The sequence below is a fragment of the Serratia sp. CY33802 genome (assembly GCF_052169095.1).
GTDB lineage: Bacteria > Pseudomonadota > Gammaproteobacteria > Enterobacterales > Enterobacteriaceae > Serratia > Serratia bockelmannii.
Genome location: NZ_JBJNLL010000001.1, coordinates 1,199,773 through 1,256,053, shown reverse-complemented (window position 1 = coordinate 1,256,053; position 56,281 = coordinate 1,199,773). Strand labels below are relative to the sequence as shown.

51 protein-coding genes, 2 pseudogenes and 1 riboswitch (2 of these 54 running past the window's edge) are annotated in these 56,281 nt (G+C 58.3%); of the genes and pseudogenes, 27 read left to right on the top strand and 26 right to left on the bottom strand.

Annotated elements, in window-relative coordinates; translation table 11 throughout:
* A protein-coding gene (locus tag ACJ8HA_RS05855) for a putative bifunctional diguanylate cyclase/phosphodiesterase (RefSeq protein WP_164063171.1) crosses the window boundary here: on the bottom strand, positions 1-1,564 show its 5' portion. The gene continues 530 nt to the left of window position 1, outside the view; only the first 1,564 of its 2,094 coding nucleotides appear in the window; the start codon lies at positions 1,562-1,564; its stop codon lies beyond the left edge, outside the window.
* 907 nt (positions 1,565-2,471) lie between these two features.
* Between ACJ8HA_RS05855 and ACJ8HA_RS05850 the strand changes: the two genes are divergently transcribed.
* Complete coding sequence (locus tag ACJ8HA_RS05850) at positions 2,472-5,507, top strand: autotransporter domain-containing protein (RefSeq protein WP_164063173.1); 3,036 nt, start codon at positions 2,472-2,474, stop codon at positions 5,505-5,507.
* A 140-nt stretch (positions 5,508-5,647) separates the two neighbouring features.
* Here the strand turns inward: ACJ8HA_RS05850 and pqqF are convergent, their stop codons facing one another.
* The 7 genes from pqqF to ACJ8HA_RS05815 form a co-directional block, all read right to left on the bottom strand.
* Positions 5,648-7,963, bottom strand: coding sequence for a pyrroloquinoline quinone biosynthesis protein PqqF (pqqF, locus tag ACJ8HA_RS05845; RefSeq protein WP_414483249.1), 2,316 nt, complete (start codon positions 7,961-7,963; stop codon positions 5,648-5,650).
* A gap of 2 nt (positions 7,964-7,965) precedes the next feature.
* Entirely contained in the window at positions 7,966-9,102 is a 1,137-nt protein-coding gene (pqqE, locus tag ACJ8HA_RS05840; protein WP_164063177.1) for a pyrroloquinoline quinone biosynthesis protein PqqE, read from the bottom strand.
* Positions 9,095-9,373: a pyrroloquinoline quinone biosynthesis peptide chaperone PqqD gene (pqqD, locus tag ACJ8HA_RS05835; protein WP_016927749.1), complete on the bottom strand. Its 279-nt coding sequence runs from the start codon at positions 9,371-9,373 to the stop codon at positions 9,095-9,097. The genes pqqE and pqqD overlap by 8 nt, the downstream gene beginning before the upstream one ends.
* Entirely contained in the window at positions 9,373-10,128 is a 756-nt protein-coding gene (gene pqqC / locus ACJ8HA_RS05830; protein ID WP_025302820.1) for a pyrroloquinoline-quinone synthase PqqC, read from the bottom strand. The genes pqqD and pqqC overlap by 1 nt, the downstream gene beginning before the upstream one ends.
* Positions 10,129-10,137: 9 nt before the next feature.
* On the bottom strand, positions 10,138-11,049 hold the full coding sequence (gene pqqB, locus ACJ8HA_RS05825) for a pyrroloquinoline quinone biosynthesis protein PqqB (RefSeq protein ID WP_442515249.1): 912 nt from the start codon (positions 11,047-11,049) through the stop codon (positions 10,138-10,140).
* A 58-nt stretch (positions 11,050-11,107) separates the two neighbouring features.
* On the bottom strand, positions 11,108-11,185 hold the full coding sequence (pqqA, locus tag ACJ8HA_RS05820) for a pyrroloquinoline quinone precursor peptide PqqA (RefSeq protein WP_004937827.1): 78 nt from the start codon (positions 11,183-11,185) through the stop codon (positions 11,108-11,110).
* 117 nt (positions 11,186-11,302) lie between these two features.
* Positions 11,303-12,352, bottom strand: a complete 1,050-nt coding sequence (locus ACJ8HA_RS05815) for a dipeptidase (protein ID WP_049207640.1) — start codon at positions 12,350-12,352, stop codon at positions 11,303-11,305.
* A 414-nt stretch (positions 12,353-12,766) separates the two neighbouring features.
* On the opposite strand from ACJ8HA_RS05815, the gene ACJ8HA_RS05810 reads away from it, so the two are divergent.
* Entirely contained in the window at positions 12,767-13,237 is a 471-nt protein-coding gene (locus ACJ8HA_RS05810; protein WP_025302823.1) for a DUF2846 domain-containing protein, read from the top strand.
* A gap of 116 nt (positions 13,238-13,353) precedes the next feature.
* On the opposite strand, the gene ACJ8HA_RS05805 is transcribed toward ACJ8HA_RS05810, so the two are convergent.
* Entirely contained in the window at positions 13,354-14,250 is an 897-nt protein-coding gene (locus ACJ8HA_RS05805; protein ID WP_442515248.1) for a LysR family transcriptional regulator, read from the bottom strand.
* Positions 14,251-14,319: 69 nt separating this feature from the next.
* Positions 14,320-15,147 (bottom strand): helix-turn-helix domain-containing protein, encoded by an 828-nt coding sequence (locus tag ACJ8HA_RS05800; protein ID WP_043137377.1) that lies wholly within the window; start codon positions 15,145-15,147, stop codon positions 14,320-14,322.
* Between the two features lie 106 nt (positions 15,148-15,253).
* On the opposite strand from ACJ8HA_RS05800, the gene ACJ8HA_RS05795 reads away from it, so the two are divergent.
* Positions 15,254-16,042, top strand: a complete 789-nt coding sequence (locus ACJ8HA_RS05795) for a cyclase family protein (protein ID WP_173888820.1) — start codon at positions 15,254-15,256, stop codon at positions 16,040-16,042.
* Positions 16,043-16,045: 3 nt separating this feature from the next.
* The gene (locus tag ACJ8HA_RS05790; RefSeq protein ID WP_025302827.1) at positions 16,046-16,573 is read left to right on the top strand and encodes a carboxymuconolactone decarboxylase family protein; all 528 of its coding nucleotides are present in this window, start codon (positions 16,046-16,048) and stop codon (positions 16,571-16,573) included.
* A gap of 76 nt (positions 16,574-16,649) precedes the next feature.
* Here the strand turns inward: ACJ8HA_RS05790 and ACJ8HA_RS05785 are convergent, their stop codons facing one another.
* The 3 genes from ACJ8HA_RS05785 to ACJ8HA_RS05775 form a co-directional block, all read right to left on the bottom strand.
* Positions 16,650-18,119, bottom strand: a complete 1,470-nt coding sequence (locus tag ACJ8HA_RS05785) for a pyridoxal phosphate-dependent decarboxylase family protein (RefSeq protein ID WP_043137457.1) — start codon at positions 18,117-18,119, stop codon at positions 16,650-16,652.
* A gap of 18 nt (positions 18,120-18,137) precedes the next feature.
* Positions 18,138-19,520 (bottom strand): diaminobutyrate--2-oxoglutarate transaminase, encoded by a 1,383-nt coding sequence (locus tag ACJ8HA_RS05780; protein WP_071826114.1) that lies wholly within the window; start codon positions 19,518-19,520, stop codon positions 18,138-18,140.
* A gap of 505 nt (positions 19,521-20,025) precedes the next feature.
* Positions 20,026-21,246, bottom strand: coding sequence for an NADH:flavin oxidoreductase/NADH oxidase family protein (locus ACJ8HA_RS05775; RefSeq protein ID WP_025302830.1), 1,221 nt, complete (start codon positions 21,244-21,246; stop codon positions 20,026-20,028).
* A 70-nt stretch (positions 21,247-21,316) separates the two neighbouring features.
* Between ACJ8HA_RS05775 and ACJ8HA_RS05770 the strand changes: the two genes are divergently transcribed.
* Positions 21,317-21,724, top strand: a complete 408-nt coding sequence (locus ACJ8HA_RS05770; RefSeq protein ID WP_060447176.1) for a MerR family transcriptional regulator — start codon at positions 21,317-21,319, stop codon at positions 21,722-21,724.
* Here ACJ8HA_RS05770 and eno read toward each other — a convergent pair.
* The 3 genes from eno to ACJ8HA_RS05755 are packed head-to-tail and all read right to left on the bottom strand — an operon-like array spanning position 21,721 to position 24,418.
* On the bottom strand, positions 21,721-23,004 hold the full coding sequence (eno, locus tag ACJ8HA_RS05765) for a phosphopyruvate hydratase (protein ID WP_442515247.1): 1,284 nt from the start codon (positions 23,002-23,004) through the stop codon (positions 21,721-21,723). The two genes, ACJ8HA_RS05770 and eno, sit on opposite strands and share 4 nt — an antisense overlap.
* Positions 23,005-23,020: 16 nt before the next feature.
* Positions 23,021-23,449 (bottom strand): universal stress protein, encoded by a 429-nt coding sequence (locus ACJ8HA_RS05760; protein WP_025302833.1) that lies wholly within the window; start codon positions 23,447-23,449, stop codon positions 23,021-23,023.
* A 3-nt stretch (positions 23,450-23,452) separates the two neighbouring features.
* The gene (locus ACJ8HA_RS05755) at positions 23,453-24,418 is read right to left on the bottom strand and encodes a DHH family phosphoesterase (RefSeq protein ID WP_346419316.1); all 966 of its coding nucleotides are present in this window, start codon (positions 24,416-24,418) and stop codon (positions 23,453-23,455) included.
* A 40-nt stretch (positions 24,419-24,458) separates the two neighbouring features.
* A riboswitch (Fluoride riboswitch) is annotated at positions 24,459-24,534 on the bottom strand.
* Between the two features lie 180 nt (positions 24,535-24,714).
* Here ACJ8HA_RS05755 and ACJ8HA_RS05750 point away from each other — a divergent pair.
* From ACJ8HA_RS05750 to ACJ8HA_RS05740, 3 genes are all read left to right on the top strand, one after another.
* Entirely contained in the window at positions 24,715-26,595 is a 1,881-nt protein-coding gene (locus tag ACJ8HA_RS05750; protein ID WP_060447173.1) for a diguanylate cyclase domain-containing protein, read from the top strand.
* 71 nt (positions 26,596-26,666) lie between these two features.
* On the top strand, positions 26,667-27,515 hold the full coding sequence (locus ACJ8HA_RS05745) for an AraC family transcriptional regulator (protein WP_151428520.1): 849 nt from the start codon (positions 26,667-26,669) through the stop codon (positions 27,513-27,515).
* 58 nt (positions 27,516-27,573) lie between these two features.
* A complete protein-coding gene (locus ACJ8HA_RS05740) occupies positions 27,574-27,981 on the top strand; it encodes a DUF2000 family protein (protein WP_025302837.1) in 408 nt (135 codons plus the stop codon).
* A gap of 82 nt (positions 27,982-28,063) precedes the next feature.
* On the opposite strand, the gene ACJ8HA_RS05735 is transcribed toward ACJ8HA_RS05740, so the two are convergent.
* Positions 28,064-28,933: a LysR substrate-binding domain-containing protein gene (locus tag ACJ8HA_RS05735; protein ID WP_151428521.1), complete on the bottom strand. Its 870-nt coding sequence runs from the start codon at positions 28,931-28,933 to the stop codon at positions 28,064-28,066.
* A 181-nt stretch (positions 28,934-29,114) separates the two neighbouring features.
* Here ACJ8HA_RS05735 and ACJ8HA_RS05730 point away from each other — a divergent pair, with 181 nt between their 5' ends.
* From ACJ8HA_RS05730 to ACJ8HA_RS05695, 8 genes are all read left to right on the top strand, one after another.
* Positions 29,115-30,287 (top strand): MFS transporter, encoded by a 1,173-nt coding sequence (locus ACJ8HA_RS05730; protein ID WP_414483243.1) that lies wholly within the window; start codon positions 29,115-29,117, stop codon positions 30,285-30,287.
* A 17-nt stretch (positions 30,288-30,304) separates the two neighbouring features.
* Positions 30,305-31,351, top strand: a complete 1,047-nt coding sequence (locus tag ACJ8HA_RS05725; RefSeq protein ID WP_060447172.1) for an NAD(P)/FAD-dependent oxidoreductase — start codon at positions 30,305-30,307, stop codon at positions 31,349-31,351.
* 314 nt (positions 31,352-31,665) lie between these two features.
* Positions 31,666-31,983: a cupin domain-containing protein gene (locus ACJ8HA_RS05720; RefSeq protein ID WP_025302841.1), complete on the top strand. Its 318-nt coding sequence runs from the start codon at positions 31,666-31,668 to the stop codon at positions 31,981-31,983.
* A gap of 357 nt (positions 31,984-32,340) precedes the next feature.
* Complete coding sequence (locus ACJ8HA_RS05715; protein ID WP_025302842.1) at positions 32,341-33,132, top strand: AraC family transcriptional regulator; 792 nt, start codon at positions 32,341-32,343, stop codon at positions 33,130-33,132.
* 390 nt (positions 33,133-33,522) lie between these two features.
* Positions 33,523-34,137 (top strand): TetR/AcrR family transcriptional regulator, encoded by a 615-nt coding sequence (locus tag ACJ8HA_RS05710; protein WP_089180905.1) that lies wholly within the window; start codon positions 33,523-33,525, stop codon positions 34,135-34,137.
* Positions 34,138-34,211: 74 nt separating this feature from the next.
* Positions 34,212-35,321: an efflux RND transporter periplasmic adaptor subunit gene (locus tag ACJ8HA_RS05705; RefSeq protein ID WP_141998080.1), complete on the top strand. Its 1,110-nt coding sequence runs from the start codon at positions 34,212-34,214 to the stop codon at positions 35,319-35,321.
* Positions 35,318-38,428 (top strand): efflux RND transporter permease subunit, encoded by a 3,111-nt coding sequence (locus tag ACJ8HA_RS05700; protein WP_442515246.1) that lies wholly within the window; start codon positions 35,318-35,320, stop codon positions 38,426-38,428. Before ACJ8HA_RS05705 ends, ACJ8HA_RS05700 begins: the two co-directional genes overlap by 4 nt.
* Before the next feature lie 352 nt (positions 38,429-38,780).
* Positions 38,781-40,316, top strand: coding sequence for a phospholipase D family protein (locus ACJ8HA_RS05695; RefSeq protein WP_025302846.1), 1,536 nt, complete (start codon positions 38,781-38,783; stop codon positions 40,314-40,316).
* Here the strand turns inward: ACJ8HA_RS05695 and ACJ8HA_RS05690 are convergent.
* Both ACJ8HA_RS05690 and ACJ8HA_RS05685 read right to left on the bottom strand, forming a co-directional pair.
* Complete coding sequence (locus tag ACJ8HA_RS05690) at positions 40,297-40,653, bottom strand: thioredoxin family protein (protein WP_049204040.1); 357 nt, start codon at positions 40,651-40,653, stop codon at positions 40,297-40,299. The genes ACJ8HA_RS05695 and ACJ8HA_RS05690 overlap by 20 nt on opposite strands.
* Complete coding sequence (locus ACJ8HA_RS05685) at positions 40,650-41,072, bottom strand: MAPEG family protein (RefSeq protein ID WP_025302848.1); 423 nt, start codon at positions 41,070-41,072, stop codon at positions 40,650-40,652. Before ACJ8HA_RS05685 ends, ACJ8HA_RS05690 begins: the two co-directional genes overlap by 4 nt.
* A 185-nt stretch (positions 41,073-41,257) precedes the next feature.
* Between ACJ8HA_RS05685 and ACJ8HA_RS05680 the strand changes: the two genes are divergently transcribed.
* A complete protein-coding gene (locus ACJ8HA_RS05680; RefSeq protein ID WP_049204041.1) occupies positions 41,258-41,572 on the top strand; it encodes an ArsR/SmtB family transcription factor in 315 nt (104 codons plus the stop codon).
* 30 nt (positions 41,573-41,602) lie between these two features.
* On the opposite strand, the gene ACJ8HA_RS05675 is transcribed toward ACJ8HA_RS05680, so the two are convergent.
* A complete protein-coding gene (locus ACJ8HA_RS05675; protein WP_049207593.1) occupies positions 41,603-42,016 on the bottom strand; it encodes an energy transducer TonB in 414 nt (137 codons plus the stop codon).
* A 293-nt stretch (positions 42,017-42,309) separates the two neighbouring features.
* Here ACJ8HA_RS05675 and ACJ8HA_RS05670 point away from each other — a divergent pair, with 293 nt between their 5' ends.
* Entirely contained in the window at positions 42,310-43,395 is a 1,086-nt protein-coding gene (locus tag ACJ8HA_RS05670) for an NAD(P)-dependent alcohol dehydrogenase (protein WP_025302850.1), read from the top strand.
* A 43-nt stretch (positions 43,396-43,438) separates the two neighbouring features.
* Here the strand turns inward: ACJ8HA_RS05670 and ACJ8HA_RS05665 are convergent, their stop codons facing one another.
* The 3 genes from ACJ8HA_RS05665 to ACJ8HA_RS05655 form a co-directional block, all read right to left on the bottom strand.
* Positions 43,439-44,380 carry a sugar phosphate isomerase/epimerase family protein gene (locus tag ACJ8HA_RS05665; protein ID WP_264383948.1) on the bottom strand — a complete coding sequence of 314 codons (942 nt, stop codon included), beginning with the start codon at positions 44,378-44,380 and terminating at the stop codon, positions 43,439-43,441.
* Between the two features lie 10 nt (positions 44,381-44,390).
* On the bottom strand, positions 44,391-45,566 hold the full coding sequence (locus ACJ8HA_RS05660) for a Gfo/Idh/MocA family protein (RefSeq protein WP_442515245.1): 1,176 nt from the start codon (positions 45,564-45,566) through the stop codon (positions 44,391-44,393).
* A 67-nt stretch (positions 45,567-45,633) separates the two neighbouring features.
* The gene (locus tag ACJ8HA_RS05655; RefSeq protein ID WP_049204043.1) at positions 45,634-46,557 is read right to left on the bottom strand and encodes a substrate-binding domain-containing protein; all 924 of its coding nucleotides are present in this window, start codon (positions 46,555-46,557) and stop codon (positions 45,634-45,636) included.
* A 317-nt stretch (positions 46,558-46,874) separates the two neighbouring features.
* Between ACJ8HA_RS05655 and ACJ8HA_RS05650 the strand changes: the two genes are divergently transcribed.
* From ACJ8HA_RS05650 to ACJ8HA_RS05640, 3 genes are all read left to right on the top strand, one after another.
* A complete protein-coding gene (locus ACJ8HA_RS05650; RefSeq protein ID WP_049204044.1) occupies positions 46,875-47,885 on the top strand; it encodes a LacI family DNA-binding transcriptional regulator in 1,011 nt (336 codons plus the stop codon).
* A gap of 39 nt (positions 47,886-47,924) precedes the next feature.
* Positions 47,925-48,437 (top strand): hypothetical protein, encoded by a 513-nt coding sequence (locus tag ACJ8HA_RS05645; RefSeq protein WP_043137327.1) that lies wholly within the window; start codon positions 47,925-47,927, stop codon positions 48,435-48,437.
* An 86-nt stretch (positions 48,438-48,523) separates the two neighbouring features.
* On the top strand, positions 48,524-48,904 hold the full coding sequence (locus ACJ8HA_RS05640) for a nuclear transport factor 2 family protein (protein ID WP_049204045.1): 381 nt from the start codon (positions 48,524-48,526) through the stop codon (positions 48,902-48,904).
* A gap of 182 nt (positions 48,905-49,086) precedes the next feature.
* Here the strand turns inward: ACJ8HA_RS05640 and ACJ8HA_RS05635 are convergent.
* Positions 49,087-49,461: pseudogene (locus ACJ8HA_RS05635) on the bottom strand (GrpB family protein).
* 104 nt (positions 49,462-49,565) lie between these two features.
* Between ACJ8HA_RS05635 and ACJ8HA_RS05630 the strand changes: the two are divergent.
* Positions 49,566-49,709 (top strand): annotated as a pseudogene (locus ACJ8HA_RS05630) (VOC family protein); the annotation flags it as partial.
* An 85-nt stretch (positions 49,710-49,794) separates the two neighbouring features.
* Here the strand turns inward: ACJ8HA_RS05630 and ACJ8HA_RS05625 are convergent.
* Positions 49,795-50,253 carry a YbaK/EbsC family protein gene (locus ACJ8HA_RS05625; RefSeq protein ID WP_025302859.1) on the bottom strand — a complete coding sequence of 153 codons (459 nt, stop codon included), beginning with the start codon at positions 50,251-50,253 and terminating at the stop codon, positions 49,795-49,797.
* Between the two features lie 168 nt (positions 50,254-50,421).
* On the opposite strand from ACJ8HA_RS05625, the gene ACJ8HA_RS05620 reads away from it, so the two are divergent.
* The 5 genes from ACJ8HA_RS05620 (at position 50,422) to ACJ8HA_RS05600 (ending at position 55,495) form a co-directional block, all read left to right on the top strand.
* Entirely contained in the window at positions 50,422-50,847 is a 426-nt protein-coding gene (locus ACJ8HA_RS05620) for a DUF2231 domain-containing protein (protein WP_025302860.1), read from the top strand.
* Between the two features lie 10 nt (positions 50,848-50,857).
* Positions 50,858-52,159, top strand: coding sequence for a PQQ-dependent sugar dehydrogenase (locus tag ACJ8HA_RS05615; protein ID WP_025302861.1), 1,302 nt, complete (start codon positions 50,858-50,860; stop codon positions 52,157-52,159).
* A gap of 338 nt (positions 52,160-52,497) precedes the next feature.
* Positions 52,498-52,899, top strand: coding sequence for a DUF2946 domain-containing protein (locus tag ACJ8HA_RS05610; protein ID WP_071826117.1), 402 nt, complete (start codon positions 52,498-52,500; stop codon positions 52,897-52,899).
* Between the two features lie 280 nt (positions 52,900-53,179).
* On the top strand, positions 53,180-55,192 hold the full coding sequence (locus tag ACJ8HA_RS05605; protein WP_421117535.1) for a TonB-dependent copper receptor: 2,013 nt from the start codon (positions 53,180-53,182) through the stop codon (positions 55,190-55,192).
* 141 nt (positions 55,193-55,333) lie between these two features.
* A complete protein-coding gene (locus ACJ8HA_RS05600) occupies positions 55,334-55,495 on the top strand; it encodes a hypothetical protein (RefSeq protein WP_162837924.1) in 162 nt (53 codons plus the stop codon).
* A gap of 22 nt (positions 55,496-55,517) precedes the next feature.
* On the opposite strand, the gene ACJ8HA_RS05595 is transcribed toward ACJ8HA_RS05600, so the two are convergent.
* On the bottom strand, positions 55,518-56,281 hold the 3' portion of the coding sequence (locus ACJ8HA_RS05595) for a LysR family transcriptional regulator (RefSeq protein WP_197812609.1). Its footprint extends 130 nt past the window's final position; only the last 764 of its 894 coding nucleotides appear in the window; its start codon lies off the right edge, out of view; its stop codon occupies positions 55,518-55,520.

Here is a 56,281-nt window from a genome sequence, read left to right as displayed (position 1 = left end):
CGCCGGCCGTGCGCCAGCGGGCGATATCGGCGAAGACCTTCAGCTGCATGGCTTCGCTGATCTTGGTCGCCAGCTCGTAGTCGTTGAAGGCTTCGCTGACCGTCGCCGGCAGCTGTATGCCGTTTTGCGGGCAATGCCAGCGCAGCAACGCTTCGAAGCCGACGATGCTGCCGTCGGAGAGGCTGACCTTCGGCTGGTAGCTGGGACGGATGCAGTTGTCGCGCACGATCTGGCGCGCGTAGTTGAGCTGGCTGGCGCGCGCGCGGGCCTTGTCCATCATCTTGCGATCGAACATATAGACGCCGCCGCGGCCGCCGTCTTTCAGCTCATACAGCGCGGTATCGGCGCATTTCATCAGTTCCGAAGCGTCGCGGGCATCTTTGGGGTAGATGGCGCCGCCGATGCTCATGCCGCAATGCAGCGTCTTGCCACCGTGGGTGATCGGCGTCTCCAGCTGCAGCAGAAACTTGTTGGCGATGCGGAAAATATCCTGCTCGTTTTCAACGTCGCTGATTACCACCGCGAATTCGTCCCCCCCGAGGCGGGAGACGAACGAATGCGTATTCATGCAGGCGCTGAGCCTTTTACCCAGAACCCGCAGCAGATGGTCGCCCGCCGCGTGGCCCAGCGTGTCGTTCACCAGCTTGAAGTGGTCAAGATCCAGCAGCATCAGCCCGAGGGACTTGTTGCCATGCAGGGCGCGCTTCATCTCTTGCTTCAGCTTTTTCTTGAATAAGCGCCGGTTGGGCAGGCCGGTCAATTCGTCATATTCGCTGGCGAGCAACAGACGCTGTTCCATCACGCGTTGCGACGTCACGTCGCGCGAGACGCACAAGATCTCGGCCACGGCGCCGTGTTCATCGCTGACGGGCGAGAGAATGTTGTCCCAATGCTGTTTTTTTCCTTGCGGCGTCACGCTTAATCCCGCGAAGCGCGCATTTTTACCGGCTCTGACGCTGTGCAGCGCCTTGCTGCCACGGCGGCGGACTTCGGGCGACAACAGCCCCAGCCAGGGCATGCCAAACTCTTTTTGCGCCGGATCCAGGCCGAGCGCCAGGCTGCCGGAGCGGTTCATGTGCCGCAGCGTGCCGTCGCGATTGATCACTTTGATGCAGTCGACGCTGGCGTCCAGCATGTCTTGCTGGATAGAGAGCGCCTGAACGTTTTGCTGACGTTGCAGCATTTGCGGGTGGATGTCGGTAGCGGTGAGGTACCAGCTGGGCTCCAGTGCCATGCCGTCCTGACGGGCGTTAAACGCCAGCATAAACCAACGGTAGGCGCCGCTGCGATCGCGCAGGCGTGCCTCGCCGGCGAATGAGGAGAGGGCAACGATCGCCTGGCGCCATTGTGTGGCCAGCCGAACGCGATCGTCGGGGTGCAGGGTATCGAGCCAATCAGCGGCGCCGTGTTCACCGGCGATTGCGCCGGTATAGTCGCGCCACTGTTTATTGAAGTAGCCGCCAAGGCGGTTGCCGAAGCAAATCAGACCGGGCAAGTCGTCTACGATTTCGCTATAGAGATCAATCGGATTTTTGTTATTGGTCTGCTTGGGCAACAGGGTCATGCGGCATTTCCTCGGAAAATTACCCATATTCTCGCTCTCTAGCAGAGCCTCTTTCAATATAGTCTTGCCAATGAAATTGGGAATAGCCAGCGGGCGCGGCTAAAAATCAGCCCGCTAGCATGGAATACATCCAGCGTGAACGCATTAGGAATACTCCTGTTATTTATAAGCCCCCCTTATATTGCAACGAAAAATAAGTGATCGGACCACGATGGGGTTTTGCCATAAAAGTTAATCAATCTGATGTTTCTATTTGATGAAATGTTCAGGTGTTTTTATGCTCTTCCACCGGCTGCTCTGCCGGCGCTATGCGTCTTCACTGACGAAAATCTCACTTATGGCGGCAATAACCGCCATTTTATGCACTCTTCAGCGGTTGTCGCAGCACCGTCGCCCGGCGTTTAGAGAAAAGTTATGATGCAAATCAAGAAATGTTTTGTTTCATCTGTTGACACTTTACTTACGTATAAGATAGCCTCGCGAATGATAATCATTAGCAAAACTGGATGGTGAGGCGAAATGCACCCACAGCCTGATCCTTACGCCCGCACCCGATGGTCGGGGCATTTCGGCGCAACGGCGCCGGCAAGCGTACATTCGCCTCCTCTCCAAACGTCTGCGCCATAGGCGCCCGGCGCGATGGCATCTCTTTGTCTGTCTGCGCCCATTTGCATCTCTCAGCCTGTCTGTTCGCGCGGCCCGCGTCGGGCCCGCATGTGTTATCCGTCGTTTCACGATCATAGGAGGTTTCAGCGCGGTTAAAACGTAAGTTTTCTTCTGGGTATAAATAAACATGGAGCGTAAAATGATACTTAATAAAAGATTGAAGTTAGCGTATTGCGTTTTTCTGGGTTGTTATGGCTTATCCATTCATTCTTCTCTTGCCGCTTATCAGGATCCCGGTCGATTGGGCGTGCCTGACAGTTGGAAAACCGCGGAGTTTAATCGCCAATGGGGGCTTAAGGCTATTTCCGCCGAATTCGCCTATGCCAGAGGCTATACCGGTAAAGGTATAACCATCGGCATTATCGATAACGCCATTCTTTCCCATTCTGAATTCGCCGGTAAACTGACGCGCCTGGACAACGGCAGTTATAATTTCTCGTATGATAAACAAGATAATATGTCTTTCGGCGATCACGGCACGCACGTAGCCGGTATCGCGGCGGCTAAAAGAGATGGCGCAGGTATGCACGGCGTTGCTTTCGACGCGGATATTATCGGCACCAAATTGAATGATTACGGTAATCGCAACGGCCGTGAAGAGCTGATTCAGAGCGCAGCCCGCGTCATCAATAACAGCTGGGGGATCGCGCCAGATATACGGCGAGACGCCAAAGGCGATATCATCTGGTTGCCGAACGGCAGGCCGGACTACGTGGCATTTGTAAAAAGCGAAGTGATCGCCGAGATGATGCGCAGCAAATCCAGCGTGGAATGGGGCAGCGAACAACCGGTGCCCACCGGCGGGCACAGCGCCATGTCGACGCTGCTGCGGGCGGCCAGGCATGGCAAGCTGATCGTCTTCTCGGCAGGAAATTACAACAACTACAATATCCCGGAAGCGCAAAAGTCACTGCCTTACGCTTTCCCGGACGTACTGAATAATTACCTGATTGTGACCAACCTGAGTGACGAAAATCAGTTAAGCGTTTCCTCGACCAGCTGCGGACAAACGGCCAGCTACTGCGTTTCCGCGCCGGGTTCTGATATTTACAGCACCGTTGGCCGGCTGGAATCCAATACCGGTGGCACCGTGAATCGCGAAGCTTATAATAAGGGCGAGTTGTCGGTTAATCCCGGCTACGGCAATAAATCCGGCACCTCAATGGCGGCGCCGCACGTTACCGGCGTTGCCGCCGTATTGATGCAACGTTTCCCTTATATGAGCGCCGATCAAATATCCGCGGTAATTAAAACCACCGCCACCGATTTGGGTGTTGCCGGTATTGATAATCTGTTCGGCTGGGGACGTGTCAATTTACGCGATGCGATCAACGGTCCGAAAATGTTTATTACCCAAGAGGATATCCCGCAGGAATATTATGTACCGGGCTCCTACAGTGAAAAACAGTTCGTGGTGAATATCCCCGGCCTGGGAAATATCGTCGAACCCGGTACCTCTGTTGAGCGGCGCTGCACGTCGAGCGAATGCGACTTCGATTCGTGGAGTAACGACATCAGCGGTCACGGCGGCTTGACCAAAACGGGCGCCGGTACGCTGGCGTTGTTGGGTAATAACACCTATCGCGGTGATACCTGGGTGAAACAGGGCGTGTTGGCGATCAACGGTTCGGTGGCCTCCAACGTCTATATCGAAAATAGCGGCACGTTGTCCGGTGAGGGTACCGTAGGCGCCTTCAGAGCGGTTCGGGGCGGCAGCGTCGCGCCGGGTAACGGCATCGGCACGCTGCATGTGTTGCACGACGCCATTTTTGATCGCGGTTCGCAGTATAACGTGGAAGTGGCGGACAATGGCCGCAGCGATAAGATCGCCGCGCGGCGCGCTTTCCTCAACGGCGGCAGTGTGAATGTCAGCCTGGAGCGCAGCCAAAACCTGCTGTCGCAGAATGAGGCGCAGAGTCTGCTGGGCAACAAGTACACCATCCTGACCACGACGGACGGCGTCAACGGCCGGTTCGAAAACGCCAACCCATCGTATCCGTTTGTTAAAGTCGCGCTGGATTATCAGGGCAATGACGTCGGCCTTGGCATCACGCGCACCGACGCCAGCTTTGACAGCCTGGCCAGCACTGAGAACGAGAAAGCGGTAGCTCGTGCGGTGGAGACGCTCAACGCGACGGAACCAGTCACGGAAACGGTGAAGCGCAGCGTGGCGGCCCCTACCGCTGAGGCGCTAAGCGCACTGCAAGGTGATGAAGGCAAAGCGCAAGCCGCTACCGAAGATGCGGGCGTCGTAACCGGCCATCCGGTGTATGAAAGCTTCCTCGGCTTCACGTCGGCCAGAGAGCTGCAACAGGCGACCCGTCAACTGTCCGGCCAGATCCACGCGGATATGGCTTCCGCCCAGATTAACGAAAGCCGTTACCTGCGCGATGCCGCCACCGAGCGCTTGCGCCAGGCGGAAGGCCGCCGTATCGCTTCCGATATCAAGGCGGATGATAATGGGGCCTGGGCGAAACTGCTGGGCAACTGGGGGCATGCTTCCGGCAACGACAACGCCACCGGCTACCAGACCTCTACCTATGGCGTACTGTTAGGTCTGGACAGCGAACTGTTTGACGACGGCCGGCTTGGGGTGATGACCGGGTATACCCGCACTTCGCTGGATGGCGGTTATCAGTCAGATGCCCACAGCGACAACTACCATCTGGGGCTGTACGGCGACAAACGCTTCGGTGCGTTGGCCCTGCGAGCAGGCGGCACCTATACCTGGCATCGCATCGACACCTCGCGCTCGGTGAACTACGGCGCGCAGTCGGATCGCGAGAAGGCCAAGTATAACGCGCGTACCGGTCAGCTGTTCATCGAAAGCGGCTACGATTGGTCGAGCGATGCGGTCAACCTTGAGCCGTTCGCCAACCTGGCGTATACCCATTACCGTAACGAGGAGATCAACGAGCAAGGCGGGGCAGCGGCACTGCGCGGCGACAAACAAAGTCAGTCCGCCACCGCCTCGACGCTGGGTCTCCGCGCCGACACCGAGTGGCAAACCGACAGTGTGGCGATCGCGCTGCGCGGCGAGCTGGGTTGGCAGCATCAATACGGCAAGCTGGAGCGCAAAACGCAGCTGATGTTCAAACGTACCGATGCGGCGTTCGACGTAAACAGCGTGCCGGTTTCCCGCGATGGGGCGATTCTGAAAGCGGGCGTCGATGTGTCGATTAACAAAAACGCCGTCCTGTCCCTTGGCTACGGCGGGCAGCTGTCGTCCAACCACCAGGATAACAGCGTCAACGCCGGTCTGACCTGGCGCTTCTGATCGCGGTTAGCGTGCTTCGCTTTATTCAGCCCTCATCGTGACGATGGGGGTTTTTTTCGCGGCCAGCCGGCCTTCTTTGGCATGAGGTGATACTTTCTCCGCGTCCTATTCCCCCTGGCCGGTGTTCCCCGTCGGGTTAATCAATCAGAGGAAAGCAAACGCTGCTGCCAGTGCAACAGTTGGGTCAGCGTGACTGGCGCCGCGGCAGCCATGGCCGCGCGATCTTCCAAGGCAATTTCTCGGGCGCGCTGCAACGATTCGGTGCTGAGGCGCTGCAAGTTTTGTTGCGTCGCCTGTTGTATTTGCGCCAGTTCACCCGCGCTAACGTGCGGCAACTCATGACGCATCTGCAATAAGAATTCGTCGGTTAACTGCCTCAGCTGTTCAACGGTGAACGTCGGGGATTGCAGCGCGAACAGCAGGCCTTCGGCATCGGCGCAGCGGTGGAAGGCGCATTGCACCACGTAACCCACGTTGCGTTCCACGCGCAGCCGCTGAAAATAGCGCGGCGCGTAAAGCTGGGCCAGCACCCGCAGCGCCCAACGGCCTTCGGCTTCATCGTTTTGCAGCGGGTAAAACTGCAGTAAGGCACTTTCGGCGCCGCTTTCCGTCAGCGTGATGGGGCAATGATGTTGATGTGTCGGCAGCGGCGGCTCCGCGGCCACGAAATAGGGGAAGTCGTACAGCAGGTGCGACAGCTGCCGTTTTAACTCGTCATCGCCGCCGATCAAGGTGGCATGCCATTGTGCTGCTTCGGTTGGCGCACTGAGCGCCGCCGGCAATTGAGCTAACAGGCGGCGAATGGCGATATCGCTTTGTTCTTTCAGCTGCGTATGGCGCAGGTTTCTCGCCGCTTCGCTGAGAACGGTCGGCGGCAACACCGCCAGCGCTCGGTTCACCTCACTCAGCCCGTGGCAGATCAGCGCGTGGCTGCCCGCCAGTTGCAGCAGCCACACGCCCTGATGGCGCTCGAAGCTCAAATGTCCCTCCCGATGCGTCAGTTCTGCCGCCCCGGTGCGCAGCGCCGCCTGTAAGCCGTAGGCCTGTCCATCGCTGAAGCGGCTCGACGGCGTCGGCCGCAGCAGCAGCACAGGCTGCGCTTCGCCGGGGAGCAGATGCCGCAGCGGCGCCAGGCCGGAAGGCAATCTCGGGCTCGGCAGCGCCGCCGAGGTGGCGAAAAAGCGGAATGGTTCCGCGGCAGACGTCAGCGCGGCGCCGACGAAGGGGCCAAGCGCCAGAGGCAGCCCTTGAATTTCACGGGTTTCGCCGTGGCCATCAGACCGCACGGCCAGGCGACGGCGCGGCGCGCTAATCAGCGCCGCAATATGCCGCGGCCAATCGTCGTTCGACTCCACCGGCGGTAGCCCAAGCGCTCTGGCCCGCAGCTGATCGAGCGGCGCCAAACGGTGGAAATCGCGATTTGCCAGCCGCTCGTAATGCGCAAGCTGAGCCGGTGTCAGCACCTGCAGCGCCTGTAGCCACGCCAGCAGGGCGCTTTCGATGTGGGCAGCTTCAGCGGCTGAACCGTGATTAACGGTAAAGATAAAACTCAGCAGGGCGTTGTTCTCACTGCAGCGCGAATAATCCAGCCGAACGGCGTCACACCACGCCTGAGCGCGCAGCCGCGCCAGCAGCCCGCCGGGGGCTTCGTCCAACAGCAGGCGCTCCAGCCGCCGCAGCCAACCGCGTGAATGGGAACGCGACAGGGCAAACACCAGCCTCAGCTGCGGCGTGCCGGGAAGAGACAGGGTGTAATCTTTCGCAGCGGTCAGCGACGGTGAGGCTTCGTGCGGTATGGCGCTGCCCGATGGCAAGCGGCTGCCGTAGCGCTGTGCCAGCGCATGCAGCTGCGCCAGCGATTGCGGGCCTTGCAGCCACAGCGTCATGTTTGGCGCGCGAAAATAGCACTGGTGAAACTGCCGCAGCGCCTGCTGCAACGCGGAAATGTCGTTGCCGAAAGCGGCGCGGCTGCCGATATGAAAGCGATGCATTGCACCAAGGCCGCCGAACATCTGCCGCTGCGCCGCTTCGCAGCGGGTTTCTACCTCGGCGCGCAGCAGGCGGTATTCGGCGTCGATGACCTCGATCTCCTGCTCAATCGCCTCGGTCGCCAGCTGTGGGGCGGCGAGCATATCGCTTAGCCGCGCCAACCCCTGCGCCAAATGTTCGGTGCCCACCTCGAAGAAAAACGCGGTTTGCGTAGCCTGGGTGGTGGCGTTCAGTCGGCCAGTGACCGACGGTACCCAGCTCATCAGGCCCTCTTGCGCGCTGAAGTTCGCGCTGCCGCGAAACAACATATGCTCCAGCAGGTGCGCCAGGCCCGGCCAGGCGACGGGCGCCTGAAAACTGCCCGCCTCAATGCGCACCAGCGCGGCGGCGCAGTCGGCAGCAGGGTCACTTATCGCCTTGACGGCCAAACCGTTATCGAGCTGCCAAGAGGCGCCGGCGAGTGCCATCGTCAACCCTTGAAGATCAGTCGGGAGTTGGTCTGATTGCGAAAACGCAGCTGATCGATACCGATCTGCGAACGGTTCGCCGCTTCCCGCGCCGCCAGAATGGTGCCGTGGTGCGGCGATTTGCCGCAGACCGGGTCGGCGTTGTCGGCGTTGCCGGTTAGCATGAACGCCTGACAGCGGCAGCCGCCGTAGTCTTGCTCTTTCTCCGAGCAGGAACGGCAGGGCTCCGGCATCCAGTCATAGCCGCGATAGCGGTTAAAACCGAACGAGTGGTACCAGATATGCTGCAGATCGTGCTCCAGCACCGACGGGAAGGCGATCGGTAACTGACGGGCGCTGTGACAGGGTAACGCCATGCCTTCCGGCGTCACGCTCATGAAGATGGCGCCCCAGCCACCCATGCAGCCTTTGGGGCGCTCCTCGTAGTAGTCCGGCGTGACGAACAGCAGGTTGGCCAGCTTGCCGTCGGCGGCCATGCATTCGCGGTAGCGTTTCACCACGGTTTCCGCATCGGCGATCTGTTCGCGGGTCGGCAGCAGACCTTCACGGTTCAGGTGCGCCCAGCCGTAGAACTGGCAGGTCGCCAGCTCGACGTCGTCGGCGTCCAGCTGGATAGCCAGTTCGATAATGCGGTCGATCTGGCCGATATTATGGCGATGCAGCACGAAGTTGAGCACCATCGGATAGCCGAGCGCCTTGACCGCCTTGGCCATGGACAACTTCTGCTGAAATGCTTTGGCGGAGCCCGCCAGCGCGGCGTTCAACGTTTCATCGCTGGCCTGAAAACTGATCTGAATGTGATCCAGCCCGGCGTCGGCGAAGGTCTGCAGCTTTTTCTCGGTCAGGCCGATGCCGGAGGTGATCAGGTTGGTGTAAAACCCGAGATCGCGGGCGGCGGCGATCAGCTCGGGCAGGTCTTTACGCACCAGCGGCTCGCCGCCGGAGAAGCCGAGCTGCACGCTGCCCATCGCCCGCGCTTGGCGAAACACCTCGATCCACTGCGCGGTGGTCAGCTCTTTTTCCTGCGTGGCAAAATCGAGCGGGTTAGAGCAATAGGGGCACTGCAGCGGGCAGCGGTAGGTCAGCTCCGCCAGCAGCCAGAGCGGCGGATTCACCGCCGGCGCACGTGGTTCAGTCACGGAAGGTCACCCATTTTTGTTCGTAGGCGCGCTGGAAAAATTCCAGCACGTCGTCCGCTAACCCTTCGGCGCCGGGGAAGCGGGCGTTCAACTGGGCGATGATGCCGTTCAGCGTAGTGTGGCCGTCGACCAGTTGCAAAATGGCGGCGGCGCTGTCGTTCAGCTTGGCCATGCCTTCCGGGTAGAGGATCACATGGCTGTTTTGCACCTGCTCCCATTGCAGGCGGTAACCGCGGCGGAAGACGGGGGTGTGTTCAGGGTTCAGCGTCATTACACCAGCCTCTGGTTGTGCCATACCCGCGCGGCGGTCACGCTGTGGTAAGGCGGGCGGTTCAGGGTGTAGGCCATGCTCATGGCGTCCAGCATGCTCCACAGAATGTCCAGCTTGAACTGCAGGATCTCCAGCATGCGCTGCTGCTTTTCAACGGTGTCGCAATAGTCAAGCGCCAGCGCCAGGCCGTGTTCCACATCGCGGTTGGCCTGGCCGAGGCGGCTGCGGAAATAGTCGTAGCCGGCGGCGTCGATCCACGGGTAGTGCTGCGGCCAGCTGTCGAGGCGCGATTGGTGGATTTGCGGCGCGAACAGTTCGGTCAGTGAGCTGCAGGCTGCTTCCTGCCAGCAGGCGCGGCGCGCGAAGTTGACGTAGGCGTCCACCGCGAAGCGCACGCCCGGCAGTACCCGCTCTTCAGAGAGCAAAGTGTCGCGCTGCAGCCCAACGGCTTCGCCCAGGCGCAGCCAGGCCTCGATGCCGCCTTCGCTGCCGCCGTAGCCGTCGTGATCCAGGATGCGCTGTACCCATTTGCGGCGTGTTTCCGGTTGTGGGCAGTTGGCCATGATCGCTGCATCCTTAATCGGAATGCTGGTCTGGTAGTAGAACCGGTTGGCCACCCAGCCCTGGATCTGCTCGCGGGTCGCTTCGCCGTTGTGCATCGCGATGTGGTACGGGTGGTGGATATGGTAATAAGCGCCTTTGGCGCGCAGCGCCGCTTCAAACGCCTGTGGGTCAAGGGGGAGTGGTTGCGTCATGGCGGTTCCCTACAGTTCGATATTCATGCCGTCCCAGCTCACTTCAATGCCGGCGGCGGTCAGGCTTTGCCGCTCTGCCGAGTTTTCATTGAGGATAGGGTTGGTATTGTTAATGTGGATCAGGATTTTGCGCCTGGCGGGCAAGGTGGCGAGCAGGGCCGCCAGCCCGTGTTCTTCCGCCAGCGCCAGATGCCCCATGTCCTTGCCGGTATTGCGGCCCACGCCGGCGTTGGCCAGCTCGTTGTCGCGCCACAGCGTGCCGTCGATCAGCAGGCAGTCCGCGCGGTGCAGCCACGGCATCAGCGCCTCGTCCGGCTCACCCAGGCCCGGTGCGTACAGCAGCCCGACCCCGCGTGCGGTATCTTCGATAAACAGCGCCACGTTGTGGCCCGGCAACGGACGATCGCGGTACGGCGAATAGGGCGGCGCGTTGCTGAGCAGCGGAATGGCGGTAAAGCGCACGGTCGGGCAGACCGCCGTGTGGAACGGCTCGCCGGGCGTCACCGGGTGGTGAATCAGCCCGCCGTTCCAGTGGGATAGCATGGGAAACACCGGGAAGCCAGTGCTGAGATCGTCATGTACTTCAGGCGTGCACCAGACCTGGTGCGGACAGCCCTCACGCAAATTGAGCAAGCCCGCGCTGTGATCGATCTGGCTGTCGGTCAGCACGATCGCGCCGATGCCGGTGCCACGCAGCACCTCGGGGTTATTCAATTCGGGCGAGGCCAACAGTTGATGGCAAATGTCCGGGGAAACGTTGCACAGAACCCAGTTTTTACCGTCGTCGCTGATAGCGATGGAAGACTGCGTGCGGCGCGTGGCGCTGATGCTGTGGTCGCGAACGCCCCGACAGTTGTCGCAGTTGCAATTCCACTGGGGAAAGCCGCCGCCCGCCGCCGAGCCGAGAACTTTTATCTGCATGTCTAAACCAGAAAGAGAGGGAAAGAAATGCCCGCGCGAAGGGCGGGCAGACGGGCGATTAACGGTTGGAAATGTACAGCGTTACTTCCAGCCCCAGACGCAGGTCAACAAACTCAGGTTTAGTCCAGGTAGTCATAGCGGTGCTCCTTAGCATGCATCGTAATATGTCGAACCCAATGAGAAACGTTCGCATTCGGCCGGCCCAATGTTGGCGAAATGTGACGGAGATCGCAACCTTTAAAGCGTAACCGGGTTATTCACCCCAGGTGGCGGCGAGCACGTTCAGCCAGTTGCGCCAGGTCAGCTTCTCCAGCAGCCGGTTATCGAACCCGGCCTGCGCCAGCGCTTGCGTCAGGCGCGGCAGGCCTGCGGCGTCCTCCAACGGTTGCGGTACGTTGACCCCGTCAAAATCAGAGCCAAACCCCACGCGATCTTCACCAAGTTTAGCGATCAAATACTCAACGTGTTTAACAATTTCTGTTAAGCCGGTCGTTGCACTGTCACGTTTACCGTCCGCCCGCAGGAAGGCGGTGCCGAAATTGACGCCGACCATCCCGCCGCTCTGGGCGATGGCGTCCAGCTGCGCGTCGGTCAGGTTGCGTGGCTGCGGGCAGAGGGCATGGGCATTGGAGTGGGTAGCGACCAGCGGTGCGGTGCTCAACGCGGCGGTTTGCCAGAAGGCTTTCTCGTTCATGTGCGAGACGTCTATCATGATGCGGCGCTGATTGCAGGCACGGATCAGCGCCTCGCCGGCCGGCGTCAGGCCGGGGCCGGTATCGGGTGAGCCGGGGAACGACCCGCTGACGCCGGTACCAAAGGCGTTTGGCAGATTCCAGAATGGCCCGATGCTGCGCACGCCCAGCCGGTAGAAGGCCTCCAACTGCGTCAGTTCTGCATCGATCATGCCGGCGCCTTCGATATGCAGCACCGCGGCGATTTGCCGGTTGAGGCGGCACTGTTCTATTTCGGTGGCGGTGCGACAGATGCGCAGCTGCCCCTGAGAAGCCTGCTCCAGCTGCTGCAGGATGGCGATCTGCCGTTCGGCGATCGCCAGCGGATCGAAGGCGGCCTGCGCCTCGTCCTGCGTTTGATTACGCATCTGGGCGATATAGCTGACCGGAGGAATAAATACCGCGAACAGCCCGCCGAAAAATCCGCCGCGCCGCATGCGGGAGAAATCGAGGTGGCCCGGCGTGACGCGGGAATAAAAGGCGGCGACCGGATCGTCGTCATGCTGCAGCCACAGATTGAGCAGCAGGTCGTTATGGCCGTCGAAGACCGGCCAGAGAGGGGGAAGCGTCATGGGCGTTTCACTGAGTCAGGCATCGTGAACGCTATGTTCTCCCATCGAGCGAGGGGGAACAACCCTCGCTCGATGGGGAGATTCGAATGCAGTGAACATACGGAGATTAACCTGACCGAAATTATTTTCAGCCAGCGGTCAAGGTAATTTAAACGTGTGGATCAGCGTTGATTATGCCAATAAAATTGATGGTTCTGTAATATTTTAGACATTGATTTCTTGAATCAAATTTTATTTGTGGCAATATCGTTATCGCTTGTGTGTTGGGCACGCCCCCCCCCCTAACTCACTGTTTGAAAATGAATTTCACCACTATCAATATAATAACTGTTGGTTATATTTAATGTGATAATTAAATGTTCACAGTGAATTAAGCGTTGTTCCTTGCTACATTTTTATACCGAAGGATTGATCATGACCAAAAGACTACTCCTCTCCGCCTCACTGGCGAGCGCATTATTATTAAGCGGGTGTGCAAGCATCCCTCTCGCAACAGATCAAGAATCAGCGCATGCCAAAAGCTTCCCTGCGTTGGATGAAAACAAAGCGGGCCTCTATATTTATCGTGACAGTTTTGTCGGCAAGGCGTTGAAGAAAGATGTTTATCTTGACGGCAAATGCGTGGGTGAGACCGCGGATAAAACGTTTTTCTATACCCAGGTTGACGGCGGACAACAGCATAAAATCTCTACCGAATCTGAATTTTCTCCTAACGATCTTTCCATTTATACCGAAGCGGGGAAAAATTACTTCGTAAGACAATATATTAAGATGGGTGTATTCGTCGGCGGTGCCGGTCTGAGTCAATCGACAGAGGATGAAGGCAAACGTGTTATTTCTAAAGCTGCGGTAAAGCTTGCCAAGGGCGGCCGTTGCGATAGCTAATGCTCCTTGCCCGTGGGATTTCAGGGATATTCCTCCTGAAATCCCCATTATCTGTTTAAACCTTCGCTGTTTACCCTACGGCTATGAATGGAGTGACGATGTCACTCCGTTTTTCTTTAATGACAAACCGACAACACCAACTGCCGCAGCCAGCGGTGATCCGCCTCGGCGTCCAGGCGCGGGTGCCACATTTGCGAGACGGTAATGGGCGGCGTTTTCACCGGCAGCTCGAAGACGCGCAGCGGGCCATCGGCAGGTTGAGCCTGCAGGAAAGAGGTGGGCAGCAACGCCAACAGGTTTGAGGCTTGCGCCACCGCCAGCGCGGCGGGAAAGCTTGGCACCACGGCGGCGATATGGCGTGCCAGCCCCAGCTCCGCCAGCGCAGCGTCTACCGGCCCGAGAATGCGCCCGCTGCGCGAGGCCACCACGTGGCCGCAAGCGGCGTAGTCGGCGACGCCAATCTCTGGCTGTTGCGCCAGCGGATGTGCGGTTCTCATCACGCCAACGAAGCGATCGCGGAACAGCGCCTGCAGGCGGATTTCCGGGCCCATGTCACCCAACACGCCGATCTCCAGATCGACCAGACCTTCACGCAGGGTGCGGTCGCTTTTCTCCGGCTTGGGCGCAAAGCGCAACCGCACCCGCGGCGCCTGTTCGGCGGCGGCGGCGATCAGCGCCGGGCCGAAGGCCTCGACGAAGCCGTCATTGGCGCGCAGCGTGAAGGTACGATCCAGCGCGGCGGGATCCAATGCTCCCTGCGCCGGACGCAACACAGCGCGGGCTTCGAATGCCGCGTTTCGCGCCCGTTCGCGCAGCGTTTCGGCATAAGGCGTCAGCACCATATGACGGCCGGCGCGCACCAACAGAGGATCACCGGTGGCCGTGCGCAGCCGGCTGAGGGTGCGGCTCATCGCCGAGGCGCTTAAACCGAGACGCCGCGCCGCGCCGGCAACGCTGCCCGCCGTCAGCAGCGCGTCGAGTGCGATCAGCAGGTTGAAATCAGGGTCGGTCATGCGTGCGCATCCTGTCATGCTGAATAGGGGGAAAGGCGTTCGATGCAGTTTGTGCGTGCGAATGCTGCATCAGTCGCCATGCATTATGCCTGAGCCTGTTTTCGCTGTGCCATGACTTACCGCTAAAAAACCGGAGGGGGACTGGCCCGTTTGCCGTCTGAACATGGCGATAAACGCGGACGGATCGTTATATCCCAGGGTAGAGGCGACATATTTGACGGCTTTCCCTTCCTGTAACAGCGTCATCGCCATGAGGGTTTTGCTTCTCAGCTTCCATTCATTGAAAGAGATGCCGGTAGCGGCGAGAAATCGCCGCGACAGCGTACGCTCACTCAAGCCCAGCATGCCCGACCATTGTGTCAGGGTGTTGAGATCGTGCGGCGCGGCGCTCATCTTTTCGGTCATGATCTTGACAACGTCATCGCTGCCGAGCGGCAGGTAGCTGTCAAAACGCTCCGACAGCGCCAGCTGCTCAAGCAACGCGGTAACCAGCGTCTGGTCCTGAGGCGTGTGCGGATAGCCAATAAGCCTTTCTGAAAAATCGGCCAGCACCGCTTTGACGATCTTATTCAGCCGCAGGGTTTGCGGTCTGCTCGGTAAGGATTGGCATAGCGAGGGGCTGACATGAAGAATGACATAGTCAATTGCACTCTTTGCTACGGATTCATGTTCGGTATTAACGGGGAGCCAAATGGCATATTCCGGTGTGGATAAATAAATATTGTTCTCAATATTTATTTCCGCCAACCCTTTCATGGAATACATCAGTTTGCCCCATGGCAACGCCTGTAAAGGGAATTGCGTTCCTGCCGGCCAGGATTTATTTCTGAACCAAATCGATATTGGGATTTCCCCGGTCAATTCTGACGGTTTCATGACGCCTTCCTGTCCGTTCATGGCTGCGCCTTCCTATTATAACAATAAGTTGTCTGATAATCGGCATTTCTATTCTATGGGGAAAGCTTACTCTGGGCAGGTCATTCCCCTGGATAAAGGTAACAATATGTACGGTAAAATCATTGATCTTTCGGTGCCGCTGATGAGCGGGATCGCTTCCGATCCGGAGCGGTTTCTGCCGGAAATCGAGTATGTTGACAACAAGCGCGGAGCGTTGCAGCTGGCGGAATCATTTCCCGGCCTGGATCCCTTAGCGCTGCCGCGTCAGGAGGGCTGGGCGGTGGAATTTGTCCGCATGAGCACCCACGCGGGGACGCATATGGACGCCCCGTATCACTACCATTCGCATATGGACGACGGCTCTGCATCAAAAACCATTGATGAAATACCGCTGGAATGGTGTATCGGCCCTGGCGTCAAATTGGATTTTCGGCATTTTCCCGACGGCTATGTAGCCACTGCACATGATATTGAGCGTGAATTAGCGAGGATCGGCCATCCTATCGCCGCCGGCGATATTGTCCTGGTCAACACGGCGGCCGGCGGGCGTTACGGCAGCGAAGATTTTATTCATCGCGGTTGCGGCATGGGCCGTGAAGCGACGCTGTATCTTACTGAACGTGGTGTCAGGGTGGTGGGCACCGATGCCTGGAGCTGGGACGCGCCATTCAGCCATACGCGCACCAAATTTGAACAAAGCGGCGATATTTCGCTTATTTGGGAAGGGCACTATGCCGGCAGTCAATATCCTTATTGCCAGATTGAAAAACTGTGCAATCTTGAATTGCTGCCGCCCTGCGGATTTAACGTGATCAGTCTGCCGGTGAAGGTTTATAAGGCATCCGCCGGCTGGGCTCGGCCGGTTGCAATTATCGATGAACGCGCAGGGGAATAAACGATGGCCAGAATAAAACTGCCGGTAGTGAGTGAATTAACGGCTGAGCAGCAGCAGCAATATGCCCGTTTTCCCGCCAATCTTACGCTGGGTCTGTTGAAAACCAGCCGTTCGGCGCAGGGATATCTGTCCCTGGGCGCTTCTTTTCCGGCCGGGCGACTGTGTGATAAAGATCGGGAAATGATCATATTAAGGGTTGGCGCGTTAAGCCACAGCGCTTATGAGCGTATGCAACACTATCCGCTGGCGATCCTTGCGGGGTGGCGCGATGACGACATCGAGAAAATAGAGCAGGGTGTGGGCATCGACGCCAGAGGGACGGCCATCTTGCATTTTGTCGATGAATGCGTGAAGCAGGTGAAGGTCTCTGCCGACACATTTAACGCGGTCAGGCGCTATTATGACGAGGTTCAACTGGCTGAACTGGCATTAATGATTGGGCACTACATGATGACGGCGCGCTTTTTGGAAACGCTGGAAATCGATCTGGACCTACAAGCGACATCCTGGGAAAACATGTCAACGGATTGAATACGCGCACGGCGTGAGCGCGATAAAAAAGCCGATAACCTGGGGTTATCGGCTTTTAATGCGCAGTGGCAGAGGGTTACGCGGGCAGCTGCTGGGCGGTTTTCTCGACCAGCGCCAGCAACAGCTTGATGTCTTCCAGCGTCACGATCGGGTTCAGCAGCGTCATCTTCAGGCAGGTCACGCCATCGAACTCGGTCACGCCGACGTTGGCGCGGCCCGATTCCAACAGGGCGTCACCGATACGCTGGTTGAACAGCGCGACGGCCGCATCGCCGTTCGCCGCCAGCTGCGCCGGACGGTAGCGGAACAGCACGCTGGCCAGCTGCGGCTGCATCACCAGTTCCAGTGCTTCTTGATCGGCGATGTAGCGCGCCACCTGTTGCGCCAGCGTCACGCCATGATCGATGATCTCGGCGTATTGCTTCTGCCCGAGCGCTTCCAGCCCCATCCACAGCTTCAACGCATCGAAGCGGCGGGTGGTCTGTAGCGACTTGGACACCAGGTTCGGCACGCCTTGCGCTTCGTCGAACTCGGAGTTCAGGTAGGCCGCCTGATAGCGCATCAGCTCGTAGTGGCGCTCGTCTTTCAGCAGGAAGGCGCCGCAGCTGATGGTCTGGAAGAACTGTTTATGGAAGTCCAGGGTGATGGAGTCCACCAGCTCCAGGCCGTCCAGGTAGTCGCGGTACTGCTCGGAAAGCAGCAGCGCGCCGCCCCAGGCCGCATCCACGTGCACCCAAATCTGCTGCTCCGCCGCCAGCCGTGCGATGTCGCGCAGCGGGTCAATGGCACCGGCGTCGGTGGTGCCGGCGGTGGCGACAATCGCCATCACCTGCTCGCCGTTGGCCTTGGCCTGCGCCAGTTTTTCCGCCAGATCGTTCACGTCCATGCGGGCGAAGCGATCGGTTTTCACCAGGGTGACGGACTGATAGCCGAGGCCCATCAGCGCCATGTTCTTCTGCACCGAGAAGTGGGCGTTTTCAGAACAGAACACCTTCAGCTTGCGCAGATCGCCCACCAGACCGTCCTGCTGCACGGAGTGGCCCTGACGCGCGAAGAACGCGTCGCGCGCCAGCATCAGCCCCATCAGGTTGCTCTGGGTGCCGCCGCTGGTGAACACCCCGGCGTCGCCGGACGGGTAACCGACCTGGGCGCGGAGCCACTCGATCAATTTCATTTCGATCAGCGTGGCCGACGGGCTCTGATCCCAGGAGTCCATGCTCTGGTTGGTGGCGTTGATCAGCACTTCGGCAGCCTGGCTAATCACCAGGCTCGGGCAGTGCAGGTGCGCCACGCACTGCGGGTGGTGCACCGACAGGCTGTCTTTCAAAAAGTACTCGATGGCGCGCTCGATCGCCGCCTGGTTGCCCAGGCCTTGCGGGGTAAAGTCTAGCTGGATGCGCTCGCGCAGTTCGGCAACGCTTTTGCCCTGATACATCTCGGGCTGTTGCAGCCACTGCACGACGGCTTCACTGCTCTGTGCGATCGCCTGGCGGTAAGCCTCGGCGCTGTGCGCCGAGGAAGCCAGAATCGGGTTTAACTTGGACATCGCGGTCATTCGCTCCAATCAGACAGGCTTGACGCCGGCGGCCAACAGCGCCTGCTCAAATTTATCCAGGAAAATACCCAGCTCATCATTGGTGATCAGCAGGGAAGGCAACAGGCGCAGCACACAGCCGTTGCGCCCGCCGCGCTCCAGGATCAAGCCGGATTCGAAGCATTTTTTCTGCAGCAGCGCGGACAGCTCGCCATCGGCCGGGTAACAGCCCATGTGATCCTGCGCTTCGTTCGGCTTGACGATCTCGATGCCGATCATCAGGCCCAGACCGCGGACGTGACCGATCACCGGATAACGTTTCTGCAGCTCGGTTAGCTTGCCTTTGAGCCATTCGCCCTGAGCGGCCACTTTATCGGCGACCTTATGCTCTTTCAGGTACTGCAGGGTGGTCAGGCCGGTGGCCATCGCCAGCTGGTTGCCGCGGAAGGTGCCGGTGTGGTGGCCCGGTTCCCAGGCATCGAACTCTTTTTTGATGCCCAGCACCGCGAGCGGCAAGCCGCCGCCGACCGCTTTCGACATCACGATGATGTCCGGCTCGATGCCGGCGTGTTCGAAGGCGAACAGCTTGCCCGTACGGGCGAAACCGGCCTGAACTTCGTCGATGATCAGCAGAATGCCATGCTCCTGCGTCACTTTGCGAATGCGCTGCAGCCACTCGGCCGGCGCCGGGTTAACCCCGCCTTCGCCCTGAACGGCTTCCAGGATCACCGCCGCCGGTTTACGCACGCCGCTTTCCACGTCGTTGATCAGGTTGTCGAAGTAGTAGGTCAGCGCCTTGACGCCGGCTTCGCCGCCGATGCCCAGCGGGCAGCGGTATTCATGCGGATAAGGCATGAACTGCACTTCCGGCATCATGCCGTTGATGGCCGCCTTCGGCGACAGGTTGCCGGTGACTGACAGCGCGCCGTGGGTCATGCCGTGATAGCCGCCGGAGAAGCTGATCACGCCGGAACGGCCGGTGTGCTTTTTCGCCAGCTTCAGCGCGGCTTCCACCGCATCGGCGCCGGACGGGCCGCAGAACTGCAGGCAATACCCTTTGCCTTCGCCAGGCAACAGAGAGAGCAGGTAATCGGAGAAACGATCTTTCAACGGGGTCGTGAGATCGAGAGTATGTAACGGCAAGCCGCTGGTAATGACATTTTGGATGCTTTGCAGGACGTCGGGGTGATTATGTCCAAGAGCCAACGTTCCCGCCCCGGCCAGGCAATCAAGATATTGATTATTCTCAACATCAGTGATCCAAACGCCCTGGGCTTTCGCAATTGCCAACGGCAATTTGCGCGGATAACTCCTAACATTCGACTCAAATTCGGCTTGACGCGCCAAATAGGTTTCATTGTTTCCGTTTAATGAGTTTGCAACTAAAGTATCAATACGGACTTTATCCGTCATCATATCTCTCCTACAACCGAAGGTCTCAAGACGCAACGATTGAATTAATGAATTAGAAAAGTAACTGCCTTGTGAAAAGCGCGACCAATATATGGCTTTTTTGCCTGGGACTCAATAGCCGATTTTGTTTTGAATTGTTTAGTTTTTTCTTAGGCTCATCAATATGTTGTTGATTTGTTGACCGTTGGTTTTGCCAGCAAAAAACAACATTTCTTTAACATTGCGTAAAAATCCTTTTCTGCTTTCCTTTGGCTACTTCTTTAATGCATTTATTATTAAGGTGAATTTCCGATTAATAACATAAATAGAAAATAGCGGCTTATTTTCATCTATTCACCACCTTAAGTCCTATAGCGGTTATATACACAAAATTTGTGATGAATATAAGCGGTCGAGCGTTAAAAGCGCAGTACCCAGAGTGGTGATTTCTTGCAGATTTTACGTAGCGCGATCAAAAAAGCGGGATTTTTGTGCGGTGCCGGCGAGTCTGCCGGCACCGCGGTTATTAACGTTGCCGTAACCAGGCGTGATAGCGCCGCAGAGTGCGGCGGGTGCGCCACCGGTCGATGAGCAGCGACCACAGCGGGGAGTAACGCACGTTGCGCGTCCGATCGCGGCTCAGGGCGTGCATGCGGCGCTTGATCAGCGCCATACGGGCGAGCAGCGTCAGCGTTTTATCGCGCCATTTTACCGGTGCGGGCAGCGCATGAGGGGCTTCGCCGGTTTGCCAGCGGTGCGGCAGATCGGGAATTTCCGCCATGGCGGTGGCGATGCCGACCACCGCGATGCCGCTGTTCAGCACCCGTTGCGCCACCGACGGGCGGGCGATGCCGCCAGTAGTCATCACTGGCATGCGGGCCACTGCGGCGAGATCGCGGGCGAAGGTCAGAAAATAGGCTTCGCGCGCCAGCGTGCTGTCGTCCGCCGCTTCGCCCTGCATCGCCGGGCTCTCATAACTCCCGCCTGACAACTCCACCAGATCGACCGGCAGTTCGTTGAGCATCAACAATACCTGTCGGGCCTCGTCCGGCGAAAAGCCGCCACGCTGAAAATCGGCGGAGTTCAGTTTGACCGCCACGCAAAAGCCTGGCGAGACACGCTGGCGCACCGCGCGCACCACCTCCAGCAGCAGGCGGGCGCGATTCGCCAGCTCGCCCCCCCAACGATCGCTGCGCTGGTTGGACAACGGCGACAAGAACTGGGAGATGAGGTAGCCGTGCGCCGCATGGATCTGCACGCCGGTAAACCCGGCCTGTTCGGCGGCGTGCGCGCTGGCGGCGAAGCGGGCGATCACCTCGGCAATCTGCGCTTCGCTCATGGCCTGCGGCGGGGCAAACTGCTTGCTGTACTTGCCCATCGCCATTGGGATGGCGGAGGGTGCCCAGGCGTTGCCGCCCATGTTGGCCATCACCTGACGGCCCGGGTGGCTGAGCTGCATCCATACCTGCGCGCCTTCTTGGCGCGAGGCCGCCGCCCAGGTTTTGAACGCCTCGAGCGGCGTATCCTGTTCCAGCACTACGCCGCCGGGGCCGGTCATGGCGCGTCCGTCGATCATCACGTTGCCGGTGATGATGAGGCCGGCGCCGCCGATACCCCAGTGGCGATACAGGCGCCATAGCGCGGGGCCGGGCAGTTGGCCTTCATCGGCCAGATTTTCTTCCAACGCGGCCTTGGCCAGACGGTTGGGTAAGCGGCTGCCGTTGGGCAGAATCAGTGGGGTAAACATCGGGTACGTTCCTGTCGCAGGGGGAATGGCGCTATACTAGGGTTAAAGTTAACTTTAAGGTCAATAGGGCATGAAAATCGGAGAGTTGGCGGAGCGCGCCGGCATGGCCGCGTCGGCGATACGTTACTACGAACAGCAGGGTCTGCTGCCCAAAGCGGTGCGCGGCGTTAACGGATATCGGGTGTATAGCGAAAGCGCGCTGGAGCGGCTGCACCTGATCCAAATCGGCCAGAATCTGGGGTTTTCGCTGCAGGCGATCCGCGGGGTATTGGCGCTGCAGGGCAGCGCCTATCAGGATGGGTTGATACAGGGCGTCGACAGCCGGCTGGCGGAAATCGAGCGGATGATGGCGACGCTGAACGAGCAGCGTGAGACGTTGATGGCGACGCGGCGTATTCTGTTGGAATCCGGCGTGGCGGGATTATGCCGCGTAAAAAATGAAAAACAGGCCGGTGCGTGGCCGGCCTGCAAAGATTAACGGTGTTTAAAGGCGGCGCGCCCGGCATATACCGCCGCGATGCCCAATTGGTCTTCGATGCGCATCAGCTGATTGTATTTTTCGATCCGCTCGCCGCGGCACGGCGCGCCGGTTTTCACATGGCCAGCTCGCATCGCAACCGTCATATCGGCGATAAAGCTGTCGACGGTTTCGCCGCTGCGGTGTGAGATAAAGGCGCCCCAGCCATTTGCCTGGCAAAGCTGCACGGCGGCGAAAGTTTCGCTCAGCGTGCCAATCTGGTTCAGCTTGATCAGCGCCGCATTGGCCAATCTTTCATCAATCCCGCGCTGGATGTATTTCACGTTGGTGACGAACAGATCGTCACCGACCAGTTCCACCTGATCGCCCAGGGCGTCGCTGAGAATGCGCCAGCCCGCCCAGTCGTCCTCGGCCAAACCGTCTTCAATCAGCACGATGGGAAAATCTTGCACCAGCCGCTGGTAATAGGCCGTCATCTGTTCGGCATCCAGTTCAGCGTTTTCGCTGCGCAGGCGGTATTTGCCGTTGGCATAGAATTCACTCGAGGCCGGGTCCATGCAAATGGCGATATCGTCTCCCGGTTGATAACCGGCTTTCTCTATCGCCTGCACGATCAGCTCCAGCGGTTGCCGGTTCGAGGCAACCGCCGGCGCAAAACCGCCTTCGTCGCCAACGCCGACCGACAGGCCTTTCTCCAACAGAATTTGGCGCAGCGCCTGATAAACTTCACTGCCCCAGCGCACGGCCTCGCGCAGCGACGGCGCGCCCAGCGGCGCTATCATAAATTCCTGAAAGTCCGCACCTTGCCAGCGGGCATGCACGCCGCCGTTGATGATATTCATGCAGGGCACCGGCAGCAGGTTGGCGCCGAGACCGCCCAGATAACGATACAGCGGCAGCTGCGACAATTGCGCCGCGAGGCGGGCGGCGGCCAGAGAAACGCCGAGCAGGGCGTTGGCCCCCAATCGGCTCTTGTTCTCGCTGCCGTCCAGTGCGATCAACCGGCGGTCAATCTCCCCTTGTTGGCGTACATCCACCCCGCGCAGCGCTTCATTGATCGCCGTTTTGACGCTTTGCACCGCCTCCAGTACGCCTCTGCCGCCGTAACGGTGCGGATCGCCGTCGCGGTGTTCCACCGCCTCGCGTGAACCGGTGCTGGCGCCGGAGGGAACCGAAGCCCGTGCCACGACGCCCGCCGCAGTCATTTCAACTTCGACGGTGGGGTTGCCGCGCGAATCCAGGATCTCTCTGGCGGTTACGTCTTCAATTTCATAGCTCATGGATGATCACCTCATTCTAGGGAGTGGGCACGTGCTTTATCAGCACGTCGATCGACAAATGGTTAATGAACTCGAAGCCGAAGGAGGCAAAGACGCCGAACGGACGGTTCTGATGGCCGAGCAGCAACAGATCGACGCCTTCACGGGCAATCAGGGCCTCGATGTCTTTGAAGCGGTGAATACTGACAATTGCGCGCACCTCCAGGGGGATTGTGCAGTCTTCCACCAGCCGGCTGAGCATGGCTTTGGCAGCGATCACCTCGCTGGACTGGCGATCTTTGGTTTGTGCATCGCTGAGGTAGTCCAGCTCGGCATAGTCGGCGCTGATGTGCGCCACGGTAATGCGCGTATTCATCTGCTGATTGAGGCGTTCGGCATGGCGCAACAGCAGCCGGCCGTCGCGTTCATCCTGCACCAGCAGTAAAGCATGTTGATAGAGCGACATGACTTATCTCCCTGCGTTAGCAATCTGTAGGGTTAACCACGGTAAAACCTCTTTTTTCCGGCTCGTCATGCCGGGCAGCGACACCTGCCGAATGGCGAGCACCCGGTTCGACGAGAAATACAGGGTAGAGCGGTGGCGGGTGATATCGGTAACCAGCAGCGCGGCCATCTCCAGCCCGGCCTCCTGCTTAGCCTGATCGAGCGCCTGTTGCAGCGCGGGCAACAGCGGATCGATATCGCTCATAGCCCGCACTTCTATCTGCGACAGCAGCAGCGAGACGCTATGGATGCGGTAATTCTTAGCGTCACGGTGCAGCAACTGCGGGGCGGATTGCCCCGAAAGATCGGTTTTGGCGGCAAGCAATCCGGCGGTGAAGGCGTCATAGTCAACGTGAGAGATTGCGCATAACCGCGCGACCGCCACCCGATCCTGTTCGGTGGTGGTCGGTGCGCTCAGCGCAACGGTATCGCTCAAAATCGCGCCCAGCAGCAGCGTGGCCTGGGCGGAAGAAAGCGGCATCGGCGTATCTGACGTCAGTATGGACAGGATCACGGTGGCGCAACAGCCAACGGCGCGGATCCAGACATCGGGCGGGTTGCGGGTGATCAAGGTGCCCAGCCGGTGATGATCGATAATGCCGACCACATCGCTGTCGGGCAATGAGGCCGGCCCTTGTTCGACGTCGGTAAAATCCACCAGCCAGACTTTGCGGTCACGGAGATCGCCTTTCAGCAGCGCAGGCGTTTGTACGCCGGCGGCGGCCAGTATGTAGCGGGTTTCCGGCGTCAATTCGCCAAGGCGGAAAGCGACGGCCGGTTTGCCGAGGTGATTGAGCCAGTCCGCGACCACCAGCGCGCTGCAGATGCTGTCGCTGTCGGGATTTTTATGGCCGAAAACGTACAGCGGCATTTCCCGCACGGCGAGATCAGGCTGGGATGGAAAAGGGGTAATACGTGAGATTTCATTCATAGCGACTCCTGACATACCTGCCTAAAAAATAAAGCGAAGTTGTATATCAGGCGTCATCATCCGGTTCGAGCGAACGCGGCGGTTGGGAAAGGTGGAACACCATCACCTTGTGAACGACTGTAGCGCAGCGCGGTGGCAAACGCAATGCCCGGCAAAGCTGGCGAGAATGCGCAATCGGATTGATACTGAGTGAGTCTATGATGGACAAGGATATTTGCCGCTAACCGACGGATAGGCTGAACGGAATCACGCAGGCTGGCTGCGCCGGATCCGTGGGTGACACAATGGGAGACAACATGCTTGAACCCTGCTTCCCCGAAAACGAAGCCGAACGTCTGTCGGTACTGAACTCGCTGAACGTGCTGGATTCGAACTCGGTGGAAAAACTGGATCGTATTACACGGCTGGCGGCGAAATACTTCGGCGTCACCATTGCGCTGGTGTCATTGATCGACCGGGATCGCCAATGGTTTCTATCGCGCTACGGTCTGGATGTCCGGGAAACGCCGCGTAACATCTCATTTTGTGGCCATGCGATCTTGCAACGTGAAGCGCTGGTGGTGCCCGATACCGCCAACGACCCGCGTTTTTTCGACAATCCGCTGGTGATCGGCGGGCCGCGAATCGGTTTCTACGTTGGGCAACCGCTGCTGTCGCTCGACGGTTTGCCGCTCGGCACCCTGTGCATTATCGACAGCCAGCCGCAGCCGTTTTCTCCGGAACAGGTGGCCGACCTGCACGACTTCGCCGCCGTGGTGGAAGAGTACCTGCAGAGCATTGAACGCCATGTCTATACCGAAAACCTGAAGTCCAACCTGCAACGCTCGGAAGCCTTGTTCGAACAGACCTTCGCCCAGGCGGCGGTAGGGATGGCGCTGGTGTCGCTGCAGGGGTATTGGCTGCGGGTCAATCCGCGCATCTGCGAAATGTTGCACTATTCCGAGCGCGAGCTGATGGATCGCACCTTTCAGGACATTACCTATCCGCTCGATCTCAACACCGATCTAGAAAAACTGCAGCAACTGCTGAGAAACGAGATCAGTACTTACTCGCTGGAGAAACGCTATTTCCGTGCCGATGGCTCGATCGTCTGGGTGCAGCTGACGGTGGCGTTAAACCGGCTGCCTAACGGCAAACCGGATCATTTCATCTCGGTTATCGTCGATATCAGCGAGCGCAAGGCGGCGGAGGCCGATCTGTTCGCTCTGCAACACGAGCTGGAACAACGCGTCGAAATCCGCACGCGGGAGCTGAACGTGGTCGTCAAGAAACTCAACGAAGAGATTGAAACCCGGGTACTCGCCGAATATCAGCTCAGCACGGAGAAGGAACGCCTGCGGGCCATTACTGACAACATGCCGGCGTTGATCAGCCAAATCGACGGTAATGAACGCTACCTGTTCGCTAACAGCGCCTATAAAACCTGGTTTGGCCTGGAAGAAAGCCGCCTTAGAGGAATGACGGTGCGCGATTTTATGGGGGAGAACGTTTATCAGATAGCGAAACCGATGATAGACAGGGCCCTGGCGGGGGAAATGGTGAGCTTCGAAAATGAGCTCCAGACCCAGAAGGGGTTGCTGATGATCCACACTACGCTGGTGCCGTGCGAGGCTCAGGGGTTTTACATTCTGTCCATGGATATTACCGAGTTGAAGCGCCTGCAGCAACGGCTGGAGTACGATGCTACGCACGACATGCTGACCGGATTGACCAACCGCCGCGCTTTTCTGCGTCGGTTGTCCAGCACGGTGCAGGCCTGTTGCGAACAGCGGCAAATGGCGCTGGTGTTCATCGATCTCGATGGTTTCAAAGCCCTCAATGACAGCTATGGCCATGACTTCGGCGATCTGATCCTCAAGACGTTCGCCAGGTTGCTCAGCGCCTGCGCCGGCGAGCGCCATAGCGTTTCGCGCCTGGCCGGTGACGAATTCACGGTCATCCTGTGGCCGTTGGCGGAACCGCAGCGCGAGGTCAGCGAATTTTGCGAAAACGTGTTGGCGCGGCTGGCTGATATTTCGCAGATCGGGCAGCAGACGGTGAGCCTGTCCGCCAGCCTGGGGGCGGCGATTTCCTCACACACTGACGTGACGGAGGAGATGCTGTTGACCCGCGCCGACGGCGCGATGTATCAGGCGAAATCGGCCGGTAAGGGCACTTATGCCATCTGCGAGTTATGAGCGTGAAACGGTGACCGTCTCAGGGTAAGCTGTTTTCTTCTTTCCTATGGGCAGAACTCCGGACTGACTGCATGGCGTCTAATCATCAACACAAAGACTGGCTGGAACTGCGGCGCGATGACGAAACCGGCATCGAAAGCGTCAATGCCCACTTTCAGGGGCATGCCTACGATCCCCACGATCATGACGAAATGCTGGTGGGCGTGACGCAGCAAGGTTTACAACGTTTCAACTGTCATCGTTCCTTGCATACCAGCCGGCCGGGACGTGCCATGCTGATCGAGCCGGGCGCGGTGCACGATGGTCATGCGCCGCAGGCCGAAGGGTTTACCTATGCCATGCTTTATCTGCCGCAGCATTGGGTTTCCGATGCGATGAACCGCCGCGGATTAGGGGACGTTTCTGTGCTGGAAGGCGCCTTCCACAGCACGTTGACCGACGATCCGATGCTGGCGACCGCGATACAACAGGCTTTTTTTGCGTTGCATCAGGGGGAAGGCCGGCTGGCGCGCGATCAAAGCCTGGATCAACTGCTGACGCTTTTGGCGCGGCATATACGCGTCAGGCCAACGTCCCAAAGCGATGATGCTTTGATTGTGATGAATCGCTTACGAGACTACCTGCACGAGCACATGGCGGGTAACCCCAGCCTGGATGAACTTGCGCTTCAGTGCGGCCTGGACCGCTTCCGCCTGACTCGCCAGTTCACCCGGGCCTTCGGCCAGTCGCCGCATGCTTACCTGATCCGGCTGAGGCTACGGGCTGCACGCTTGTTGTTGGCGCAGGGGGAAGAACCGGCGCAGGTCGCGATGCAGGTGGGCTTTGCCGATCAGAGCCACTTGGGCCGCTGGTTCCAGCGCGCCTACCGTTTATCGCCGGCGGCCTATCAACGTCAGTGCACAAACGTTCTATACCGCTGATTCGCCCATCGCCGATGATGCGCTTTTATTTTAAGAGCACAACGGAGTAGAGCGAAACATGTTTGATACCAAGATAGCGTTTATCGTACGCGACGATCTGCAGACCTGGCAGCGGCTGAATGTGGTGGCCTTTCTGGCGACGGGCATCGCCGCCGCCGCCCCGGAAATCATCGGCGAGTGTTATGTGGATGCGCAAGGCAGACGCTACGGCGGCATTTCCGGGCAGCCGATGCTGATTTTTGCCGCGGATCTGCCGGGCCTGCAAAATGTGCATCGCAAAGGGCTTGAGCGGGAATTGACGTTGGTTCCCTATGTGCACGCCATGTTTGCGACCGGGCACGATGCAGCCAACCGGCAGGTTTTTCTCGCTGAAGACGCGGACAATCTGGATTTGGTCGGCCTGGCGCTGCGCGGGCCGAAGAAAGCGGTGGATAAGGCGATAAAAGGCCTGACGCTCCACGCCTGAGAATGTCTTTGCCTGGTTTACCGAGTGGACGCGCGAAACGCTCGCGCATGTCCAGGAGGGTGACGCGTTTCCGATACGGCGCTTACGCCTGGAACGTTTGCAGCCAGGCGGCGAATTGGCTCACGACCTCATCGTCCCGATCGCGCAGCAGCAGGGAATAAACGCCGGTTCGGATAGTCAACGCTGGGAAAGGCGACACCAGCCGGCCAGACGACAGATGTTTGGCGCAGAACAGGTAAGGCACGACGGCCAGTCCCAGGCCGTCTTCGGCCGCCTGAATGGCGGCGAAGGTATGGTCGAGCGTCAGCGGCGGCGGCGAGGCGTCCAGCGCCGTCGGATAGGTATTCAACCAACTGTGCCATAAATCCTCACGGGCGCGGATGCGAATGGCGGTATGCCCGGCCAGATTGTCTGGCGCGCTGATCGGCATGGTGCGCAAATAGCTCTGGCTGCAGACCAACAGGCTGTCTTCCTGCAAAAAAGGGATCGCTTTCAGTCCGGAGAAGTGCGCGGGATCGCGCCGGATCGCCAGGTCAAACGGCATATTGCGATCGACGGCCCCAGTGGCGGTGGTGATATCAATCGCGACCTCCGGATGAATCTCGTTGAACGCTGCCAATTTCGGCATCAGCCAGTGCATGGTGAACGTCGGCAGGCTGTGTACCACCAGCCGCTGCCGGCCGACGCTCGCTTTCAGTGCGCTTTCCGCCGAAAACAATTCGCTTATCACTCGGGACGCAGTGCGGGAAAAATTCTCGCCGGCCTGCGTCAGCCGCACGGACTTGTGTCCGCGATAAAACAGTTTGAGCTGCAGCTGTTCTTCCAGGCTGCGGATGTGGCGACTGACCGCGCCGGTGGTGAGAAACAGCTCATCCGCAGCGGCGCTGAAGCTGCCGAGACGGGCGGCGGCTTCGAAAGCGGACAGGTGCGGCAGGGAGTGAATTTTTTTCATAGGTTGAGTCTAGCTCAACCAAGTGAGGGAGGAAAGATCGTTTGTCAGCCGTTGATTTTGCTCACTATGATGAGGCATCTCCTTCTGATTGCTGAGTTTATGATGCGGATCTTTTGGCTATCGGTCATGCGTGTTAATGGCGTTATCCTCACCCTGCGGTTGACAGGGAGGCGCCCCTGAGATGCGAGCTTTCTTTTTGCTTTGCGTGAGCCGGGCCGGCCTCTGCCTGGGCACCATGATGTTCGCCGGCGCGCTGCCGACCATCAGAAGCGAGTGGCAGCTCGACGCCGCCTCCGCCGGTACAGTGCAGACGGTGTTCAGCCTGACCAACGCCCTGGCGTTGCTGGTGGCTTCCTGGTGGTGTGATTCGCTGGGCGCGCGTCGGGTGTATCTGCTGTTTTCCTGGCTGGGTGCCGGTGCGCTGATGCTGTTCGCCGTGTTTGCCCATTCGTATATCGGCGCACTGGTGTTGATGGCCTTCGTCGGCCTGACGCAGGGCGGCGCCTATACGCCGGCGCTGCTGTTAGCGATGGGGATGAACGGCCCGGCCCGACGCGGTTACGCCATCGGTATGATCCTGGCGGCCAGTTCGTTGGGGTATTTTCTGTCGGTTTTCATCGCCGGTTGGAGCGCCATGCGCTGGGGCACCGGCGTGGCGTTTGCCCTGTGCGCCGCCGGTGCGCTACTGGGGGCGCTGGCGGGTTCGTTGGCCCTGGTCGGTTATCAGGAACCGCAACCGCGCACGCTGGGGAGGAAGACGAAACGAGAAAGCTATGCTATCACCTATGCGACCCTGCTGTTGCTGATCGGGTATATCGCTCACAGCTGGGAACTGCTCGGTAACTGGGCCTGGGCACCCAGCCTGGTCAGCGAGGCGTTGAGCGGTTTCTCTCTGGATCCGCTCAGCGCCGGATTGATCGCCGCGGCGGTGATCCACCTGGCCGGCATGATCTCCACGCTGATTGTCGGCACCGTTTCCGACTATTTCAATCGTGCCTCGGTGCTGACGTTTGTGGGCGCCGCCGGTGCGTTGGGATCGCTGCTGATGGGGTGGTCGGCGAACTGGGGGCCGGGCTGGACGCTGCTGTTCGTCAGCATCGGCAGTTTCTTTATTCTTGGCGACTCCGGCGTGCTGTCGGCGGCGATGGCGGACAACGTGCCGCCGCAACAGCTCGGCAGCGTGATGGGCTGGCGATCGTTGCTGGGGTTCGGCATCGGTTCGTTCGCCCCGTTATCCTTTGGCATCGTGATGGATACCACCCAGAGCTGGGGCACGTCTTATGCCGTGTTGGCCTGCGGCGGCGGGGTAGCCTGCCTGGCGGCAGGATTGCTTTGGCGACAACACTTGAAATGAGGTTCGGACATCATTAAATGAATGGAACATCATCACGCATGGTTATCGTGGGCGCCGGGATTGTCGGCGCATCGATCGCCTATCATCTCGCGCGCCAAGGGCAGCACGTTATCGTGGTTGAGCAGGCGCATCCCGCGGCGGGAGCCACAGGCCGCTCGTTTGGCTGGATCAGCGAAGGCGTGCCTGAGGGCGCGCCCGACGCGTTTCTGCGGCGCGAGATCGTGGCTGACTGGATACGCCTGGCGCAGGAGATCCCGGATCTCTGGGTGAATTGGTCCGGCGCGCTCAGCTATGGTCAGGCGCCGGCGACGCAAAACCCCGATAATCGGCTTTTGCCCTCCGCCGAGGTGACCGCGCTGGAACCGGGGCTCAGGCAGCCCGATAGCCAAGCCTATTTTGCGGCGCGTGACGGCGCCGTCGATCCGCAAGAAGTGACGCAGCGGTTGCTCGAATGCGTTCGCGCGTGGGGCGGGGAGTTGTTCCTGGGGCGAACCGTCAGCGGATTTTTGCGTGAAGACGGGCAGATAATCGGCATCGTTACCGAGGAAGGCGCGATTACCGCCGATCGGGTGGTGCTCGCCTGTGGCACGGGGATCTCGGCGCTGTTGGACGGTAGCGGATTCTCGCTGCCGATCGAGGCGTCGCCGGCCATTTTGTTACGCTATCACGCGGCGGCGCAGGTGGTGAACACGCTGATTGCGGGCGACGACATCGAAGTGCGTCATGCACAAAATGGCGATCTGCTGGCGGCGGAAGATTATCCTGCGCACGGCGATGAAAATCGCGTGGAGGGCGAAGCGCAATCGGCGATTGAAGGGCGCCTGCCAGGCACGGCGCCCTTGAAACTGCAGGCGTGTTCGGTGGGGATGCGCCCCCGGCCGCGCGACGGTTATCCCATCGTTGGGCCGCTGGGCGCCACCTGCCTCTATGTGGCGGTGATGCATCCGGCCGTGATGTGCGCACCGACGCTTGGCCGGCTGATCGGAGACGAGCTGCTGCATGGCGTCAATTCCGCCATTCCGCACGCTTATCGCCCGGCGCGATTTATTAATGATGGGGTGTGAAGGGGGAGACCATCGCGATCTCCGGCAGACGGCGCCTTGGTCTCGCCGTTCAGGTTTTCCGACTACGGATCAGCACCGTAATACGCTCAACCCTGCAGCGGTTTTTTGCGCCCTCGGCGAGGCTCTTATATATTTAGTAGCATGCCTGAGGCAGGTTAGGCATGAAACGGCGGTCGATCTGGCCGCTGCAAGTACGACAGTTAATCCGTTCGCCAAGAGGCTGCGAGCCGGTGCTTTCGGTAGGGACAGCCGCCAATCGTTTTTACGGCGACCGAAGGCGGAGCAGCTACTCACAGGTCACGAGGACACTTACCATGCATAAGAGAACACTGGCGTCACTGCATTACGAAAACATGCCTTACGATGGGGTACACTTTCACATTTTGAAACGGGAGACGCCTGGCCATACGGCGTTGCTGAAGCTCGATGCGGGCAGCCAACAACCGGCGCGTTTTCATCCGGGCTGGGTGAAACTGATGGTGCTGAGCGGTGAACTGAAGGTTGACGATCAGACGTTGCAACCCCATGAGATGTTAATCATTCCTGCCAAGACCGCCTATACGGTACAGGCCATCACGGAAGTGATTTGTCTGGCGATTTCCGAGCTGGACGGCGCCGAGTTGGCCCGTTGACGAGATAACCATTCTGGATGGAGGAGAGCCTAGGCGCTCTCCCTATCCCTTTAGCATTAAGCCGCCCCCCAGGCTGAGCTACCTGCTGATTGATGCGCATACCTCCTGATTTAAGCCACCGCGCTTTCCCTTTCCATCACTTTCGGCCGCGTCGCCCCCGCAACGAGCCGCCATTGCGCAGCGCATGCGCAACGTCATCGCCTTCGTTTTAAGCAGAACGATGAAATTTTGGTGTAAATAGTGAGTTTCTTCGCATAAGGCCCCTGGTGTGGCTTGCGAGAACGTCACTATATGGAGGATCATGCGGCCTCTCTATCAAATAAAAGACATTCGCGTTATCAAAAGGGACAAACGACCATGGGATTCGACGTCGACAACGCCGAAACGAAACGCATCGACCTCAGCAGCCACGAAAACTCTGCGTTCGAGGTGACGGGGCTGGTGAAACACTACCCGGCGGGCTTTGTCATTCCTTACCACTCGCATAAACGCTGCCATTTGCTCTATTCGCAACAGGGTGTTATGGCGGTCGAGGCGAGCTGCGGACGCTGGATCGTACCGCCTACCACCGCAGTCTGGCTGCGGCCGGGGGTAGAACATCAGTTGGTCATGCAGAGCAACATTTGCGTTTACGGGATTTTTGTTGATGAATTCACCGCCGCGCGGTTGCCGTTGCGCGACGGCGTCTTGCAGGTGTCGCCGCTGCTGCGCGAGCTGATCGCCCAGTTGGCGACGCTGGCGCCCGAGGGCGAGGAGACCAAACGCCACGCGTTGCTCAGAGCATTGTTCCTCGAGGAACTGAGCCTGCAGCCGCAGCTGGCGCTGCATCTCCCTTGGCCGATGGAAGCGAGAATGGCTGACATTTGCCGGCAGTTGGTCATCACGCCGGCCGACGATCGCGGCATTGAGATCTGGGCGGATTCATTGTCGATCAGCGCGAAAACCTTCCAGCGTCACTTCACTCAACAAACCGGCATCACCTTTGGTCAGTGGAAACAGCGTCTACGGCTGTTGTCGTCCATCCCGCTGCTGCTGGCGGGCAACTCGATCATCCACGCCGCCTTCGAAAGCGGTTATGAGAGCCACAGCGCCTATTCGGTGGCGTTCAAAAAACTGTTTGGCGTTTCGCCTTCGCGCTTTACGCTATAGCCTTATGGCAGTGATCCGCTTGGAGATTGTTGTTGCTTGCACTCAGGTGAGCATCGACTGCCGAGCGAAGATACCCGCCATCGCGCCGTGGTGACTGAGGGAGTATCAGAGAGGCTGTCCGCGCGGGCATTAACCATATTGATAGCAGGGCTGCGGCGAGACCGGCAAAGCTGCCGCCGATGATGATGACGTCATTATTCATGGTGAGATGTTCCGTTTTGTTGATTAAGGGGAGTGCCCGGGGGCGCTGTATCATCCGGCGAAAAGTCTGCCAGAGTGCAAGTGTATTTAGGGCAAACAGGAAGAAGCCTTGAACCGAATTTGAATTGTGACCATATTACCAATTGGTCACTCGTTGTCAGCCGGGCTTCATTGAGCTAGGATGGGAAAATGACTAAACAGATGAATGAAACCCCTTCCAGGGGACCTTCCGACCACAGTGTCCGCGATCAGGTCGTTGACGCGGCCACTGAGCATTTCGGTCACTATGGCTACGAAAAAACAACGGTTTCCGACCTCGCCAAAGCAATTGGTTTTTCAAAAGCTTATATCTATAAATTTTTCGATTCCAAGCAGGCGATTGGAGAAGTGATCTGCGCTAATCGGCTGGCGATCATAAGGGATATTGTCCACGCAGCGATTGCGGATGCGCCGACAGCTGCAGAGAAAATAAGGCGGTTATTCAAGGCATTGTCAGAATCTGGCTGTGATTTATTTTTTCATGACCGTAAGTTGCACGATATTGCGGCTGTTGCTGTGCGTGATAAATGGCCCTCAGCACAAGCTCATGAGCAGCACCTGCGGCAGCTAATCGAGCAGATCATTGTTGAAGGGCGCCAGGCAGGTGAGTTCGAAAGAAAAACGCCACTGGATGAGGCGGCGGATGCGATTTTTATGGTCATGCGTCCCTATATCAGCCCGGTTCAGCTGCAATATAATTTGGACACCGTCCAAGCAGCGGCGGTGTTGCTGCCATCACTGATCTTGAGAAGTTTGTCACCCTGACTTTGTGACCATTGACAATAATGGTCACAAGTATAAGTATGGGTTCCTGTCCTGTTAATTAATTAAGGGAACCCATGCTCGGACTTAAACCTGTCACCTTTGCTGTCTGTCTGTTGCCGTTTGCCCTTGTGGCCTGCGGTGAGGCTTCCGATAACCGCGATCCACGCAGTCTGCCACCTCTGGTCAGGTCTGCCGCAGCGATCAATGCAACCGACTTTTCCCGTGCTTTTACGGGGGTGGTGGTTGCACGAATTCAGAGCGACCTTGGTTTCAGGGTTCAAGGCAAAATCCTGGAACGTCTCGTCGATACCGGCCAGGCCGTGAAACGTGGCCAGCCGTTAATGCGTCTGGACCCGGTTGATCTGAGCCTACAGGCTCAGGCTCAACAGCAGGCAGTCGCCGCAGCAAAAGCGCGAGCCCGACAGACAGCGGATGATGAATCGCGTTATCGCGGTCTGGTCACTACAGGTGCTGTGTCGGCATCCGCTTACGATCAGGTTAAGGCTGCCGCAGAGACGGCCAGGGCTGACCTCAGTGCCGCCCAGGCGCAGGCGAATGTGGCGCAAAACGCCATGGGCTATGCAGTCCTGGTCGCTGACGCCGACGGAGTGGTGATGGACACGCTGGCCGAGCCAGGTCAGGTGGTCAGTGCCGGACAGCCAGTTATCAGGCTGGCGAGGGCTGGACAACGCGAAGCGGTCGTCCAACTGCCTGAGACGCTGCGCCCGGTAATTGGAAGCGTGGCACAGGCCTCTCTGTACGGCAGCGATACACCCTCTGTTTCCGCGAAGCTACGGTTACTCTCTGATGCAGCCGATCCGCTGACGCGCACGTTTGAAGCAAGGTACGTGCTCGACGGTCCATTGTCTGGTGCCCCTCTGGGGGCCACTGTCACCATCCATATTGCGCAGAGCAGAGCATCGCAGCCGTTGCTGCAGGTGCCTTTAGCGGCTGTTTTTGACGCGGGTAAAGGTCCGGGGGTCTGGAGCATTTCAGGAAATCCCGCCAGAGTGACCTGGCGGTCCGTGCAGGTCGTGAGCCTCGGGGATGATGCAGCAAGCGTAACCGGCAGCCTTAAGCCTGGCGAACAGGTCGTAGCGCTGGGCGCTCATCTACTGCATGATGGTGAGACAGTCCGGCTGGCGAAGCAGAGCGATATCCGTGTCGTCGGGAGTCGTCCATGAGTCGCGGACGTTTCAATCTTTCCGCGCTCGCCGTACGCGAGCGTTCCGTTACGCTGTTTCTTATCCTGTTGATCACCGTTGCCGGTATTCTCTCGTTCCTTGGGCTGGGGCGCGCAGAAGACCCGCCTTTTACGGTCAAGCAGATGACCATCATTTCCGCCTGGCCTGGAGCAACGGCTAAGGAAATGCAGGATCAGGTGGCCGAACCGCTGGAGAAGCGTCTCCAGGAGCTCAAGTGGTATGACCGCACAGAGACCTACACGCGTCCCGGTCTGGCTTTTACCATGCTCTCATTGTTGGACAGCACTCCCCCCTCAGAGGTCCAGGAAGCGTTCTATCAGGCACGCAAAAAACTCAGCGACGAGGCTAAAAACTTGCCGGCAGGGGTGTCTGGGCCGATGGTTAACGATGAGTTTTCGGATGTCACGTTTGCGCTCTTTGCGCTGAAGGCAAAAGGCGAGTCACAGCGGCTACTGGTGCGCGATGCCGAGTCATTACGCCAGCGCTTATTACATGTTCCCGGGGTAAAAAAAGTCAATATTATCGGTGAGCAGGCCGAGCGGATATTTGTCTCATTTTCCCATGACCGTCTGGCAACCCTGGGGGTCTCTGCCCAGGATATCTTTGCAGCCCTGAACAACCAGAACGTGCTGACACCTGCGGGCTCGATAGATACCCGTGGGCCGCAGGTTTTTATCCGTCTGGATGGGGCTTTTGACACACTGGAAAAAATTCGTGAAACGCCGGTTGTGGTGCAAGGGAGGACGCTGAAGCTTTCCGATGTGGCGACGGTCGAGCGTGGCTACGAAGATCCGGCGACCTTTATGGTGCGTAATCAGGGCGAACCTGCACTTCTGCTGGGTATCGTGATGCGTGAGGGCTGGAATGGTCTGGAGCTGGGTAAAGCGCTGGATAAGGAAGCCGTCAGCATCAATGCGGACATGCCACTCGGCATGACATTCGTGAAAGTCACCGATCAGTCAGTTAACATCAGTTCCGCCGTAGATGAGTTCATGATCAAATTTTTCGTCGCGTTGCTGGTCGTGATGGTGGTCTGCTTTCTCAGTATGGGTTGGCGTGTGGGTGTGGTGGTCGCTGCTGCTGTGCCCCTGACGCTGGCTGTCGTCTTTGTGGTCATGGAGGCGTCAGGTAAAAACTTCGACCGTATTACCCTGGGCTCGCTCATCCTGGCCCTGGGGTTGTTGGTGGATGACGCCATCATTGCCATTGAAATGATGGTGGTGAAAATGGAGGAGGGGTACGACCGAATCAAAGCCTCAGCCTATGCATGGAGCCACACTGCTGCGCCGATGCTGGCAGGCACCCTGGTGACGGCCGTTGGCTTTATGCCCAACGGTTTTGCACAATCCACGGCGGGTGAATATACCAGCAATATGTTCTGGATTGTGGGAATTGCATTGATTGCCTCCTGGGTGGTGGCAGTGGTGTTCACCCCTTACCTTGGGGTGAAAATGCTGCCGGATATCAAAACGGTTCAAGGGGGGCACACAGCTATCTACAACACCCGCCGCTACAACCGTTTTCGTCAGTTGCTGGCGCAGGTCATCGCGCGAAAATGGCTGGTCGCGGCTTCTGTCGTTGCGGTATTCACCGTTGCTGTTCTCGGCATGGCGCTGGTGAAAAAACAGTTTTTCCCGACGTCTGACCGGCCAGAGGTCCTTGTGGACGTCCAGATGCCGTATGGCTCGTCCATTGAACAAACCAGCGCCGCCGTGACGAAAATTGAGGACTGGCTGAAGCACCAGAAAGAAGCAAAAATCGTGACGGCTTATATCGGGCAAGGGGCTCCTCGTTTTTATCTCGCCATGGCACCCGAGCTACCTGATCCCTCTTTTGCGAAAATTGTTATCCTGACGGACAGTGAGGGAGCCCGTGAGGCGCTCAAGTTCCGTCTTCGCCAAGCTGCGGCTGATGGACTGGCTCCTGAGGCGCGAGTTCGCGTGACCCAACTGGTGTTTGGCCCTTACTCACCCTATCCGGTTGCCTTCCGTGTGACAGGGCCTGATCCGACGGTATTACGAGACATCGCGGACAAGGTGAAAATGCTGATGCAGGCCAGCCCGCTGATGAGAACGGTCAACACGGATTGGGGCTCACGCGTGCCAACACTGCATTTCACCCTGAATCAGGACCGCCTGCAGGCCGTGGGGCTGACGTCAAATGCCGTGGCCCAGCAGCTTCAATTCTTGCTTTCGGGTGTTCCTATCACCGCGGTGCGCGAAGATATCCGTTCGGTGCAGGTCGTGGGACGCGCTGCCGGCGATATCAGACTTGATCCGGCGAAAATAGAGGGTTTCACCCTGGTCGGTTCTGCAGGGCAGCGTATTCCGTTATCGCAGGTTGGCGAGGTCGAAGTGCGCATGGAAGACCCGGTCCTGCGACGTCGTGACCGTATGCTAACCATTACCGTGCGAGGCGATATTGCCGAATCCCTTCAGGCACCTGATGTTTCCACTGCGATTTTTAAACAACTGCAGCCCATCATCACAACGCTTCCGAATGGATACCGGGTTGAACAGGCGGGCTCTATTGAGGAGTCAGGGAAAGCTACCCAAGCGATGGTGCCGTTATTCCCTATCATGATAGCCATGACATTGCTGATCATTATCCTTCAGGTGCGTTCGATGTCGGCGATGGTGATGGTCTTTATGACCGCACCTCTGGGGCTGATCGGTGTGGTGCCAACCTTGCTGCTCTTCAACCAGCCCTTTGGTATCAACGCGCTGGTTGGTTTGATTGCCCTGTCAGGGATCTTGATGCGTAACACGCTGATCCTCATTGGGCAGATTCATCACAACGAGCAGGAAGGGCTTGAACCCTATCATGCGGTCATTGAGGCAACGGTACAGCGCTCCAGGCCTGTACTGCTGACGGCGATGGCGGCCATTCTGGCCTTTATCCCGTTAACCCACTCGGTATTCTGGGGAACCCTGGCCTATACCCTGATAGGCGGGACACTGGGTGGAACCATTATTACGCTGGTGTTCCTGCCTGCTATGTATGCTATCTGGTTCCGGATAAAGAGCCCAACGGCAACCTTGCCAACCGAAAGCCATTCCACGTCTGAAGGATTAAAAAATGTCTGAATATAAAGCTGTTCTGATTGCCGGCGTTTCATCAGGCATTGGCAGGGCTGCCGCCTTGGCCCTTAAAGCCAGAGGTTGGTACCGTCAGGGATATCGATGGCGCTTCGCCGTTGAATGGCGTTGCGCTGACAGAAATGGATGTTCGTCATTTAAGCATCATGCCTAAGCTGGAATAAATTAAAGCCGATAGATATGCCAGTTGCGCAATACGGCGCAACTGGCATGATTTGGATAGTAACGTAAGATATTTTTCGTTTTCCAAGCGGACCTCGCGCATAGCGCGCTTCTCCTATAGATTGAAGCAACCTAATGACGTATAAAGCAAAGCAGTCAACCTCCGAGGCCGCCTCCCGTGATAAAAATTGTCGTGTATCTGATTATCGCCGTGACGATCGCCATTATTGCGGCAAGAGTCATCTTTCGTTTGCCGGATATTTCGCAGCGTCTGCCGCAGGCGGCATTGCCGGCGGATCCTACCGCGCTATTGCCGGCGCGGGCCGCCGAACAGATGGCGGCACATTCCGGCCTGAGCGGCGTGGTGCCGCTGGTCAGCGGCCACGATGCGTTCGCCAGCCGCCTGGCGCTGGCGCGGATGGCGGAAAGGTCTATCGACGCTCAGTACTACATCTGGCATAACGACACCTCCGGGCAGATCCTGCTGAAAACCCTGTATGACGCGGCCCAACGTGGGGTGCGCGTGCGGCTGCTGCTGGACGATAACGGCGTCGCCATGGATGAGACGCTGGCGGCGCTGAACGCCCAGGAAAACGTCGAGATCCGTCTGTTCAATCCGTCCACCGTACGTACGCCGAAGCTGGCCGGTTACGCCTTCGACTTTATGCGCATGAACCGGCGCATGCATAACAAGTCCTACATCGTCGACGGCGCCGTGGCGATCATCGGCGGCCGCAACATCGGCGACGAGTATTTTCAGGTCGGTGACGAAAACTATTTCCTCGATCTCGACGTGTTGAGCGTCGGCAACGTGGTGGCGGAGACCGCCGAGGTCTTCGATCGCTACTGGAACAGCGCCTCGGTGTTCGGCGTTGAGCAGATTATTCGGGGAAAAGGCGATCTTTCCGCCTTCCTGACGCAGGCCGCCGCCACCGAAACCAGCGAGCGCGCCCGTAAACTGGCGGTGCAGCTGGAAACCAGCGCGGTGCGCTTTCGCGATGGCGCCATACAGCCGGAATTCACCCAGGTAGAGCTGGTGGCCGACGATCCGGCGAAAGGGTTGGGCAAGGCTTCGCGCGATCGTTTGATGGTGACACAACTGGGTAAGATCATCGGCGGCGTCAGCCAGCAATTGGATCTGGTCTCCGCCTATTTCGTGCCGGGGCGAGAAGGGGCGACTTTCTTTGAATCGCTTGCCAAACAGGGGAAATCCATTCGCGTGCTGACCAACGCGATGAACACCACCGACGTGCTGGTGGTGCATGCGGGCTACGCCAAATACCGACGTGAGCTGCTGCAGGCGGGCGTCGAACTGTTCGAGCTGAAGCTGCGCGCCGGTCAACCGACCGGGCGCAAGGAGCTCAAGCCGCTGGGGCTGTCCGGCGCGGCGCTGCATGCCAAAACCTTCGCCATCGACGATAAGCGGGTGTTTATCGGCTCGTTCAATTTCGATCCGCGCTCGGCGCACCTGAACTGCGAAATGGGATTCTTGATCGACAGCCCGGCGCTGGCGGCCGACACCCGCCAACTGTTTGATGGCCCGCTCGAGTACGCCGCCTATCGGCCGGCATTGACGCCCGAAGGCAAAATGGTGTGGAAAGAAGCCTTCGAAGACGGCCATACCGAGGTACACCAGCAAGAACCCGGTGCCGGCTGGGTAAAACGCATCGTTCTTACCGTGGCCGGCTGGTTGCCTATCGAGTGGATGTTGTAACGCCGGCGAAGGCCGCCAACACCTGTTGAGTCAACCGCTGCAAGGGAACCTCGCCCGCGATGATCGCAACGAGGCGCGCATCCTCAAACAGGGCGAGGGAGGGCACGGATTTAATACCGAATGCAGGGGCGAGCGTCGGCGCCTGCGCGACGTCAATGCTGCCGAAGGCGATCTCGTTGGTGTGACGGTGCAGCTGTTCAACGATCCCCTGCATATTCTGGCAGGGGCGACACCAGGAGGCGGAAAAGTAGAGGATGGCCCGCTGCCCCTTGGGTTTATCCGCATCATAGAGGAAATGGGCCACCTCATGGGGCTCTGCCAGGTTCGTGATCGTCATGGCAGGCTCCCGACGATCTCTATCCCCATCCAAAACATCGTGACGATTTGTGTGAAAAAGAAAGCGAAACGCCATGTGGCGACGTTTTCCGTCTGCTCGAAACCGATGTGAACCAGACTCTGCGCCATGCGCGCGCCGAGTAGCACCAGAGACAAGACATTCAGCGTCGTGCTTTCCACCTGAAATACAGCTATCGCCACGACGAGGGCCGTATAAACCGGCAAATTTTCAATGCAGTTGCGATGCGCCGCAATGGCGCGCTGGTAGCTATCGCTGCCCTGTGGTTTGTTCGCTTGCCATTCGCTCACCGTGGCACGGCCGGTTAAAATTCTGGACCAGCGATAAACGCCGACGGTGCCGAATAGAATCAATAAGGTCCAGCCGGCAAACGCCAGCAGTACCAGGGTTGGCATATTCATAATGCATTCTCACTTGTGTTGGGGAAGGCCTGCGGCCTCAGGGAGAGCCACTTGGCATGAATACAAGGTTATATTAGATTTATATAAATTAGCAACATCTAATTTAAATGGTGCTAATATAATGCTGTGCCAGCGTCTGAAAGCCGCTATAATGCGGCTGAATGATGACGGGGCCGTGATTGACCATGAATGCAAAAGCTAGCCAAGATCCCTTTCTGATCGAAGGGGCGATTGAAGCCGCCAGGCTGTTGAAAGCGATAGGCAACGAACACCGCTTGCTGGTGCTTTGCCTGCTATTGAAACACGATGAGATTGCCGTGGGGGAGCTACAACAATTGGTGCCGCTAAGCCAATCGGCGCTGTCGCAGCACCTGGCGAAAATGCGCAATGAAGGTCTGGTGACGTACCGACGCGAAGCGCAAACCTTGTTTTACCGCATCGATAACCCAAACGTGGCGAAAGTGATCGCCACGCTCAGAGAGATTTACGCGCCGAAGTGAACAGGGCGTTGATCGCCGGCCGAGATTCGCTTATCGGTTGGCGTCCGCATCACCAGAGAGTTTAAAAGTAAACAACGCCGTTTCATGAACACGGCCCGGTGTCCAGCAGCTGCGTGCGATGGCGCTTTTGGTGTCGCGATAGAACTCTGGGGTGCCCGTCAGCACGATATTTCTGGCTTTACCCTTATCATCAACATCAAACGTTGCGCTCACTTCGCCTTCGCGTTTTTCTGCCTTCGCAGAGGCGGAATAGTGCGGCCGCTCATAAAAAACTTGTCCGTCGCATCCCAAGTTAGGCGGTTGCTTTGCCGTTGGAACATCGCTGCCTGCACGCCAGGCATAAACGCAATCATTCACCGCACTGGCTTTTTCACAGCCATCAGGCTGCATTGGCACGCAGCCGGCAAGTGCCAGGCTCAGCGGGAGGAGGGTGAGTCGTGACATGGCATTTCCTGCATGACTTATCAATCAGATAACGTATATTTTCGCTGAGCGTAGAGTATTTGGAAAGAGAAATGATGCAGCGTCTGTCGATATAAATCGACCGTGTTTTTCGGCAGCGTGACAAAGCAGATTTTATTGGATGTTATTTTATTGAATTATATTTTTTATATTATTTACCGATAAAGATTACTGGCGTGTTTAATTATTTCCCAAGGCGGTAAAATCGGAAAAAATGACCGATTGGATTATTCTTTTCTGTAGCCACTTCGGCAGAAACCAAAGGATCTTCCGCCATGCGCATGATGAAAGCCGCTGCCTTTATCGAAAAGGGGCGAATAGAACTCATTGAAAAACCTATTCCTTCCCCTGGTCCCAACGATGCCTTGCTCAAAATAACCACGACGACAATCTGCGGCACGGATATTCATATCCTCAAGGGAGAGTACGCGGTGCCGCGTAGGTTGACCATTGGCCATGAGCCGGTCGGCATTATTGAAAAGTTGGGAAGCAATGTTAAAGGCTTTCAAGAGGGGCAGCGGGCATTGGCTGGGGCTATTTGCCCCTCTTTTACCTCCTATTCATGTCAGGACGGCTTTCCCGCGCAGGACGGTTCCTATTTACCTGAATGCCGCTGCCATGGCTATAAAGCCACGGCGGGTTGGCGCTTCGGCAACGTTATCGACGGCACTCAGGCTGAATATGTCTTGGTGCCTGATGCGGAAGCTAATCTGGCGCTCATCCCCGACGGTCTGACGGATGAACAGGTGCTAATGTGTCCGGATGTGATGTCTACCGGTTTCAAAGGGGCAGAAAATGCCAACATTAACATTGGCGATACGGTAGCCATTTTCGCCCAGGGCCCGATCGGCTTATGTGCCACCGCGGGGGCTCGCCTGCGGGGCGCCAGCCTGATTATTGCCATCAGCAGCTCTCCCGAAAAGCTGATGATGGCGGGAAAAATGGGGGCAAACGTCTTGTTGAATTACAAGGAAACCGATGTGATTGATGAAATATTCAAGATTACGGCAGGGCGCGGCGTGGATGCCAGCATCGAGTGTTTGGGGACGCAGGCCACCTTTAATCAGGCGCTGCGAGTCTTAAAACCCGGTGGCACATTGTCCAGCCTTGGCGTCTATAGCGACGATATTCAATTGCCTGTCGAGGCGTTTGCCTATGGTCTTGGCGATCATACGATTCGGTCGGCTCTGTGCCCCGGCGGCAAGGAACGGATGCGCAGAATGATGAACGTGATTCAGCATGGCGGTTTGGATCTCACGCCGTTCGTGACGCATCGTTTTCAACTGGAGAATATTGCCGAGGCTTACCACCTGTTCTCCGAAAAGCGCGATGGCGTGATTAAGTTGGCGATAACCCCGTAACGTGATGAACTCTGCGCAGCGGCCGTGGCCGCCGCGCAGGGTGTTATTGGCTGATCGTCTGCTGTAGCGCCTGAACGGAAGAGACGATGCCGGCATCGACCGACATGGTCAAGTCTTCCATTTCCAACGACACCCAGTCGTTGTAGCCTATCATGCGCACCACCGAGAAGAATTCCTTCCACCACTGCAGATCCCGGCCGCAGCCGACGGCGACATAGTTCCAGGCGCGGCCGGCCACCTCGTCGATCGGTTTGGTTTCCAGCAGTCCGTTAACTTCGACGACACCGCGTTCCAGGCGAACGTCTTTGCCGTGTACATGGTGAATGGCGGGACCAAGGGCGCGAGCGACCGCGATGGGATCCGCGCCCATCCAGATCAAATGGCTGGGATCGAGGTTCAGGCCCACCATCGGGCCAACGGCCTCGCGCAGCCGGAACAGCGTTTCCGGGTTCCACACCAGCATGGCGCTGAAGTTTTCCAGCGCAAAGCGCTCAACGCCGCACGCTTTGGCTCGGGCGACCAGTGCCTGCCAATAGGGGATCGCCACCTCATTCCATTGATAATCCAGACAGTTTTTCACCGTCGGCGGCCAGCTGACGGTATAGGTGATCCAGTTGGGGATGGTGTCATGCGGGCTGGCCGGCGGCAGGCCGCTCATCATGACGATCTTCTTCACCCCCAACAGGCCAGCCAGTTCCAGCGTATTGTCGGTTTGGCGCAGATGGCGCTGCCCCAGCTCGCCCGGATCGAGCGGATTGCCGGAGACATTGAGCGCGGCAATCTCCATGCCGCGGCTGGCCAGCGCCTGTTGCAGCTGCCGGCGTTTGGCGGGATTGGCCAGCAGATCGTCGGCATCCAGATGGGGCGCCGGGGACCAACCGCCGGTGGTCATTTCCACGCCGCGCACCCCCAGCTCCAGCAGCCGATCCAGCATCGGCTCGAAGGGTAAATGGCCCAGGCTGTCGGTACAGAACGAAAGTTTCATGGTGCTTTCCTTATTGGTAATTGACCCAGGTGGCGCCGTTGTCGGCGGAGCGAACGCAGTTTTCAATCCAGCGTACGCCTTCCAATCCGGCATCGATACCCGGATAGATCAGCGCGGCCAGCGTCTGCCGATCGCCGCGCTGACTGGCGCTGATCGCGATGGCGAACTTGAGGTAGATATTGGCCCAGGATTCGGCCAGCCCTTCGGTATGCAGCGCGCCGAGCCGCTCTTCGGCCAGCGCGCTGTCGTCCAGATAGGGCATGCCGTGGTGCAGCGTTTGGCTGGGCCGCCCCTGGATCTCATAGCGTAATTCGCCGGGCGTGGAATCGCTCCATTGCAGGCTGGCGCGTGAGCCCACCACGCGGATGCTTTGGCTGTCCATCGCGCCGGCGTTGATGGCAGAAGCCCACATGCGGCCGACGGCGCCGTTTTCGTAGTGCATGAGCACCATGGCGTTGTCTTCCAGCGGGGCGCGGGAAGGAATAAAGCTCTGGCGATCGCACAGCAGGGAGGCAATCTTCATATCGGGCATCACCAGCTGCGAGATGTAGAAGGTGTGGGTGGAGATGTCGCCCAGCACAAAAGAGGGGCCGGCGATTTTCGGATCGACGCGCCACTTTTGTGCCTCGAACGTGTCCGCGCTTTCGTTGGCATTGAAGCCGTGGGTGTACTGCAATTCGACCATGCGTATTTCGCCGATGTCGCCGTTCGCGATCATGGCGCGCATCTGCATCAGCAGCGGATGGCCGGAGAAGCCGTAGGTTACGCCGACGATAAGGCCTTTCTCCGCCGCCAGCGCCTTGATTTCTCTCGCCTCCGCCGTGGTGAAGAACAGCGGCTTTTCGCAGATGACATGCAGTCCGGCATTCAGCGCGGCGCGCGTGATTTCATAGTGGGTGCCGTTAGGGGTGGCGATGGTCACCACCTCAACGCCATCTTCGCGGTTAGCTTCTTGCTCCAGCAGCTGTTGATAGTTGTCATAGCAGCGTTCGGCGGGCACGCCGAGATTGACGCCAAACTCACGTCCGCGCGCCGCGTCGATATCAAAGGCGCCGGCAACCAGCCGATAGGCGGTGTTGTCGCGCAGTGCGCCGGAACGGTGTTTGTAGCCCACCTGGCTGAGGCGGCCGCCGCCGATCATCGCCCAACGCAGCGGGCGAGGGATGCTTCTTTCACCATTTAACATGCTGACTCCTGATACTGTGGTTTTGCACTCGGGTGCAAAGTGGGTTGAAAAAGAGAGTGGCAACGGCTTATTTCTGATTCATCTGTGCAAATTGCGGGTAGTTTTCTCGCGTCACGGTGGCGTAGGGTACCCAGTTATAGGGCTCGGTTTTGGCGTGATCCAACATCGCTCGGGTCACCTGCACCGCACCGATCGCCTGGGCTTTGGCATCCTGGAAAATGGTCACCGCCAGGTCGCCATTTTTGATAAATTGCAGGCCGTCGGGTGTGCCGTCGATACCGGCAACCAGCACGTCGCGCTTTTTGGCCTGTTTCAGCGCCATGATCGCGCCGATGGCCATCTCATCGTTGTTGGCGGCGATCGCATCGATCGCCGCGCCGTTCAGCAACCAGCCGGAAACCACGTCGACCGCTTCATTGCGTTGCCATTTGGCGGTCTGTTTCTCTACCACTTTCAGGTCTTTGTATTTGGCGATCACCGTTTCCACTGCACGGGTGCGTTCGCGAGTTTCTTCGTTGGAGAGGGCGCCCATCAGGATCGCCACGTTGCCGCGGTAATTCATTTTTTTCGCCAGGGCCTCCATCTGCAGGCGGCCGCTGAGCGCCGAGTCGGAGCCGACGTAGGCCGTCGCGCCGCTGAGCGGCACTTCGGGTTTGCGGTTGACGAAGATAAGGGGGACCGCGGCGCGTTGGGCGGCCGCTATCATCGGCTGGACGCCTTGCGTATCGACTGGGTTGAGGATAATGGCGTCCACGCCCTGATTAATCAGATCGTCTACCTGCTGCACCTGCAGGGCGACATCGCCTTTGGCATCGACGAACTGGCCTTGCAGCTGTTGCGCAGCCAGTTCTCGCGCCATTTGGCTGCGCAGGATGGAGACGAAGTTGAGATCGAAGTTGGCCAGCGCCACGCCGACCTGGTAGGTCTTGGCCTGGGCGGTCACGACAAACAGCGAGCAGGCTAACATCAACAGCAGTCTGGTTTTTTTCATTACGGTATCCTGTTGAGAAGAGAGGTGTTATGTAAAAACAGTTCTTTTGCAACCGGGTGCAAAGCAGGAGACAAAACCGCGATGAGTCTCTGAATGCCACCGTGAATGTCGGCCATGAAGAAAATTTGGTCAACAGGGGAAAGGTGAAAACAGCGCGGACGATCACAAACTCTTTACCTTTTGCACCCGGTTGCATAACAAATTGCAATCGGGTGCAAAAACGGGACATAATCGCAGCAGGTATGCCGGCAGGCGCTTAGGGGATCTGAGCGAGCAGGGTATAGTGTGACTTCACCGAAGCAGAGATCGACGCAACCATGACGAAACACCACAAAGCCACCGCCAGCGATGTCGCCGAAAAGGCCGGCGTCTCTAAATGGACGGTATCGCGCGCCTTTACGCCCGGCGCGTCGATCTCAGACAACGCGCGTGAAAGCGTACTGGCGGCGGCGGCCGAGCTGGGCTATCGACCCAATCTGCTGGCGCGCAGCCTGTCGCAAAAACGCACGCACATCATCGGCGTGGCCATCGACGAAATGAAGAACCCGCATTCGATGATGATGCTCGATATGGTCACCAAACAGCTGCAAACCCGCGGCTATATGGCGCTGCTGCTGAACATCACCGCGGGGGAAAACTACCGGGCGGTGATGGCGATGGCCGATCAGCTGCAGGTCGATGGCATTTTGTTCCTGGCGACGGTGTTAACCCAAGAGTGGGCGGCGATCGCGCAAGATCTGCATCAGATCCCGCTGGTGCAGGTGTGCCGCAATACGGAAAGTGAACACATTGATGTGGTGAACATCGACGGCTACCGCGCCGGCGAAGAGATCGCTGGGTTGCTGATAGAACAAGGGCATCGGCGCTTTGGCTACATGAAGGGGCCAGACACGCAAAGCAGCCATTTGCTGCGTATGGAAGGCTACCGCGACAAACTGATGGCCGCCGGTTTTCAGCTGGATCGGGTGCTCACCGCTGGCCACTACGATCGCCAGCGCGGTTTCCAACTGATGAGTGAATACCTGCAGGCAACGCCGGAAAGTGAGCGGGTTGAAGCGCTGTTCTGCGAGAACGACGTGCTGGCACTGGGGGCGCTCGAAGCGCTCAGGCAAGTAGCACCGTCGTCAGCCATGGCCGTGGTAGGTTTCGACGATATCGACGAAGCCGGCTCAGCCAATTGGGCGCTGACCAGCTACAGCCAACGCATTGACCGGTTAGTCGAGGAGGCCTTGAATCGCCTGATCGACAATCGCACCACGGCAGACGGCGCCTGGCGGCATGGAGAGTTGCGAGTTCGGCGGTCGCATTTGGCTGGGAAACCGGCGTAAGGATTTCTTTTTGTGTGACAATGTCACTATTGAGGCTTGATGAGAGCACATCGAGATGTAAAGAAGAAACTCTATAGAAGAGAAAGCGTTACATCCAGAGGGCCCATCGCCAGCGGTGGTAAGTACCGCTGGGAACGCCATGGTAAACAGGCAGACGATGAGCAGTTGCCACTGCGTGAAAGTATGCATGGGCAGATACAACATGGCATGGATTACACGCCGCTATTTCAATTTCTGCTCAGTAAAGTGGGCCAACCCTGGAATGAAGTACATAGCGAAGCGGTAAGTCGGTTGGATAAAGAAGCGCCTATTTTTTACCTGGTGGCGCTGCACCGTAAAAACTGGCAGAGCTATGTCCGCTGTGGTGAGTCGAGCTATTACAGCGGACTATGCATAGATGATCACGGGATACTGCAGAAAGTGAACCCGGCATTCACCGCAGAAGATGTGCCGGTGAGATGCCGCTGTTGTACCTATACGTTCAACGGGGAACTCGTACCCGTCACGGAAAAGAACTGGCAAAAACCCTATGAGAAGGAATCCTGGGAATAGTCAGGTTTCACGAGTGTCATTCTGGTGTAGATTGACTGCCGAAGTTTGCCAGATTTCACGTAGCGCGATCAAAAAAGGAGGGCATTTTGACCCATTTTGCACAGTGGCTTAGCCAAATTCAGGCGCTTGAGGTTGAACTGCACCAGCCAACAACGCGCTGCGATCCGAAACATGTCGCGGCATTGTTGCATGAAGACTTTGAAGAGATTGGTCGTTCAGGCCTACGTTATGACAAATGCCAAACCGTTGCGGCGCTGGAGATGGAAACGGATTATCCGCCGATTTTCGCCGAAGGGTTTAAGCTGGCGAAAATCAGTGAAGGCGCCGTGTTGCTGACGTATAAAAGTTTTCAGCGTGACGCGCAGGGCCGCGTCGTTCGTTGCACCGAACGCTCATCGGTTTGGCTCCTGACGGAAAAGGCGGGTTGGCAGATGCGCTTTCATCAAGGTACGCCGACTAAGGGCTAAACTGAGATGGGTTGACAGATGGGCTTAAAACATAAAAAAGGATGTCAGCCTGATAAGCCTTGAAGGTGAGGTGAGAAAGGACGGGCAGGATAACCCCGGTGCGTACCCAGTAATTACATTTAACATAATATACATTATGCGCACCTAAGTAATGATATGTGGATTCTGCCGTCCAGGTCTGATCATGGGCTTTCTCCTGCGGTTAACCATATCAGCGCCAGCTGCTCATGCCGCTTAACAAATTCGTTTTTCAACCGGCCATAAGCCGCCGGGTTTTGCCGGCTGTCTTCTGCTGCCTGACGTTTGATTGCCGCATATTGCTGAGCAACACCCTGATGCTTGCGCAGATAATCTCTGAACACCAAATGTCAGATTGCCTGTTCACTTACTGCAGTAAATACATGATTGCCGTTTCCCTTGATGTAGTAACGCCTGCCGGCTATGCCGTTCTCGCCGCGCAGCGTAGCTCTCATATCATGCATCCTGTCATTCAAACCATCCAACGCCGCCAGGCTTTCAACTTCTAGCAAGATATCAATCGCTGGTTTGGCCGGCAGCTCCGGCCTGCTGATGAATTGCGGTTATCATGCCGGCCGGTATGCGCTCTGCCATTTCCCGCTCCAGTAATGATGACCGGACATGATTTTCTATGGCGCCTACCTATCACGCCGCGTTAAACGCCGGCGGCAAAGACAATGGCGCGCCCGGCTTGCGGCCCAATTACCATGCCCATTACTATGCGGCATTTGTGATCGACCCGGATGGCCACAATATCGAGGCGGTTTGCCATCACCCGATGGATTAGTAATTTCCCCTGTTAAAACAGTCTATTAATTAAGAATTGATACAATCTATTTAACATAATGTAATTGTGACACGGTCACCTATAGTTACCCTGTCACGTCAATCCACTCCGCTCCGGTGATGCTGGCCAGACGTTGCGGCGCAATTCTCACGCCTGAGTTATCGCTGCCGCCTGCCGGAAGCACTTCACCGTAACTGCACAGGCTGCGGTCGCAGTAAATTCTCACCGTTTCCGGTGCGGCAAAGGGGCAAACGCCGCCGGGCGGATAGCCGGTTAATGCTTCAACCTCTTCCGCCGGCAGCATACGCGCCTTCACGCCGAAGAATTGCTTGTACTTCTTGTTGTCGATTCTGGCGGTTCCCGCCATCACCAGCAGCACCACGCCATCGTTCACGCGAAACGACAGCGTCTTGGCGATCTGCCCGCTCTCCACGCCAAAGGCTTCCGCCGCCAGCGCTACCGTCGCGGTGTTCTTTGCCAGCACCGTCACCGTCGTCTCCGGTGCGTGCTCGGCCAGAAATCGCTGAACGCGCTCTATACTCATGCCCTTCCTCCTGATATTGCTAAGCCATTGATAATGCCGCAGTGATGGTTTCGGTTTTAACATCGCATGCTAAAAATGAGAATCAAAATTGTTCAAATCGCTGGATCTGAACAAAGCTTTAAGGGGCCAATGGCCTTTTTACCCATCATTTTTCATGGAGATGCCTGCATGACCACGCAAACGACAGCAAGGCCCTCAGCGGCCGCAGTGGCCGTCTATGAATGGCTCAACCCGATACCTTATGGATTTTTCACCGCGGCGCTAATTTTCGACATCATTTATGCCTGCACTGCCAATATTCAGTGGGTTAATGGCGCCAGTTGGCTAATCGCCATCGGCCTGATTTTTGCCATCATTCCTCGCCTGATTAACCTGGTGCAAGTATGGTTCGGCAGCGGCCGGCTGCTGGGTTCGTCGGTCAAACTCCATTTCTGGCTGAACCTGTTGGCCATCGTTCTCGCCATTATCAACGCTTTCGTGCATAGCCGGGATGCGTATGCCGTGGTGCCCCAAGGCCTGGTGCTGTCTGCGATCGTGGTCGCGCTGCTCAGCCTGGCGAATATTCTGCTGGCCCTTGGCGCCCGCGCAAAATAAGGAGGTTTTCATGAAGCTCTCATCTCTGGCGCTCACCCTTTCCGCCGTATTGGCCTTGGCCGGCTGCGATAACAGCGCCGTCATTTCGCCAGAGCAACAAATGGGCCCGGACCCGACGTTGCCGGCGGCGCAAGACTTTCTGATGCCGCCGATGCAGGTGCCTAAGGGCGTTGGCTGGCAACAAGATCAGACGCCGAAAGTGGCGGAAGGCTTGAAAATCGATAAGGTGGCGGACGATTTGCTTCATCCGCGTCAGTTGCTCGCGCTGCCCAATGGCGATGTGTTGGTCGTGGAGGCCAACGGGCCGGGCACGGAAGCGGTGAGCACGCCCAAGCAGCTGATCGCCGGCCTGGTGAAAGGCCAGTCCGGTAAAGGCGGTAAAGGGGGCAATCGTATCACCCTTCTGCGCCCGACCGCCGGCGGCAACTGGGAAAAGCATGTCTTCCTCGAGGGGCTCGATTCCCCGTTCGGCGTCCAGCTGATTGGCAATACGCTGTACGTGGCCAACACCGGCAATATCATGCAGTACGCCTATCAACCGGGCGAAACGCGCATCAGCGATCCGGGTAAAGAGCTGGCCGATCTGCCGAACACTATCAATCACCACTGGACCAAAGCTCTGCTGGCCAGCCCGGACGGCAAAAAGCTGTATGTTGGCGTCGGCTCCAACAGCAACATCACCGAAAATGGCCTGGCCGTAGAGTACCGGCGCGCCGCGGTACTGGAAGTGGACACCGCCTCCGGCGCCAGCCGCATCTTCGCCAGCGGGCTGCGCAACCCGACCGGGCTACAGTGGGAACCGCACAGCGGCAAGCTGTGGGCCATCGTCAACGAGCGTGACGAGATCGGCGCCGATCTGGTGCCGGACTACCTGACCTCGGTGCAGGACGGCGGCTTCTACGGCTGGCCTTACAGCTATTTCGGCCAGCACGTCGATCGTCGGGTGCAGCCGGCGCGGCCGGATCTGGTGGCGAAAGCCATCAAACCGGACTACGCCCTCAGCTCGCACGTCGCACCGCTGGGGCTGCTGTTCTACACCGCGAGCGCTCTGCCGGCCGAGTATCGCGGCGGCGCCTTTGTCAGCGAGCACGGCAGCTGGGATCGCTCGCCGCTGAACGGCTACCGAGTCAGCTACGTGGCGTTTGAACAAGGCAAGCCGGTCGGCAAGCTCAAAGCCGTGGTGACAGGTTTTGTCTCCGATGATGAGAAGGAACTCTATGGCGCCCCTGTGGGCCTGGCGATCGACAAGACCGGCGCTTTGCTGGTTGCGGATGACGTCGGCAACACCGTCTGGCGCGTCAGCGCGAAGTAAGGTTACGGGCGGGTTCCGGTGAACTCGCCCGTGACATTGTCACTCATCCCTCTGCGCCAGCCAGATCGTCATAAAGCGGAATAATCGTGCTCGCCAGTTTTTCCGTCATTAATATTGTCCCCGTCATGTCATTGGCGCAAAAAAATAGCCTTTGGTCAGAATTAAAGCGCTTATCCGATAATATATTCATCAACAGAGCGTTGACCAGAAATAAAAGGTTTTAACATTTCGACATAAACCAGTACAATTCCCTACCCTGTGTTAACCCTTTTTTTAGGTTGATTGTGTCGTTAATTCAGCCCTCTGCATCGCGAAATCGGGCCGCCGCCTGGTTAGGGATGTTTGCCATTCTGATGCTGTTCATTGCGCCGGTGGTCTCGCGATCCCTGGAGCATGTACGCGCCGGAAGTGCTGGAACGACCGCCATGGCGGATTGCGGCATGGATATGCCGATGCATCACGGGATGCACTCGCCGCCGTCTGAACCTGAAAAAGCCTCGCAGGCGCTGATGCAGCACGGCGGCGGCCACCACAACATGGCGATGATGATGGACGACAGCGCCTGCGGCTACTGCGTGCTGTTGCTGCACGCGCCGCTGCTGGACGTGAGCCACGCCCCGCTGTTCTGGTCCCAGTCGCTGGCTTCGCGCCCGCCGCCGATCCATTACCTCGTTCCCCTGTTTGCCCACGTCGTTCACACCGAATTACAGCCGCGCGCGCCCCCCGTCTCTTTCCTCTGATTTAACAATAAGCCCATTGCCGTTCTCTGTATTGCCGTTGATTGCTTCAACCCGGCGGAATTAACTCGCCCAACGGTTAATCATCGAGACGACATTATTAGTCCGGTTATTTCCACGTCGATGGAATTAACCTCCCGTATTTACCGATGGTGATTTTCGCCAGGCCGCCCTACGCCTGAATAATCCCTCGGCCAAGAACGGAATAGAGTTAGCTTAAGGAAAGATGATGTTTAAACCGACTTATAAAAAGAACGCTGTCACCCGCGCCATTACCACCGCCATGCCGTTGTTCCTGCTGGCTGGCCACGCGGCGCAGGCGCATCAACCCCCTACCGGCGCCCAGGTTAATGATGGCGACGTGATCACCGTTACCGCACCGCTCTACTCTCCGCTGACCATCGTGACGTCACCGAAAACTCCGCGCCAGCCGGTGCCGGCCAGCGATGGCTCGGACTACCTGAAAACCATTCCCGGCTTTTCTCAGATCCGCAACGGCGGCACCAACGGCGATCCGGTGTTCCGCGGCATGTTCGGTTCGCGGTTGAAGATCCTCACCGACGGTTCGGAAATGCTGGGCGCCTGCCCATCGAGAATGGATGCGCCCACCTCTTACATCTCGCCGGAAAGCTTCGATCTGCTGACCATCACCAAAGGGCCGCAGACGGTGCTGTGGGGGCCGGGTTCGTCGGCGGGCACCGTGCGTTTCGAACGTGAACGTCCGCGCTTCGACGAGCCGGGTATCAAGGGCAACGCCAGCGTGCTGACCGGCTCCAATGGCCGCTGGGACGAGAATATCGACGCCAGCCTCGGCGCCGAGCAAGGTTACTTGCGGGTGATGGCCAACAAATCCCGCTCCAACGATTATCAGGACGGCACCAATACACGCGTGCCGTCGCGCTGGGACAAGTGGAACGGCGATCTGGCGCTCGGCTGGACGCCGGACAACGATACGCTGCTGGAAGTGACCATGGGCCGCGGCAACGGCGAAGCTCGCTATGCCGGCCGCAGCATGGACGGTTCGCAGTTCAAGCGCGAAAGCCTGGGCATGCGGGTGGAAAAATACAACATCGGCGAGGTGCTGGATAAGCTGGAAGCGCAGGTCTACTACAACTACGCCAACCACGTGATGGACAACGTCACCCTGCGCTCGCCGGGCAGCGGTGGCATGGGGGGGCACGGCGGCCATGGCGGTATGAGCATGGGCGGTCACGGCGGGCACATGATGTCTTCCGGCATGACGATGCAGCTCGATCGCCGCACCGTCGGCGGCCGCGTGATGGGCACCTGGCAGTGGCAGGACGTGAAGCTTGAAAGCGGCCTGGACACGCAGACCAACACCCACCGCAGCATGAGCCGCGGCAGTTGGGAAAAAGACGCCCAGTTCAACAGCTACGGCGCCTTCAGTGAGCTGACCTGGTCCACCAGCGAGCAGGATAAACTGATCGGCGGCGCGCGTCTTGACCGCACCCTGGTGGAGAATTTCCGCAGCGGTAGCGATGGGGAGCGTTCAGACACCCTGCCTAGCGGCTTTATGCGTCTTGAGCATACGCTGGTCGACCTGCCGCTGATGTTGTATGCCGGCGTCGGTTATACCGAGCGCTTCCCGGATTACTGGGAGTTATTCTCGCCGAAGCGAGGCCCGAACGGCAGCAAGGATCCGTTCTCCAGCGTCAAGAGCGAGAAAACCACGCAGCTCGACATCGGCGCGCAGTACAACGGCAAGCGCTTCAACGGCTGGGTCTCCGCTTATGTGGGCCGCGTCGATGATTTCATCCTGTTCAAATACGATCCGCACAATGCGCGTCTCAGCCAGGCCGATAACGTCAACGCTAACATCATGGGCGGCGAAATGGGCATGGGTTACCAACTGAGCGAGCACTGGAAAACCGACGCCAGCCTGGCCTACTCCTGGGGGAAAAACACCAGCGACGGTCGCCCGCTGCCGCAGATCCCGCCGCTGGAGGCACGCTTGGGGCTGACCTATGAGTACGGCGACTGGAGCGGCACCGGTCTGTGGCGTCTGGTCAGCAGCCAGCACCGCGTGGCGATCAACGAAGGCAACGTGGTGGGCAAAGACTTTGCCGAAAGCGCCGGCTTCGGCGTGCTCTCCGCCAACGCCGCCTACAAGGTGAATAAAAACGTCAAGCTGAGCGCCGGTCTGGATAATATCCTGAACAAGACCTACAGCGAGCACCTCAACCTGGCGGGCAACAGCGCCTTCGGCTATTCGGCCAACAGCGCGGTGAATGAACCGGGCCGCACCCTGTGGGCCAAGGTTAACGTCACCTTCTAAGCCATCCACCGGGCGATGGGCAACCGTCGCCCGGTCATGCGATATGCGATCCGGTTCTTAGGATATGAGTTTTAAGTTTTTCCCATTCGGTTTAGCGGCGATTACTATCACCCTCAACGTAATCAACGATCCGGAGGGAATATGCAAAAGCTCACTCGTTTTCTGGCCCTGCTCGGCGAGCTGATGATCGAAAAAGCCGACGATGTCGCGCCACAGGCTACTCAGCCAGACGATCGCGACGACGCGTTGCCACCGCGCCTCGAACGCGGCGTTCCGCTGGCCGACCGCTTCCTGTTCATGTAATTTCCCGCGCTGTTTAACCCGCTTACACTGACCGCACGATATGTTCGCGCAGCCACCGGTGAGCGGGATCTCGATGCGATCGTTCGTGCCACAGCATGGTCATTTCAAACCCCGGCACCGCCAGCGGCGGCTCGAGTTGTTGCAATAAAGGCTGGTTGCGCACCAGCCGCTCCGGCAGCATCGCCACCAAATCGGACTGCGCCAGCACCGAGATCACGAAGAGAAAATGCGGCACGGAAAGCACCACGCGCCGCGTCAGCCCCACGTCCGCCAGCGCTTGGTCGGTGATGCCGTAGAAACCGCCGCCGTCCGGTGAGACCATCACCTGCTCCAATTGGCAAAATTGCGTTAGCGTCAGGTTTTCATGCAGTTTAGGATGGCCGACTCTGCCCACCAGCACATAGCGTTCACTGAACAGCGTGCGCTGACGCAAACCGGGCGGCGCCCCTTCACGGGTGTGAAACGCCAGATCGATCTCTCCCTGTTCCGCCAGTTTGGCGATGCGTGACGGCGCGGTTTCCAGCACCGCCAGCCGGGTGCCGGGCGCCGCCGTGCGCAAACCGTTCAGCGCCGGCAGGACGATGGTGGATTCGCCGTAGTCGAAGGCGGCCACACGCCAGGTATCGGTCGCCACGGCGGGATCGAACGGCGTCGCCGGCGTTACCGCCAACTCAAGCGCCGCCAGCGCCTGGCGCAGCGGTTCCCGCAGCTGCTCCGCTCTGGCGGTAGGACGCATGCCGCGCGGGCCGGGCAACAGCAGCGGATCGTCAAAGATCGCCCGCAGTT

Bases quoted from the DNA above. Each gene is read 5' to 3' on its own strand.
- pqqF (WP_414483249.1), bottom strand. From the start codon at position 7,963: ATGGCACTCGCCGGCGCCTCTTGGCAGCTCGATAACGGTTTGGCCGTC.
- pqqD (WP_016927749.1), bottom strand. From the start codon at position 9,373: ATGACGCTGAACCCTGAACACACCCCCGTCTTCCGCCGCGGTTACCGC.
- pqqC (WP_025302820.1), bottom strand. From the start codon at position 10,128: ATGACGCAACCACTCCCCCTTGACCCACAGGCGTTTGAAGCGGCGCTG.
- pqqB (WP_442515249.1), bottom strand. From the start codon at position 11,049: ATGCAGATAAAAGTTCTCGGCTCGGCGGCGGGCGGCGGCTTTCCCCAG.
- pqqA (WP_004937827.1), bottom strand. From the start codon at position 11,185: ATGACTACCTGGACTAAACCTGAGTTTGTTGACCTGCGTCTGGGGCTG.
- ACJ8HA_RS05815 (WP_049207640.1), bottom strand. From the start codon at position 12,352: ATGACGCTTCCCCCTCTCTGGCCGGTCTTCGACGGCCATAACGACCTG.
- ACJ8HA_RS05810 (WP_025302823.1), top strand. From the start codon at position 12,767: ATGACCAAAAGACTACTCCTCTCCGCCTCACTGGCGAGCGCATTATTA.
- ACJ8HA_RS05805 (WP_442515248.1), bottom strand. From the start codon at position 14,250: ATGACCGACCCTGATTTCAACCTGCTGATCGCACTCGACGCGCTGCTG.
- ACJ8HA_RS05800 (WP_043137377.1), bottom strand. From the start codon at position 15,147: ATGAACGGACAGGAAGGCGTCATGAAACCGTCAGAATTGACCGGGGAA.
- ACJ8HA_RS05795 (WP_173888820.1), top strand. From the start codon at position 15,254: ATGTACGGTAAAATCATTGATCTTTCGGTGCCGCTGATGAGCGGGATC.
- ACJ8HA_RS05790 (WP_025302827.1), top strand. From the start codon at position 16,046: ATGGCCAGAATAAAACTGCCGGTAGTGAGTGAATTAACGGCTGAGCAG.
- ACJ8HA_RS05785 (WP_043137457.1), bottom strand. From the start codon at position 18,119: ATGTCCAAGTTAAACCCGATTCTGGCTTCCTCGGCGCACAGCGCCGAG.
- ACJ8HA_RS05780 (WP_071826114.1), bottom strand. From the start codon at position 19,520: ATGACGGATAAAGTCCGTATTGATACTTTAGTTGCAAACTCATTAAAC.
- ACJ8HA_RS05775 (WP_025302830.1), bottom strand. From the start codon at position 21,246: ATGTTTACCCCACTGATTCTGCCCAACGGCAGCCGCTTACCCAACCGT.
- ACJ8HA_RS05770 (WP_060447176.1), top strand. From the start codon at position 21,317: ATGAAAATCGGAGAGTTGGCGGAGCGCGCCGGCATGGCCGCGTCGGCG.
- eno (WP_442515247.1), bottom strand. From the start codon at position 23,004: ATGAGCTATGAAATTGAAGACGTAACCGCCAGAGAGATCCTGGATTCG.
- ACJ8HA_RS05760 (WP_025302833.1), bottom strand. From the start codon at position 23,449: ATGTCGCTCTATCAACATGCTTTACTGCTGGTGCAGGATGAACGCGAC.
- ACJ8HA_RS05755 (WP_346419316.1), bottom strand. From the start codon at position 24,418: ATGAATGAAATCTCACGTATTACCCCTTTTCCATCCCAGCCTGATCTC.
- ACJ8HA_RS05750 (WP_060447173.1), top strand. From the start codon at position 24,715: ATGCTTGAACCCTGCTTCCCCGAAAACGAAGCCGAACGTCTGTCGGTA.
- ACJ8HA_RS05745 (WP_151428520.1), top strand. From the start codon at position 26,667: ATGGCGTCTAATCATCAACACAAAGACTGGCTGGAACTGCGGCGCGAT.
- ACJ8HA_RS05740 (WP_025302837.1), top strand. From the start codon at position 27,574: ATGTTTGATACCAAGATAGCGTTTATCGTACGCGACGATCTGCAGACC.
- ACJ8HA_RS05735 (WP_151428521.1), bottom strand. From the start codon at position 28,933: ATGAAAAAAATTCACTCCCTGCCGCACCTGTCCGCTTTCGAAGCCGCC.
- ACJ8HA_RS05730 (WP_414483243.1), top strand. From the start codon at position 29,115: ATGCGAGCTTTCTTTTTGCTTTGCGTGAGCCGGGCCGGCCTCTGCCTG.
- ACJ8HA_RS05725 (WP_060447172.1), top strand. From the start codon at position 30,305: ATGAATGGAACATCATCACGCATGGTTATCGTGGGCGCCGGGATTGTC.
- ACJ8HA_RS05720 (WP_025302841.1), top strand. From the start codon at position 31,666: ATGCATAAGAGAACACTGGCGTCACTGCATTACGAAAACATGCCTTAC.
- ACJ8HA_RS05715 (WP_025302842.1), top strand. From the start codon at position 32,341: ATGGGATTCGACGTCGACAACGCCGAAACGAAACGCATCGACCTCAGC.
- ACJ8HA_RS05710 (WP_089180905.1), top strand. From the start codon at position 33,523: ATGACTAAACAGATGAATGAAACCCCTTCCAGGGGACCTTCCGACCAC.
- ACJ8HA_RS05705 (WP_141998080.1), top strand. From the start codon at position 34,212: ATGCTCGGACTTAAACCTGTCACCTTTGCTGTCTGTCTGTTGCCGTTT.
- ACJ8HA_RS05700 (WP_442515246.1), top strand. From the start codon at position 35,318: ATGAGTCGCGGACGTTTCAATCTTTCCGCGCTCGCCGTACGCGAGCGT.
- ACJ8HA_RS05690 (WP_049204040.1), bottom strand. From the start codon at position 40,653: ATGACGATCACGAACCTGGCAGAGCCCCATGAGGTGGCCCATTTCCTC.
- ACJ8HA_RS05685 (WP_025302848.1), bottom strand. From the start codon at position 41,072: ATGAATATGCCAACCCTGGTACTGCTGGCGTTTGCCGGCTGGACCTTA.
- ACJ8HA_RS05680 (WP_049204041.1), top strand. From the start codon at position 41,258: ATGAATGCAAAAGCTAGCCAAGATCCCTTTCTGATCGAAGGGGCGATT.
- ACJ8HA_RS05675 (WP_049207593.1), bottom strand. From the start codon at position 42,016: ATGTCACGACTCACCCTCCTCCCGCTGAGCCTGGCACTTGCCGGCTGC.
- ACJ8HA_RS05670 (WP_025302850.1), top strand. From the start codon at position 42,310: ATGCGCATGATGAAAGCCGCTGCCTTTATCGAAAAGGGGCGAATAGAA.
- ACJ8HA_RS05665 (WP_264383948.1), bottom strand. From the start codon at position 44,380: ATGAAACTTTCGTTCTGTACCGACAGCCTGGGCCATTTACCCTTCGAG.
- ACJ8HA_RS05660 (WP_442515245.1), bottom strand. From the start codon at position 45,566: ATGTTAAATGGTGAAAGAAGCATCCCTCGCCCGCTGCGTTGGGCGATG.
- ACJ8HA_RS05655 (WP_049204043.1), bottom strand. From the start codon at position 46,557: ATGAAAAAAACCAGACTGCTGTTGATGTTAGCCTGCTCGCTGTTTGTC.
- ACJ8HA_RS05650 (WP_049204044.1), top strand. From the start codon at position 46,875: ATGACGAAACACCACAAAGCCACCGCCAGCGATGTCGCCGAAAAGGCC.
- ACJ8HA_RS05645 (WP_043137327.1), top strand. From the start codon at position 47,925: ATGAGAGCACATCGAGATGTAAAGAAGAAACTCTATAGAAGAGAAAGC.
- ACJ8HA_RS05625 (WP_025302859.1), bottom strand. From the start codon at position 50,253: ATGAGTATAGAGCGCGTTCAGCGATTTCTGGCCGAGCACGCACCGGAG.
- ACJ8HA_RS05620 (WP_025302860.1), top strand. From the start codon at position 50,422: ATGACCACGCAAACGACAGCAAGGCCCTCAGCGGCCGCAGTGGCCGTC.
- ACJ8HA_RS05615 (WP_025302861.1), top strand. From the start codon at position 50,858: ATGAAGCTCTCATCTCTGGCGCTCACCCTTTCCGCCGTATTGGCCTTG.
- ACJ8HA_RS05610 (WP_071826117.1), top strand. From the start codon at position 52,498: ATGTTTGCCATTCTGATGCTGTTCATTGCGCCGGTGGTCTCGCGATCC.
- ACJ8HA_RS05605 (WP_421117535.1), top strand. From the start codon at position 53,180: ATGCCGTTGTTCCTGCTGGCTGGCCACGCGGCGCAGGCGCATCAACCC.
- ACJ8HA_RS05600 (WP_162837924.1), top strand. From the start codon at position 55,334: ATGCAAAAGCTCACTCGTTTTCTGGCCCTGCTCGGCGAGCTGATGATC.